We start from the raw sequence: 57671 nt of genomic DNA on the forward strand, positions 1-57671 counted from the left end.
CGGCGGTCGCTCTTGACGAGATAGGCGATCAGGATGCTGACCACGAGAGCTGCTTCCAGCCCTTCGCGCAGACCTATCAGGTAGTTGGCGAACACAGGCCACCCCGCAGGCTCGGACACATGGTGGGAAAATTAGGCGAGCCTAACCAAACCATTCAGAGGGATCCGGCGTCAATGCGGACAAAGCAAAGGTCGGGTAAGGCGGTACGGCCGGCTCGCCGGGCCTGCGCGCGCACCCGAAAACGCGCCGCGCCGGGACCCGTGCGCCCGGCTCGCGACGGTCGTTGCGAGGCCTTGGCCCCGGCGTGTGACTCAGGTCCCGGCGGTGCCGTTGGCGGCGTGTGCGGCCAGGCGCAGGAACGCGCCGGACAGGGCCGGCGCCGTGAGCGCGATCTGCCAGGGCCGGGCGCCGAACCCGCGCAGTACATCCCCGACCGCGTCCGTGGTGGGGGCCGACGGCGGCGCCCAGGCCAACCGGCGTACGTAGTCCGGCGCGAGCAGGTTCTCGGTGGGCAGCGTGTGCTCGTCCGCGATGGCCGCCACCGCGGTCTTGGCGGCGGTCAGGCGCTCCGCGGCGGCCGGGTCCTTGTCGGTCCACGCGCGGGCCGGCGGCGGGCCCTCGTGCGGCAGCGTGGACATCGGCAGCTCGACCTCGGGCAGCGCCCTGGCCTGCTCGATCGCGGCCAGCCACACCCCGGCCTGGCGTCGGCTGTCCCGGCCGGTGAAGCCGGGCAGCGCGAGCAGGGCGGCCACCGACGCGGGCCCGGCCAGCGCCGCCTCGACGATCGCGGTGTCCGGGATGACCCGCCCCGGCGAGACGTCCTTTTGGCGGGCGATGGTGTCCCGGGCCTGCCACAACGACCGCACGATGGCCAACTGCCGGCGGCGGCGCACCCGGTGCAGGCCCGACGTGCGGCGCCACGGGTCGACCCGGGGGACGGGCGGCGGCGCGGCGGCGATCGCGGCGAACTCCTGCAGCGCCCAGTCGAGCTTGCCCTGCTCGGTCAGCGTCGCCTCGAGCTCGTCGCGCAGCTCGATCAGCACCTCGACGTCCAACGCCGCGTAGCGCAGCCAGGGCTCGGGCAGCGGACGGGTGGACCAGTCCACCGCCGAGTGCCCCTTCTCCAGCGAGAAGCCCAGTACGGCCTCCACCATCGCGCCCAGGCCCACCCGGGGGAAGGCGGCCAGCCGGCCCGCCAACTCGGTGTCGAAGATGCGCCGGGGGACCATGCCGACCTCGGCCAGGCAGGGCAGGTCCTGGGAGGCGGCGTGCAGCACCCATTCGGCGTCGACGATCGCGGCGCCGAGCGCGGACAGGTCGGGGCAGGCCGCCGGGTCGACCAGGGCGCTGCCCGCGCCGGCCCGGCGCAGCTGGATCAGATACGCGCGTTGCCCGTAGCGATAGCCCGACGCCCGTTCGGCGTCGACGGCGACCGGTCCCGCTCCGGCGGCGAAGGCGGCGACGGTCTCGGCGAGCGCCTCCGGGTCCGCCACGACCGGCGGAACGCCCTCGCGAGGTGCCAGGAGCGGGACCGGCGCCGGGGGGACCGGCGCCGGAAGTTCGGATGAGGTTTCGAAGGAGGCGTCGGTCACCCCACCAAAATAACCCGCCCGCCCGGCCGACCGGGCAGGTCCCCGCCAAGGTGGGCGTGCCACGGGGGGTGTAGGGCGGGCGGAACCGCACGAAATCGCGCGCGGAACCGGAAAGCCGACTCTCGGAAAAGCCGAATCCCGGCGGGTGGGTTCACCCGCCGGGATTCGGCTGTACCTGATGATGTGTCACCTGATGAGGTGTCCTGACGCTCCGCCGGCCCTGGACCGGTCGGTGCCGACCGGGGTCAGCTGATGATGCCCGCCCGCAACGCGAGAGCCACCATGCCGGCCCGGTCGCCCGTGCCCATCTTGCGGGCGATGCGGGCGAGATGGCTTTTGACCGTCAGCGCCGACAGGCCCATCGCCTGACCGATCGCCTTGTTGGACCGGCCCTCCGCGACGAGGCGCAGGACCTCGATCTCGCGCGCCGAAAGCTCCCGGACGCCGGAGCCGGGCTCCGTCCCGCGCTGTTCCGACGGACGCATGCGGTTTGCCTGGGGCATCCCGTGGTGCATTCCGGCTTGCCGTGCGTGTCCAGGGTTCAGTCCCGCTCGCGCGCCGGTCACGACGTAGCCCCGAACACCCGCGGCAAGCGCGGAGCGAACGGCACCGATGTCGTCGGCTGCGGACAGTGCCAGGCCGTTCGGCCACCCGGACGCGCGCATCTCGGTGAGAAGCGTGAGTCCGGAGCCGTCCGGAAGGTGCACGTCGGCGACACACAGGTCGCGCGGCGTGCCGGCACGGGAGCGAGCCTCGGCGATGGTCGACGCCCCGACGACGTCGCGTACACCGAGGGCCCACAGGTGGCGGATGACGGCGTCGCGAACCCGGGGGTCCGCGACGACGACCATCGCCGTGGGCTTGGAAGGACGATAGGCAAGCAGGTTTGCAGGGTGATCGAGAAGTACCGACACCGGGCCTCCTGCGCAGTGATCGCGATTCCCGAAGAAGCGGCCCGACCAGCTACTCCTTCGGGGTGGTCACCCTGTCCTTCGGCACATATGGCGCCGGGCTTTAGAGGAAGATCCAAATCCGTTATGCGACGTTGACCCGGGTGTGTGACCGGGAGGTCTCGCGACGGTGATCCGGCGTGTCAGGAGCCGGGTCGCGAGGGCCGGCGCGGTATGGCGACCACGCCCTCCCCGGCTGACACCGGCGGCAAACCGGCGCAGGTGCAGAGCAGTTCGGTCCACGCCAGCAGATGCGGCAGCAACTCGTCGTCGGCCGGTGTCCACGACGCCCTGACCTCGATCTCGGTGCGGGCGATCTGTCCGGAGAGTCCGCCGAAGCCCTGCGAGGTGCTGCGGCTGACCGTGCCGCTGGGGGCGCGATAGGTCGCGCCGACCGCGTACAGCGACTCGGTCAGCCAGGTCCAGCCGACCTCGGGCAGCAGCGGGTCCATCGCCAGTTCGGGTTCGAGTTCGGCGCGGGTCATGGTGACCACGCGGAACGTGCCCTCCCACGCCTCGTGGCCCGCCGGGTCGTGCAGCAGCACGATCCGGCCGCCGGCGAGTTCGTCCTCGTCCTCGCCGAGCGCCACCTCGGCGGCGAACGCGGCGGAGTACGGCGCCAGGCCACGCGGCCGGGCCATCTCCTCCAGCACGATCTCCGGACGCAGGACCGCGGCCCGCCATCCGGCCAGTGCCTGCCGGAACTCCTCGGGCTCCTCGGTCTCGCCGACTCCTGCCATGCCTGGCAGCCTAGGCCGCGTCGGGGGGGTCGGGCCCGGGCGACGCGCCGGGCGGAGTGCACCGTCTGGGCCGCCCGCGTGCGTCTGGGACCATGGCGGATGTGACCGAAACGAGCCTTCCGCACGCCACCGTCCGCGACTCGGCCTTCCTGCGCGCCTGCCGGCGCGAACCCGTCCCGCACACCCCGGTGTGGTTCATGCGCCAGGCGGGCCGTTCGTTGCCCGAGTACCGCAAGCTGCGCGAGGGCATCGCGATGCTCGACTCGTGCATGCGGCCGGACCTGGTCACCGAGATCACGCTGCAGCCGGTGCGGCGGCACGGGGTGGACGCGGCGATCTTCTTCAGCGACATCGTGGTCCCGCTCAAGGCGATCGGGGTCGACCTCGACATCAAGCCCGGTGTCGGTCCGGTGGTGGCGAACCCGATCCGCTCGCGCGCCGACCTCGCGCAGTTGCGCGACCTCACGCCCGACGACGTGCCGTACATCACCGAGGCGGTCGGCCAACTCGTCGGCGAGCTGGGCGCCACGCCGCTGATCGGCTTCGCCGGTGCGCCGTTCACCCTCGCGAGTTACCTGGTCGAGGGCGGTCCGTCGAAGAACCACGAGCGCACCAAGGCGCTGATGTACGGCGACCCGCAGCTGTGGGCCGACCTGGTGGACCGGCTCGCGGAGATCACCTCGGCGTTTTTGAAGGTACAGATCGAGGCGGGCGCGTCGGCGATCCAGCTGTTCGACTCGTGGGCCGGGGCGCTGTCCGCGGCGGACTACCGGGCGTCGGTGCTGCCGGCGAGCACGAAGGTGTTGGCGTCGGTCGAGCACTACGGCGTGCCGCGGATCCACTTCGGGGTGGGCACCGGCGAGTTGCTGCGCATGTTCGGCGAGGCCGGGGCGGACGTGGTGGGCGTCGACTGGCGCATCCCGCTGGACGAGGCGGCGCGGCGGGTGGGGCCGGGGCGGGCGTTGCAGGGGAACCTGGACTCGGCGGTGGTGTTCGCGCCGTGGGAGGCGGTTCGGGCCAAGGCCGATGAGGTGCTGGCGGCGGGGCGTGGTGTGGAGGGGCACATTTTCAATTTGGGGCACGGGGTGTTGCCGAATACGGACCCCGAGGTGCTCACGCGCCTGGTGGCGCATGTGCATTCGGCCGGCGCTCGGTAGGTCGGCTTTTTGGCCTCAAGCGCCGGCCGGGCTCGCGGGGGCGTGGCTGCGTGCCTGCGCTGTGCGTGGGTTCGCGGTTTGGCCGGGTTGGGGGCCGGTGGCTTTGGCCTCAAGCGCCGGCCGGGCTGATGTGGTGGTCGGGCCGGCGTTGGGGTCTGGTCGGTTTGGGGTGGCCTCAAGCGCCGGCCGGGCTGGTTTGGTTGCGGTGGGGTGGGTGGTTTGGCTTTGAGGGCCGTTCGGGCGGGATCGGTTTGTGGTTGGGCTGGGGTTGGGGTCGGGTTGGGGTGGCCTCAAGCGCCGGCCGGGCTGATGTGGTGGTTGCGCCCGGGTTGGGGTGGGTTCTGGCGCCGGCCGGGTTGATGTGGTTGTGGTGAGGTGGGTGGTTTGGCTTTGAGGGCCGTTCGGGCGCGATTGGTTTGGGGTCGGGTTGGGGTGGCCTCAAGCGCCGGCCGGGCTGATGTGGTGGTTGCGCCCGGGTTGGGGTGGGTTCTGGCGCCGGCCGGGCTGATGTGGTTGCGGTGGGGTGGGTGGTTTGGCTTTGAGGGCCGTTCGGGGGCGATTGGTTTGTGGTTGGGCCGGGCGGGGTTGGGTGGCCTTGGGTGCCGGCCGGGCTGATGTGGTGGTTGGGCGGCGTTGGGGTTTGGTCGGGGTGAGGTGGTTTCGAATGCCGACCGGGCTGATTTTGGTGGGCTGACTTGGCCGGTCGGTCGGCTGGGTTGGGTGTCTCGGTTGTGGTGAGTTGGGGTGGGTGGGGTTGGCCCGGTCCTGCCGGGTTGGGGGGCGTCGGGTTGCGGATGGGCTTTGAGGGGGTTTGGCTTCGGGGGTTCGGTTGGGGCGGCTTTCGGGAGAGGGTGCGACGTGGGTGGTTCGGCGGTGGGCGGCGGGCGGCATGTGGTTGTTGTCGGCGGTGGGATTGCCGGGTTGACGGCTGCTTGGGTTTTGCTGCGGGACGGGGATCCCGGGCTCACCGTCACCGTGCTCGAGGGGGCTTCCCGGGTCGGGGGGAAGTTGCGTGCCGGGAGCATTGCCGGGGTCGCGGTCGACGAGGGTGCGGAGTCGATGCTGGCCCGGCGTTTCGAGGCGATCGACCTGGCTCGTGAGGTCGGGTTGGGCGACGATCTTCAGCCGCCGGCCACCGCGGGCGCGTCGTTGTGGACGCGTGGTGCGTTGCGACCGATGCCGCGCGGCCACGTGATGGGTGTGCCGGGCGACCTGGAGCCGCTGGCGGCGAGCGGAGTGTTGTCGCCCGCGGGCCTGGCCCGGATCCCGCTGGACCACGCGCTGGCGCCGCACCGCTACGAGGACGACGTCTCGGTCGGCCGCTACGTCGCCGAACGGCTCGGCCACGAGGTGGTGGACCGGCTCGTCGAGCCGCTCCTGGGCGGGGTGTACGCGGGCAACGCCTACGACATCTCGCTCGCCGCCGCCGTCCCGCAGCTGTTGCCGATCGCCCGCTCCGGCGGCTCGCTGGTGGCGGGGGTGCGCCACCTGCTCGACGGCGCCGCCGAGCGGCCCGCGGGGCCGGTGTTCATGGGGGTGCGCGGCGGTGTCGGGCGGCTGCCACTCGCGGTCGCCGGCGCCGTGGTGGCCGGTGGGCGCGGCAGCATCCGGACCCGGACCACGGTGCGCGAGTTGGAGCGCACGCCGACCGGCTGGCGGCTGATCACCGGGCCGACCAACGCCCCCGTCCCGATCGAGGCGGACGCGGTGGTGCTCGCGGTACCGGCCGCGCCCGCGGCCCGCCTCCTGCGCCCGCACTCGACGGTCGCGGCGGTCGAGCTGTCCTCGATCGAATACGCGGGCATGGCGCTGGTGACCCTCGCGTTCCGGCGCGCCGACCTGGCGTCGACGCCCGCCGGAACCGGGTTCCTGGTGCCGCCGGTGGACGGCCGGCGGATCAAGGCGAGCACGTTCGCGTCGAACAAGTGGGGCTGGCTCGCCGAATCGGATCCGGACCTGTTCGTGCTGCGCACCTCGCTCGGCCGGGCCGGCGAGGAGGCGGTGCTCCAGCGCGAGGACGCCGAACTGATCGCCGACTCGCTCGACGACCTGCGCGAGGCGGTCGGACTGACCGCCGAGCCGATCGACACCCGGGTCACCCGCTGGGGCGGCGGGCTGCCCCAGTACGCGGTCGGCCACCTCGGTCGCATCGCCTGCGTGCGCGACGCGGTCGAGCGGTTGCCGCGCCTGGCGGTGTGCGGCGCGGTGTACGAGGGCGTCGGCATCCCGGCGTGTGTGGCGAGCGCGACCAAGGCCGCGACCGAGGTGCTGGCGCAGCTCCCCAAGCCGTACGCGCGCCCCGTGCACTGAGCGCGGGGACGAGCCAGGCAGAATCGGACCATGATGCAAAGCACCGCGGAGAACAGCCCGGAACCGGTCGACGCCGCCGCAGCGGTGGTCGACGCCGCCCTCAACGCCGACGGCCCGGAGTCCGCAGGCGAACCCGCGCCGGCCCGGCGCAAGGCCCGCGACCTCAACCAGGTGATCAGGTACACGATGTGGTCGGTCTTCCGACTCCGTGAGCCGCTGCCGGGTGCGCGGACCGGGCTGGCGGGCGAGGTCGAGCAGTTGTTCGAACAGCTGCTCGACAAGGACGTCGTGGTGCGCGGCACCTATGACGTCTCCGGCCTGCGCGCCGACGCGGACCTGATGATCTGGTGGCACGCGGAGGACTCGGACGCGCTCCAGGAGGCGTACAACCGCTTCCGGCGCACCGGCCTGGGCCGGCTCCTGGAGCCGGTGTGGTCGAACATGGCGCTGCACCGTCCGGCCGAGTTCAACAAGAGCCACATCCCGGCCTTCCTGGCCGAGGAGACCCCGCGCGACTACGTCGCGGTGTACCCGTTCGTGCGCTCGTACGAGTGGTATCTGCTGGAGGACGACGAGCGCCGCCGGCTGCTCGCCGAGCACGGGCGGATGGCGCGCGGCTACCCGGACGTGCGGGCCAACACGGTGCCGTCGTTCGCGCTGGGCGACTACGAGTGGATCCTCGCCTTCGAGGCGGACGAGCTGCACCGCATCGTCGACCTGATGCGGCACCTGCGCGGCTCGGAGACGCGCCGACACGTGCGCGAGGAGGTGCCGTTCTACACCGGTCGCCGGCACCCGGTCGCCGAACTGCTCGCCGGTCTGGCCTGAGCCTTCGCCCCGGTCGGTCGGACCGCGATCGATCGCTCCGACCGACCGGGGGCGCGCCGATGGGTCGAATCTAGGTCGAACTCGAACAGGACGACCCGCTGGAGCAGGACGACCCGCTCGAACACGACGATCCACTCGAACACGACGATCCGCAGGACGATCCGCTCGAACAGGACGTCCCGCTCGAACCCGAGGAATCGCCGCCTCCTCCTTGGCCGCAGGACCAGCCGATGCCGCACGAGGTGTGGTGGCCGTGCCAGTGGTGATGGTGATGGTGGTCGTGCGCGTCGTGCCCCTGGTATCCCCGCGGGCCGAGTGGCCACGGGCCGGGGTACGGACCGGGCCCGCCGCCGTACGGCCTGCCGGTGCCCGGTGCCCGCCCGAAGGGCGGTCCCGCCGGTCGGCCGAAGGTGTGGCGGAGCCGGCGTCGGGCCGCGCGGTGGGCCAGGACGACGATCACGATCGGCAGGGCGGCGGCGAGGACCACCACCGCCCCGAGCAGCAACCAGAACATGGTGTCGACCCCCCGTGTGTGATGTGCCTACCCGTGGCCGGCCGGCGCGCGGGATGCGAATCGGGTGCGCAGCCGGGCCCAGCGGGACGGCTTTCGTTCGACGAACACCTCGGCCAGCGCCTTCGGCAGCGCGTCCCGCTCCCACAGATGGGCCGCGAAGGCGTGTACGTCGGCGCGGGTGCCTCCCTCGGCGGGCTTCGGGTGGACCAGGGCCCAGGCCATGAACTCGCCCGGCCAGCGCGGGCCCAGCGTCGTTGCCAGCTCCGGCAGCGCGCGCAGCGCCGAGTCGCGCCGTTTGGCGGCCAGCGCGCGGGCCTGTACGCGCACCCGGTCCGGGTCGAAGCCCGGCGGTGTCGGCCCGCCGGCGACCAGTGCCGCGAGCAGCGCGGTCTGCTGTGCGGCCAGCCGCTCGCGCGCGCTCACCGGCGCACCGCCGTCCGGTCCACCACGCCCCGGATCGCGGCCAATTCGGCGGCGATCTCGCCCGCCGTCGGGAAGTCGCCGTCGCGTTCGAGCAGTACGCGCGGCGGCGGGCGCAGCGCGCACAGCGTGGCCAGCACCTCCAGGATCGGCTCGGTCACCGGGTGCGCGTGGGTGTCGTGCCACAGGCCGTCGCGTTCGACGCCGCCGGCGACGTGTACGTACTCCACCGCCTCCAGCGGGAGTTCGGCCAGCGCGGCGGCCGGGTCGACGCCGTGGTTGATCCGCTGGGTGTGCAGGTTGGCCACGTCGATCAGCAGCCGCACGCCCGTGCGTTCGACCAGTTCGGTCAGGAAGCGGGCCTCGCTCATCTCGTTGTCGGGCCAGGTCAGCAGCGTCGCCGGGTTCTCCAGGGCGAGCGGGACCGGCAGCGCGTCCTGGGCGATGCGGACGTTTTCCGTGACCACGTCGAGCGCGTCCCACGTCATCGGCGTCGGCAGCAGGTGACCGGCCTCCATGCCGCCGGCCCGGACGAACGCCAGGTGTTCGCTGACCACGGGTGAGCCGAGGGCGCCCGCCACCTCGGCCAGCCGGGCCAGGCGTGCGGGGTCGGGGCGGTCTGCGCCCGCCAGGCCGAGACCGACGCCGTGCGGGATCACCTCGACGCCGCGCTCGCACAACACGCGCAACGACTCGGGCAGGTGTCCGACGCACACGTTCTCCGCGACGACCTCGACGAAGTCGACGCCGGCCAGGCGCTCGACGGTCAGATCGATCTCCGGCCGCCATCCGATTCCCACCGCTGTCCCCATACGTCCAGCATGGCGGGTCCGTCCCGGACCGAAACAGGCGGAGTTCCCTCGGTTCGCCCGCCCCGGGCGCCCCGCGTGGCAAGTGGCCCACGGCACCGACGGGTTGCGGGCCGCTCGACGGGCGCGGTCGGGTCAGTTGCCGCAGCCGTCGGCGGTGCCGCCGCAGGAGCCGGCCCGGGCGCCCTGGGGGGAGGCGCAGGAGGTGTTGCCGCACCAGACGGACTCCGGAGGGCGGTCGGCGGGGGTGGGCGCGTTGCGGCGGAAGATCTCCTTGACCACCGGGTCGGGGAAGCGATCCAGGCCCCACAGGGCGACCGCGCCCAGGTCGTCGGCGCCGAGCGCGGCCACGGCCGCCTCGTCGCGGCGCAGCCGGATCAGCCGGCGCGTGGTCGGCGCGGTGGGCACCACCCGCTCGCCGAACACGCCCAGGAGCAGCAGGCCCCCGACACACGCCTGGCTGCCGATCACCGCGAGCAGCAGGCCCACCCACGGCAGCGCGCCCGAGGTCGCGTCGTCGGCGCGGACGAAGCCCGCGACCGCGGTGGCCAGGCCCAGGGGGAGGGTGGCGAACAGCGCCCAGCGGGGCAGTCGACGCGGGCCCGCGTCCGGGCGGGCGATCAGACCGGCCGCGAACAGGTCGGCGCCGATGCCCTGGATCCGCGGCGCCGCGGCCACCCGGGTGCGCAGGTCGCGCAGCGGCAGGCCGCCGTACTCCCGATCCAGGATCCGCAGCGGCGCGTCGCCCGCCGCGTTCGCCGCCGGTGCCCGGGCCGCGATCACCTGTCCGTCGCGGTTCAGGTGCAGCGCGTCCTCGCCGAGCAGGGCCAGGATCGACACGTCGGCCGCGCGGGCCGCGCCGCCGACGACGAACGCGTATTCGACCGCGTCCAGTTCGGCCAGGCGCGCCCGGTTCGCCCGCCGGCCGCCGCGCCGGGCGGACCCGATGGCGACGCCGAGTACGAGCGCCGTCCAGACCGAGTACGCGAGGGGTGGCAGCCAGGGATTCATGGTCCCCAGACATAGCGGACGCACCCGCCGCACGCGGGCTCGATGTGAGTTTTGCCGCACCGCCCGTACCGATGTTTGAACGGGCGGCGGCGGCGCCCGGGCCGGCCGCGGGGCCGACCCGCGCCTCGGCTCAGCCCTGCGGGTCCGGCTCCAGGGTCAGCGAGATGGAGTTGATGCAGTAGCGCTGGTCGGTGGGCGTCCCGTAGCCCTCACCCTCGAACACGTGCCCCAGGTGCGAGCCGCAGGTCCCGCAGCGCACCTCGACCCGGGTCATGCCCATCGTGTCGTCCTCGATGTATTCGACCCGGTCCTCGGCCAGCGGCGCGTAGAACGACGGCCAGCCGCAGTGGCTGTCGAACTTGGTGTCGGAGCGGAACAGCTCCGCCTTGCACGCCCGACAGTGGTAGACGCCGGTCGTCTTGGTCTCGGTGTACTCGCCCGTCCACGCACGCTCGGTGCCCGCCCGACGCAGCACCCGGAACTCGTCCGGGGTCAGCTCGGCCCGCCACTGGTCGTCGGTCTTCTCGATTTCGTAGGCCATGTGCACATCCAACACGCAACGGCGCCGCGACGTTCCCCGAGGCACGGCACGGCGCCGGTGGGCGTGCGGCTCAGCGAGCGGCGGCGGTGCCGCGGGCGCGGATCGTGTCCAGGATCTCCGGGCCGAGCAGGGTCACATCGCCCGCGCCCATGGTCAGGACCAGGTCGCCGGGGCGGGCCAGCGCGGCCACCGAGCCGGCCACGTCGGACCAGCTGTGCTCGGTGCGCACCAGGCCGCCGTTGTCCAGCGCGGCGTGCGCGACGATGTTGCTGGTCACGCCGGGCTGCGGGTCCTCCCGGGCGGCGTAGATGTCCATCACCACGGCGATGTCGGCGGCGGCGAGCGCGCGGCCCATCTCCACGCCGAGCTGCTGGGTGCGGCTGAACAGGTGCGGCTGGTACACCGCGATCACCCGACCCGCGCCCACCGCGCCGCGGGCGGTGGCCAGGTCGGCGGCGATCTCGGTGGGGTGGTGCGCGTACGAGTCGACGACCCGGATGCCGCCCTCCTCGCCCTTGAGCTGGAACCGCCGGCGCACGCCCTGGTAGTTGGCCAGCCCGTCGGCCATGCGCCGCGGCTCGACGCCGAGCGCCAGGCCCACCGCGAGCGCCATCACCGCGTTGGACGCGTTGTGCCGCCCCGGCACCGCGACGGCCAGCACCAACTCGCCGCCCACGGCCTTGCCGTGCACGGTGACCCGGCTGCTCAGGCCCGACGCCTCGATCTGCGCCAGGCGCAGATCCGCGGCCTCGTGCTCGCCGACGGTGACCACGTTCAGCGTCGGCGCGGAGACCGCCAGTCGCTCGCGCAGGGCGCCGGCGCCCGCGTCGTCGGCGGAGAGCACCAGCGTGCCGCCGGGCACGATCCGGCCGGCGAAGATCTCGAACGCGTCGAGCACGTCGTCCAGCGAGCCGTAGTTGGCGTGGTGGTCCAGCTCCACGTTCAGCACCACGGCCACCTCGGGCGCGTACTTGTGGAAGCTGCGGTCGCTTTCGTCCGCCTCGGCCACGAAGATCTCGCCCAGGCCGTGGTGGGCGTTGCTGCCCGCCTCGTTGAGGTCGGCGCCGATCGCGAAGGAGGGGTCCAGGCCGAGCGAGGTCAGGCCGACCGCGAGCATGCTCGTCGTGGTGGTCTTGCCGTGCGTGCCCGCGACGGCCACCGAGCGCCGGCCGTCCATCAGCCGGGCCAGCGCGTCCGCGCGGTGCACGATCGCGATGCCCCGCTCGCGTGCGACGACCAGTTCGGGGTTGTCCTCCCGGATCGCCGAGGACACGACCACACACGTGACGTCCTCGGCGACATTCGCCCGATCGTGGCCCACGTGCACCGTGCAGCCGAGCCGGCGCAGCGCCAGCACCTGGGTGGAGTCCTTGGCGTCGCTGCCGGAGACCCTCGCGCCGCGGATCGCGAGGATCTTGGCGAGCCCCGACATGCCGGCGCCACCGATGCCGACGAAGAACGGGCTGCCGAGGTCGACGGGCTCGGCGGGGGGTGCCATGAAGCGGGCTCCTTCGAGTGGGGTGGACCCGCGTTCGGCGCGGGCTCCCCGCGATTGTGTCAGCTCATGTCGTGTGCGAAGAGCTTGAGCACCGGCACGCCCACGTTCTGTCGGGCCCGCGAGGCCCAGTCGCGGTGGAACATCTCTTCGATGAAGTGCGGGTCGGTGAGGACGATCACCTCGTCGGCGTGGTGCCGGTCGACGATCTGCTTGAGGGTGTCCAGCGGGTCCCGGCCGGGGGTGGTCTCCCCGACGGCGTCGGCGCCGCTCGCGCGCAGTGCCGCCACGCTCGCCTCCAGGGTGCGTCGGGCCGCCTCCGCGCCGTCGTCGGGGCCGGGCCGCTGCTCGATGTCCTCGGCCGCCTCGTCCAGGCGCACCAGGGCCACGTCGTCCAGCGCCTGGAGCAGCTTGCGATGGTCGGCCTTGCCGGGCAGGACCACCACGAACGACGTCTCGACGCCCTCGTGCAGGCCGGTCACGAACGCGACGTCCGCCTCGTTCAGGACCTTTTCCACGAGCAGCACGATCGTGTACACGCAACTCTCCCTTGATCCGTCGGCCGAGCCGGGTGTCTGCGCCCCGTCTGCCCGGGAGTTCACCCTCCCACTCCCCCCGATCGGCGGGCGCCGGCCGGGGTCGCCGCAACGGCTCCGACCGGGTGCCGAAGCCGCCCTACGCGCGGACGTAGCGGGAGAACAGCGCGCCGTCCTCCTCGAGGATCGAGATCGGACGCATCGCCTGTGCCTCGGGCAGCGCGGGGCCGGCCAGGAGCCGGTGGGCGGGTCCCGACGTCAGCAGCGGGCTCGTGGTCAGGCACAGCTCGTCCAGCCGGCCGCACGCGGCGATCTGCGCCAGTACGTGCGGGCCGCCCTCGGTGAGCTGCCGGGTCAGCCCGCGGGCGGCCAGCGCGTCGAGGGCCGGGCCCAGGTCGACCCGGTCGCGTCCGGCCAGGAGCACGTCGCCGTACTCGGCCGCCGCCGCCAGGCCCTTGGGCTGGGCCTCCTCGCAGGTGATCACGATGGTGGGGGTGACCGCCTCGGTGAACAGCGGCGTGGTGAAGTCGATGGCGAGGCTGCGCGAGACGATCGCGATCACCGGCGCGGGCAACTGTCCGGCGGCGGCCCGGGCGGCGGCGTAGGCGGGCCTGGGCCGCGGCGGCCGGTAGCCCTCCTGGCGTACGGTGGCGGCGCCCACCACGACCACGTCGGCCAAGCCGCGCAGCACGCCGAACACGCGCTTGTCCGCGGGCGAGGACAGTCCGGCGGACAGGCCGTCGGGGGCCTGAGCGGCGCCGTCCAGGCTCGCCACCATGTTCGCGCGCAGCCAGGTGCGGTCGGGGGGATAGGCATAGGCCTCGACCAGGTCGACGTCGGGTTCGTCGGGGGTGGAGGGCACGGGAAGGAGACGGCGCATGCGACCGAGTTTCGCACGCGTCGTAGGCTTGATGATCGTGTCCGTAGCTCCCGTGTCGTTGACCACGCGCCACCCCAGCGTCCCCGCCGACCGCCTCGTCGCCGAGATGGTCCCGCCGCCGCGGTTCGGCGACGTGCGTTTCGACACGTACATCCCCGACCCGAATCAACCCGGGCAGGCCGCGGCCGTGGTCCGGCTGGAGCGGTTCGCGGCGGAGCTGAACGGGGACGGCGCCAAGCGCCGCTGGTTCCGCCGGGAACAGGCGGCCGGGCCGAGCGGGATCTACCTCGACGGCGGCTACGGCGTCGGCAAGACCCACCTGCTGGCCTCGCTGTGGCACGCCTCGCCCGGCCCGAAGTCGTTGTGCACCTTCGTCGAGCTGACCAACCTGGTCGGCGCGCTCGGATTCCGGCGGACCGTCGAGGCGCTGTCCGGACATCGGCTGCTGTGCATCGACGAGTTCGAACTCGACGACCCGGGCGACACCGTCCTGGTGTCCACCCTCCTGGGCAAGCTCGCCGACGCCGGCGTCAAGCTCGCCGCGACCTCGAACACGCTGCCGGACAAACTCGGCGAGGGGCGGTTCGCCGCGCAGGACTTCATGCGCGAGATACAGGGGTTGTCCTCGCGTTTCGAGGCGTTGCGCATCGACGGCGAGGACTACCGGCACCGGGGCCTGCCGGCGGCGCCCGCGCCGGTGGCCGAGGACATGGTCACCGCGGCCGCCGAGACCGCGCCCGACGGCGCCGCGCTGGACGACTTCCCCGCATTGCTCGCGCACCTGGCCACGGTGCACCCCAGCCGCTACGGGGCGATGCTCGACGGGATCACCGGTGTCTTCTGGCGCGGGGTGCACCCGGTCGAGGACCAGGGCACCGCGCTGCGTCTGGTGGTGCTCGCGGACCGGATGTACGACCGCGAACTGCCCGTGGTGGCCTCGGGCGTGCCGTTCGACGAACTGTTCACCGAGGAACTGCTCGGCGGCGGCTACCGCAAGAAGTACCTGCGCGCGATCTCGCGTCTGGTCTCTATGGCTCGCGACGGCGCCGAGCGCGTCCCCGCCCCCCGCTGACCCGCCGCCGCAGGGGTGCCGCCCGTGGGCGATCGGCGGGTCGGTGCGGCATCATCGGACCCGGGTCCCGACGACGCGGAGGCAGCGGCATGGCGAAGAAGGCCGACGGCAGGAGTGCAGGCAGGGCCGACCGGGGCGCGAAGGGGTCGACGCCGGTGGGCCTGGGCGAGGCCCCGGACGCCGAGGCGGTCGTGAAGGGGGCGACGGCCACGAAGAAGGCCGCCAAGGGCGAGAAGGCCGCCAAGGGCGAGAAGGCCGCGAAGGCCGCCAAGGGCGACAAGCCCGCGAAGGGCGACAAGGCCGCCAAGCCCGCGAAGGCCGCGAAGCTCGACAAGGACAAGGCCGCCAAGCCCGACAAGGCCGCCCGAGCCGCGAAGGCGGACCGGGTCGACGAGGCGGCCAAGGCCGCCAAGAAGGCCGCGAAGAAGGCGGCCAAGGTGCTCAAGGCCGAGCGCGAGGCGCAGGCCGACCTCGCCAAGGCGGCGAAGAAGGCCGCGAAGAAGGCGGATCGTAAGGCCGCCGAGGCACTGGAGGCCGCGGCCGAGCGGGTCGCCGCAGAGGCCGCGAAGGCGGCCAAGGCACTCGCGAAGCAGACCGAGGCCGAGCGCGCGATCGCCGAGGCACCGGCCGCGGACCCGGAGCCCGCCGTCGGCCCGGCCGTGCACCTGGTCGCCGACCCGGCGGACGATCCGGACCCCGACGCCGAGTCCGATGCCGAGCCCGCCGTCGACCCGACCGCCCCGCCCGTCGTTGAGCCGGGCTTTGCCGAGCAGCGGCCCGAACCCGCCCCGCCCCGGCTCCGGGTGCTCGTCGAGGTGCCCGAGAAGTACGCGCCCCCAGCCGAAGTGCCGTCCGTACGGGCCGCGTTGCGGCTGCCGGGCGGCCCCGTGGACCTGGCCACGATCGATCCGCGCGCCACGCCGAGCTTCGCGGGCGACAAGGCCGACGCGCTCGCCGACATCGGCGCGATGGGACCCCGGCTGGCCGAACTCCAGGAGCGGCTGTACGCGCAGGCCGTGGCCGGCGGCGCGCGCCGCCGGGTGCTCCTGGTGGTCCAGGGGATGGACACCTCCGGCAAGGGCGGCACGGTCAAGCACGTGATCGGCCAGTTCAACCCGTCGGGCTGCCACATCCACGCGTTCAAGGCGCCGACCGAGGAGGAACTCGCCCACCCGTTCCTGTGGCGGGTCCGCACCCAGGTGCCCGGGCCCGGTCTGATCGGCGTGTTCGACCGCTCGCACTACGAGGACGTACTGATCGCGCGGGTGCGCAACCTGGTCCCGCGTCAGGTCTGGTCGCGCCGCTACGCCACGATCAACCGCTTCGAGCAGAGCCTGGCCAAGGACGAGGTGACCGTGATCAAGGTCTTCCTGCACATCTCGCCCGAGGAGCAGAAGGAACGCCTGCTGGCCCGGCTCGACAACCCGGACAAACACTGGAAGTTCAACCCGGCCGACATCGACGAGCGTTCCGTGTGGCCCGACTACCGGACCGCCTACGAGGCCGCGCTGGAGAAGTGCGACGGCGACGCGGCGCCCTGGTACGTGGTGCCGGCCGACCGCAAGTGGTACCGCAACTGGGCGATCAGCCGGCTGCTCCTGGAGCACCTGACCGAGTTGGACCCCCGCTACCCGGCCGGCGACTTCGACGTCGAGGCCGAGCGCGAGCGCCTGCTCGACGCCTGAGCGTCCCGACGACCATGGCCCGGTCGCGGTCGGCGAGGCGGCACCCGCTAGCGGGTGCCGATCCGGACCACCGCGACCGAGGTCGCGGGCAGCCGCAGGGTGGTGCCGACCAGGCCCCGGCGGATCTCCGCGCGGTCGTCCCAGGCCGCGACGATCTCCGCCGCGCCGGTGCCCATCGGCAGCGTCGCGGGCTGCTCGGCCAGGTTGACCGCGGTACGGAACGCGCCCCGGTGCACCATCAGCCAGCCGGCGGTCTCCTCGAAGCTGACCTGCACCCGGGTCAGGTCCGGGTCGGTCAGGTTCTCCCATTCCCGGCGCAGCGCGATCAGCCGCCGGTACCAGGCCAGCAGGGCCGCGTGCGGGGCGCGGGCGGGCTCCTTCCAGTCCAGGCACGAGTCGCGCACGGTCTGCGCCGACTGCGGGTCGGGGATCTGCGACGCGTCCCACCCGTGCGAGGCGAACTCGGCGCGGCGGCCGTTGCGTACCGCCGCGGCCAGCTCCGGGTCGGTGTGGTCGGTGAAGTATTGCCAGGGCGTGGACGCGCCCCACTCCTCGCCCATGAACAACATCGGGGTGAACGGCGCGGTGAGCACGAGCGCGGCGCCCGCCGCGAGCAGCGCCGGCGGCAGGGTCGCCGAGATCCGGTCGCCGGTGGCCCGGTTGCCGACCTGGTCGTGGGTCTGGAGGTAGCCCAGGAAACGGTATGCGGGCATCCGCGAGGTGGGCACCGGGCGGCCGTGTGTGCGCTTGCGGAACGAGGACCAGGTGCCGTCGTGCAGCCAGACCCGGGTGAGCGTCTTGGCGAGGGTGCCCATCGAGCCGAAGTCGCCGTAGTAGCCCTGGCGTTCGCCGGTGAGCAGGGCGTGCAGCGCGTGGTGGAAGTCGTCGCTCCACTGGGCCTGCACGCCCATGCCGCCGCTCTCGCGCGGGGTGACCACGCGGGGGTCGTTCAGGTCCGACTCGGCGATCAGGAACAGCGGCCGGCCGGTGGCGGCGGCGAGCTTGTCCACCGCCTCGGACAACTCCTCCAGGAACGGCACCGCGCGGTTGTCCGCGAGCGCGTGCACCGCGTCCAGGCGCAGTCCGTCCACGTGGTAGTCGCGCAGCCACATCAGCGCGCTGCCGACCAGGTAGGCGCGGACCTCGTCGGAGCCCGGGCCGTCCAGGTTCACCGCCGAGCCCCACGGGGTGCGGTAGCGGTCGGTGAAGTAGGGGCCGAAGGCGGGCAGGTGGTTCCCGGACGGGCCCAGGTGGTTGTGCACGACGTCGAGGATCACGCCCAGGCCGTGCACGTGGCAGGCGTCCACGAACCGCTTGAGGCCGTCCGGGCCGCCGTAGGGCTCGTGCACCGCCCACGGGCACACGCCGTCGTAGCCCCACCCGTGCCGGCCCGGGAACGCGGACACCGGCATCACCTCGACGTGGGTGACGCCGAGGTCGACCAGGTGGTCGAGCCGCTCGACGGCCGCGGCGAACGTGCCCTCGGTGGTGAACGTACCGATGTGCAGCTCGTAGACGACCGCGCCCGGGAGCGGCCGGCCGGTCCAGGCCCCGTCGGCCCACACGTACGCCGTGTGGTCGAGCACACGGCTCGGGCCGTCGGGGCCGCTGGGCTGCCACGGCGACCGCGGGTCGGGTAGCGGGTCGTTGCCGTCGATGGCGAACGCGTAGTCGCTGCCGTGTACCGCCGTCGGTACGTCCGCCTGCCACCACCCCGGCCGGTTCGCGTCGCGCATCGGCTTGCGTCGGCCGTCGACGACGACCTCCAGGGACGACGCTTTCGGAGCCCAGACCTCGAACCTGACCACGATGGTTGTGTCCTTCCGGGAACGGGTGCGAACGGGTGCGAACGGGTGCGAACGGCCGGGCGCCGGCCCCGGCCGGATCAGCCCCGGGTGAGCAGGGCGACGGGCAGGTCCTCCAGGATGTGCCGCAGGCGGGCCTGGCCGGTGTACGTGCCGCCGGTCAGCGCGTCGACCCAGCGGCCCTCGGGCAGCGGGAGCAGCGCGCCGCCCCAGTGGCCCTTGGCGGCGAGGCCGGCCGGCAGCCGGGTCGCCACGGTGATCGCCTCGCCGCCGCGGATGAAGGCGATGGCGTGGTCCGCCTCCTTGCCGCGGGCGCGCAGCGGCGTGTACGCGCCGGCGAACCAGTCGGGATGCGCGCGGCGCAGCCGCAGGGCGGCGGAGGTGACCTCGAGTTTGAGCGTGTCCAGCGGGCCGTGCGCGCGCCCGAAGTCGACGGGGGCCCGGTTGTCCGGGTCGACGAGGGTGTACAGCGCCAGTTCGCCGCCCTGGTACACGTCCGGTACGCCCGGCATGGTCAGCTGGACCAGCTTGGCGCCGAGCGAGACCGCGTGTGCGGCGCGGTCCACCACGGCGACGAAGTCGGCGATGTCGGCCGTGAGTTCGTCGTCGGCGAGGACGGCGCGGACGAATGACTCGCTCGCCGCCTCGTAGTCCGGGTTCGGGTCGGCCCAGGTGGTTTCCCGGGCCGCCTCGCGCATCGCCTTGCGCAGGTAGGCCACCGCCCGGTCCGGGGTGAGCGGCCAGGCGCCGACCAGGGTCTGCCACAGCAGGTAGGTGTCGTAGCGGTCCGGGCCGAAGCGGAATTCGGAACGGTGCGGTCGGGACGACTCGTTCCAGGCGTGCACCCGCTCCGCCCAGTCCTCGGGGATCTCCGCGAGCACCGACAGGCGCGCCCGGACGTCCTCGCTGCGCTTGGTGTCGTGGGTGCTCAGCGTGGTCATCGTGGTCGGGGACATGCGCCGGCAGGCGGCGTGGAACCCGGCGATGTCCAACCCGAACGTGTCGGGCGCGCCGCCGACCTCGTTCAGCGAACTCAGGGTGTACCAGCGGTAGAACGCGCGGTCCTCCACGCCCTTGGCCGCCAGCGCCGCCGCGACCTGCCCGAAGCGGGTGCCGAACTCCCCGTCGGCGAGCGCGAGTTCGGCGATCTCACGGGCCGCCTCGGAGACCTGTCCCGGGACCCCGGTGAGTGCGCGGGCCATCGCGGCGATCGAGCCGGGGCCGGCGCCGGGGTAGGGGCGGTAGGTGGGGAACGCGGTCAGCAGCGGGGGCAGCGCGCGGCCGACGTCGCCGGCGCCGGCCACCGGCTCCAGCCGGTCCAGGGTGCGGCGCAGCCGGGCGAACTCGGTGGCCAGGCCGCCGGCGAGGACCTCGGCCCTGGCTTCCTGCGCGAGGTAGTCGAAGCCTTCGCGCACCCCGGTTTGTTCGCGGTGCAGCGCGCGCAGCGGGTCGGCGCCCTCGGGGTCCAGGAAGAGGTTGTCCACCCGGCGCAGCGCGTCGTAGCCGGTGGTGCCGTCGCAGGCCCAGTCGGCGGGCAGGCTCTCCTCGTCGGAGAGGATCTTCTCCACCACGATCCACGCGTTCGGCGCGGCGGCGCGCAGCCGCTCCAGGTAGGCGCGCGGGTCGGCGAGGCCGTCGGGGTGGTCGATCCGCAGCCCGTGGATCAGGCCCTCGTTCAGCAGCCGCATCATGGTGGCGTGGGTGGCCGCGAAGACCTCGTCGTCCTCCTGGCGCAGGGCGATGAGCCCGGCGATGGTGAAGAAGCGGCGGTAGTTCAGTTCGGTGTCGGCGCGGCGCCAGTGTGCGAGTTCGTAGTGCTGGGCGGCGAGCAGCTCGTCGAGCGCGAGCTTTTCGGTGCCGGGCCGGAGCGGGAACTCGTGGTCGTGGTAGCGCAGCACGTGGCCGTCCACGATCAGCTCGTCGGCGACCTCCTCGACCGGGCCGCCGAGTACGGGCAGCAGGACGCGCCCGTCGTGCCGGGTCCAGTCGATGTCGAACCAGCGGGCGTAGGGCGAGTCGGCCCCCTCGCGCAGCGTCTCCCACAGCGGCCGGTTCAGCGACTCGGGGGCGGGCACCGCCATGTGGTTGGGCACGATGTCCACCACGATGCCGAGCTCGTGTGCGGCGGCGGCCGCCGCCAACTCGCGCAGCCCGTCCTCGCCGCCGAGGTCGGCGGACACGCGCGAGTGGTCGACCACGTCGTAGCCGTGGGTGGATCCGGGGACGGCCTGCAGGATCGGCGACAGGTGCAGGTGGCTCACCCCGAGCGAGGCGAGGTGGGGCACGGCGGCGGCGGCCTCGGCGAACCCGAAGGCGGGTTGCAGCTGGAGCCGGTAGGTGCCGGTCGGAACACGAGAAGGCGACGAGGTCATGCCGACAAGCTTCCCCGGACATCCGCGACCTACCACCCGCCGGGGTGGTGAAACCCACGCCGGCGGGTGATCGGCTCACGGTCGTTGCAGGACCACCAGCGAGCGGGGCTCGACGGTCTGGGCGGCGCCGCCCTCGATGGTCGGGCGGGACTTGGGCTCGTGTATCACCGTTTTGTCGTCGGCGGTGTCGACCACCACGGTCCAGGATCGGCCGAGGTCCGCGGGGATGGTGAACTCCTCCGCCTCGTGCGAGGCGTTGAACAGCAGCAGGAACGAGTCGTCGGTGATCTTTTGGCCGCGCGGGTCCGGTTCCGAGATGGCGTTGCCGTTGAGGAAGACGGCCACCGACTTGGCCGCGGCCGCCCACCAGTCGCCGTCCGACATCTCCTCGCCCGTGGGGGTGAACCAGGCGATGTCGGTCAGCTCGTCGTGGGTGCCCTGGACGGATCTGCCGTGGAAGAAGCGGCGGCGCCGAAAGACGGGGTGCTCGGCGCGCAGCCGGGTCATCATCCGGGTGAATTCGAGCAGGTCGGGGCCCTCGCCCTCGGGCCAGCGCACCCAGGAGAGTTCGTTGTCCTGGCAGTAGACGTTGTTGTTGCCCTGTTGGGTGCGGCCGAACTCGTCGCCGTGCGCGATCATCGGCACGCCCTGGGACAGCAGCAGCGTGGCGATGAAGTTGCGCTGTTGGCGGGCGCGCAGCGCGAGGACGTCCGGGTCGTCCGTCTCGCCCTCGACGCCGTGGTTCCAGGACCGGTTGTGGCTCTCGCCGTCGCGGTTGTCCTCGCGGTTGGCCGCGTTGTGCTTGTCGTTGTACGACACCAGGTCGTGCAGTGTGAAACCGTCGTGGCAGGTGACGAAGTTGATCGAGGCGATCGGTCGGCGGCCGTCGTCCTGGTACAGGTCGGAGGAGCCGGTCAGCCGCGAGCCGAACTCGGCGAGGGTGCGCTCCTCACCGCGCCAGAAGTCGCGTACCGTGTCGCGATACTTGCCGTTCCACTCGGTCCACAGTGGCGGGAAGTTGCCCACCTGGTAGCCGCCCTCGCCGACGTCCCACGGCTCGGCGATCAGTTTGACCTGGGAGACCACCGGGTCCTGCTGCACCAGGTCGAAGAACGAGGACAGCCGGTCCACCTCGTGGAACTGCCGGGCCAGCGTGGCGGCCAGGTCGAAGCGGAACCCGTCCACGTGCATGTCGGTGACCCAGTAGCGCAGCGAGTCCATGATCAGCTGCAACACGTGCGGGCTGCGCATCAGCAGGCTGTTGCCGGTGCCGGTGGTGTCCAGGTAGTAGCGCTTGTCGTCGGCGAGCCGGTAGTAGGACGCGTTGTCCAGGCCGCGGAAGGACAGCGTGGGGCCCAGGTGGTTGCCCTCGGCGGTGTGGTTGTAGACCACGTCGAGGATCACCTCGATGCCCGCCGCGTGCAGCGCCTTGACCATCGAGCGGAACTCCTGGACCTGCTGTCCGCGTTCGCCGGTGGAGGAGTAGGCCGCGTGCGGCGCGAAGAAGCCGATCGTGTTGTAGCCCCAGTAGTTGCGCATCCCCAGGTCGGACAACCGGTGGTCCTGGACGAACTGGTGCACCGGCATCAGCTCGATCGCGGTCACCCCAAGGCTCACCAGGTGCTCGATCACCGCCGGGTGCGCCATGCCCGCGTAGGTGCCCCGGATCTCCTCGGGCAGGCCCGGGTGGCTGCGGGTCAGCCCGCGCACGTGCGCCTCGTAGATCACCGTGTCGTGGTAGCCGGTGCGCGGCGGTCGGTCGTCGCCCCAGTCGAAGTAGGGGTTGATCACCACCGAGTTCATCGTGTGCGGCCCGGAGTCGGTGGTGCTCATCAGATCCGGGTGTTCGAACGAGTAGCCGTACATCGACTCGTGCCAGTGCACCTCGCCGCACATCGCCTTGGCGTACGGGTCGAGCAGCAGCTTGTTCGGGTTGCACCGGGCGCCCGCGGCCGGGTCGAACGGGCCCTGGACGCGGTAGCCGTAGCGCTGCCCGGGTTGGATCCCGGGCAGGTAGGCGTGCCGGACGAAGGCGTCGGCCTCGCGCAGCTCGATGCGCTCCTCGGCGCCCTCCTCGTCCAGCAGACACAACCAGACGCGTTCGGCGGCCTCCGAGAAGACCGCGAAGTTGGTGCCGGCGCCGTCGTACGTGGCGCCCAGCGGATACGAATGACCGGGCCAGACCTGCATGAGCAACCTGCTTTGTCGCGGATCGTGCTTCGGCAGCATTTCGGCAGCTTGCAGTCTCCCGTACCGGACCCGATCCGGGGGTGCAATCCACTCCGGCGTCCCCCGGTCGGGTGGATTTCATGCCTGAGGAGGGCGTCGTCCGTCCGGCCGAACCGATCGTTGCCGATCATTTTGGGTCGTAACGGTCAGATCCAGTCGAGCAGTTCGGCGGCGAGCATTTCCTGCCGGCAGGGCCAGGCGCCGCCGCACGAGCACGCCACGCCGTCGGTGCCGGGGATCGCGGTGCGCCGATGGTGCGCGAAGATCCCCGCGACCACATCGCGATACCGGGCGAAATCGTCCTCGGCGCCGTCGTATACCGCCGGGATCCTGCTGTTCGTGGCCAACATGACGACCTCCTGGGTGCCACGGTTCCTGCCGGATGAGACGGTTCGTCGATCCGTCTCGGTTGCGTCCCGGACCAGGAGGAGGGAAGACCCTCCTCCATCCGGCAATTGTTTCGCTCGGACATTGCGTTGCTCGGCAGAAGTTGCCAGAGCGTGTCGAGTCCCCCCAATCGCCTTACGCCATCCGGGTAATGCCGGTGGATTCGTCACCCGAACGGGGCACACCGACCGGCCCGCGCGGGCCCCCCGAGGCCGCCGGGTTTCGCTATACGCTCGTTCGGTTCCGGCTCGACGACGAACGGATGGGACGCGATGGCCGATCGGGAGTCCAACCCGCCACCCTCGACGACCGACGAGGATCCCGCGGCGGGGACGAGTACGACCGGTCTCGCCGGCACGATCGGATTCGGCTCGGGCGACACCTTCCCGGACCCGTACGCTCCCTACTCCGAAGGCGATCCCCCGGGGGGCACCACAGGTGTCCCGGGCACCGTCGGACTCTCCGACACCGGCTCGTTCGCCCTCGACTCCGGCGGTCTGCCCGGCCCCCGTCACGCGGCGGCCGGCACCGCCGTCCTGGACGGTTCCGGGCCGCCCGACCCGCTGCCGGGGATAGACCCCGCGACGCTCGCCTGGACCGAGGACGACTGGGCCGCCGCCCTGCTGCGCGGGCGCCGGGCAGGCCGGGCGTACGTGTACCTGAACCTGATCGAGCAGCGACTGCGCGCGGTGATCAGCGCGGTGCTCGTCCCCGTCTACGGACCCGGCGAGCACCCGCACGACGACGGCGCCTGGGTGCTCGCCGCGGCCGGCAACGCGGAGAACGAATGGGTCGAACGGGCCGAGGCGGTACGGGAGATGAGCCGCCGGCGCGGCTACATCGTGGACCCCGCCGACGACGAGCTGATCGCCTTTTTGACCCTTCCGCAACTGCGCGAGCTGATGGTGCGCAACTGGTGGTGCTTCGAACCCTTCCTGCCGGACCGGCGCAAGCTGGAACGTGCTCTGGAGGAGGTCGAGATCGGCCGGCACATCGTGGCCCGCAACCGGGTGCTCTCGCCCGACGTGCTCGCCCAGGTGGAGCGCGCGTGCCTGCGCGTGCTGGCCATGCTGGACGGTCCGCTCGCCGAACAGGGCGACCGGCGGCTGGCGCTGGACGCGGTCGAGGAGTTGTTCGCCGGACGCTACGCCGACGTGGTGGGCGTCTTCCAGGACCGCTCCGCGCTGCAGCGCCGGTTGCCCTTCGCCGACCTGGTCGACGGCGCGCGCGGGATCGACGCGATGGGCGTCTCGCTCAACCTGCTGTGCCAGAACTACTCGGGCCGCGATCTGGCCCGACTCGGCGCCGGCGGGTGCGACATGCGGCTGCTCTTCCTCAACCCGGCGGGCGACGCGATGAAGCAGCGCGAGCGCGACGAGGGCATCAAGAAGGGACTGCTGTCCCGGATGACCACACTCAACATCCTGCACATGCGCCGCGTCCGGGCGATGCTGCGCGAGCCGCGCCGGATCGAGATCCGGCTCTACGACGAGGCGCCGCGCTTCGGCGCCTACCTGGTGGACGGCGACGTGGGGCTGATCCAGCCGTATCTGCGGCACGCGCGCGGCGTCGAGTCGCCCGCGTTCGTATTGCGCGCCGACGCGGCGGGTGGCTCCGTGCGCGGGCTCTACCCGCTGTTCCAGGAGGAGTTCGAGCAGCTGTGGGCGGCGGGCAAGCGGACCTCGTGAGCGCCGGAGCGCCCGTCAGAACGCGTGCCAGCGCGCCTCGGTGTCACCGGTGCGCAGGGTGCGGACCCGGTGGTGGAACTCCTCCTCCGCCGCCGGGTTGCCCGGCACGTGCTGGGCCACCCACGCGGTGGCGGCCAACTCGCGGGTGTCGCGCAGTACCCGGTAGCCGGGCCACTCGGTCACGTCGAAGCCGTACTTGCGGGCGAACCGCCGCTCCGCGCCGTCGGGCAGGCCGTAGCGGGCGGCGGCCATCGGGGTGAGCACCAAGTCGAACTCGCGCAGGTCGTGCGCGACCGTCTCCCAGTCCAACAGCAGCGCCCGGCCGCCGTGGACGCCCACGTTGCGCAGCAGCGCGTCGCCGTGGATCAGGCCGGGCGGCAGCGCCGGGGTCAGTTCGCGGCAGGCCGCCTCCAACTCGTCGCGCCGCGCCGACAGATAGCGCCGATCGGCCAGCCCCACCGCCGCGTCGGCCGAATCCAACCAGGTCTCCACCAGCGCCAGCGGATGCCGCGCGGGCAGCGCGAACGGCGGCGCGGGCAGCGCGTGCAGTCTGCGCAACAGCCGGGCCAGGTCGCCCACGTTCGGCTCACGCTCGGCCGGCGGCAACAACTCCCAGAAGGTGACCGGGCGTCCGTCCACCAGCACCGGCCGGGCCTCGACGCCGGCCGCCGGTCGCACCGCCGGGAAGTCCTGTTCGGCCAGCCAGCACGCGACCGCGATCTCACGCCGAGCGCGCTCGGCCAGATGCGCCCCTCGGGCCACCCGCGCGACCAGGCCCGAACCGGGCAGCGCGAACACCGCGTTCTCGCCGAAGGAGAGCAACGTCGCGTCGGCGGACGGCACTCCGACCTCCGCACACGCGCGCACGAGCACCGAACGTTCGCCGGCCACCGAGTCGATCACGCCGGTGATGGTACCGGTCCGGACTCAGGCGGAGAGCCCGGATCTCGACGGCAGTGCCGCGTCGTAGCGATCGAGGACCAACCGGGCGATTTGAGGGGTGTCCGCGACCGGTTCGGTGACCAGTTCGGCACCGGACGCCAGCGCCTGTTCGACGATGCGGTCCGGCAGGATCCCGGGCGCCAGCATGCAGGACGCCACCACGATCCGCTCGGCGCCCAGGGTGCGCAACCCCTCGATCGCGGCGGCGACCGTGGAGCCCTGGTGGACGGAGGCGAACGCGGGGACCACGGCGCACCAACCGGTACGCCGCCACTCCCGCGCGACGATGGTGGTCACCGCGTTCGCCTCCGGATCGGTGGAGCCCGCGGTGGCCAGGACGACGCCGTAGCGGGCGTCTCCCGGCCGTACCCCGGCCTCGTGCATGCGCAGGTTCAAAGCGTCGAGCAATAGCGGGGACGGGGCCAGCGTGGCCGTCTGACGCACCGTCAATTCGCGGTGGCGCAGTACGTTCGGCACGTCCTGCTTGGCGTGGAACGCCGGGGTGAACAGCAGCGGCACCGCGACCGCGGTGCTCGCCCCGGCCCGGGCCAACTCGGCCAACCGCTCCGGCACGCGCGGCCCGCAGTGGTCCAGATAGCCGATCTCCACCCGCAACCCGGGCCGCAGCGCGCGCACCCGCGCGGCCAGCGCGGCCATCGCCGCGGCATGCCGGGGATCGCGGCTGCCGTGCGCGACGGCCAGGAGCGGGGGAGCGAGGTTCACGGCTATCTGCTTCCGCTCAGGCCGCGCCGGCGCAGGACCACACGTTCGATCGGGCTGAACACCAGCATGTCGATGCCGATACCCACGATCAGGATCATCACCACCGCGGTCAACATCATCGGCATGTCGCCCAGGTCTCTGCCCTGGTCCATCAACTGGCCCAGACCCACGCCCAGTTCCGGCCCGGCGGCGATCAGCTCCGCGGCCATCAGCGAGCGCCAGGAGAACGCCCAGCCCTGCTTGAGGCCGGCGATGTAGCCGGGCAGTGAGGCGGGCAGCATCACGTGCCACACGCTGTTCAGCCCGCGCGCGCCGAGCACTCGGCCCGCGCGCAGGTACAGCGGGGGGATCTGGTCGATGCCGGACACCAGACCGTTCGCGATCGAGGGCACCGCGCCGAGCAGCACCACCGCGTAGATCGCGCTGTTGTTCAGCCCGAACCAGATCACCGCCGGCGGCACCCACGCGACCGAGGGCAACGACTGGAGCCCGGACAGGATCGGCCCGATCGCCGCCCGCACCCAGCTCACCCGGGCCACGAGCAGCCCCAGTGGAGTGCCGATGGCGACCGCGATGGCAAAGCCCAGGATGCCTCGGGACAGGCTGGTCCACAGGATGTCGAAGACGGTGCCCTTGCGCCACTGCACCATGAACGCGTCCCACACCTCGCCGGGACTGGGCAGCGCGTAGCGGGGCTTGAGCTCCATCCAGTAGGCGACCTGCCAGGCCAGCAGCACCAGCAGGATCGCGACGACCGGCGGAAGCACCTTCACCAGGAGCACCCGGCCGAACGACGTGCGCTCCTTGTCGTACGTCTCCAGCGCGTCCAGACCCGCTTCGAGCCCGGCGAGGTCCTCCGCGTCGGCCTCCGTGGCGTCGGCTCTCGCCCCGGGCGCGGACTTGGTCAGATCAGGCGCGGCCATGGCGGCGGATCTCCCCTCGCAGGTGGTCGGTGATCTCGACGGACAACTCCGATACGCCGGTCGATTCGATCCGACGCGGCTGCGGGATGTCGATGGTCCATTCACGGGCGATCCGCCCCGGGCGCGAGGACATCAGCACGACGCGCTGGGCCAGTCGTACCGCCTCGCGCACGTTGTGCGTCACGAACACCACGGAGCGGCCGGTCTCCGCCCAGATCCGGGTCAGTTCGTCGTGCAGCACGTCGCGGGTGATGGCGTCCAGAGCGGCGAACGGCTCGTCCATCAGGAGCAGATCGCCGGCCTGGGCCAGGGCGCGGGCCAGCGCGACGCGCTGGCGCATACCGCCGGACAACTCGTGCACCCGCTTGTCGTACGCCTCACCGAGCCGGACCAGCCCGAGCAGCGCCTGTGCCTCGGCGCGACGCTGTTCGCGCGGCACCCCGCGCAGTTTCAGGGCCAGTTCGATGTTCTTGCCCGCGGTCAGCCAGGGGAACAGCGCGTGGTCCTGGAACATCAGCGCGGGGCGGCCGCCGGAGACCTCGATGGTGCCCGAGGTGGGCCGGTCCAGGTCGGCGATCAGGTTGAGCAGGGTGGACTTCCCGCAGCCCGACGCGCCCAGGAGGCAGACGAACTCGCCCGGGGCCACGGTCAGGTCGATGCCGTCCAGGACGGGCGCGCCGCGGCCTCGGCCGAACACCTTGGTGACCTGGTCAAGGCGGACCGCGAAGCCGGTTCCGACGGGGGTCGTGGCCTGGGGCGTGGCCTCGCTGATGGTCTGGGTCATGTCCGGATCACCTCTCTCGGTGGCGCGTCGGGCGGGAAGTGCTCACCCGGGCCGGGCGGCCCGGGGCGGAACGGGCATGGGCGCTACTTCTTCGGGCCCAGGCCCGCGTCGCTCACCGCGGGTTTGCCGGCGGCGGTGAGGACCTTGTTCAGGATGGTCAGGTCGTAGATGCCGTGGATGTCGAGCTTCTTGGTCACGCCGACCGCGACCCCGTCCTCGGAGAGCTTGACCAGCGACGCGGCGAGCGGGTCGTTGGTGATGGCGATGTTCGGCCACGCCGCGTCGAGCACGTTCTGCGCGAGCGGCTTGCCCGCGAACTCGGTGATCTTGGCGTTGACCGCGGCCTTGGCCTTGTCCTGGTTGCCGGCCGCCCAGTCGTTCGCGGCGACCTGACCCTTGATCAGGGCCTCGACGGTGTCCGGGTGCTCCTTGAGGAACTTGGTGGACACGATCAGGTCGGTGGTGACGAACTTGCCCTCCGGCCACAGCGTGCGCTCGTCCACGAGCACCTTGGCGTTGGCCTCCAGGACCAGGCGGGTGGCCCACGGCTCGGGCAGCCAGGCGCCGTCCAGGTCGCCCTTCTGGAACGCGGCGAGGGTCTGCGCGTTGTCGGTCGGGACCACGCTCACCTCGCCCTTGCCGGAGGTGTCCACGGGGAAGCCCGCCTTGCTCAGCCACGCCCGCAGGGCGACGTCCTGGGTGCCGCCGAGCTGCGGCGAGGCGATCTTCTTGCCCTTGAGGTCGGCGGGCCCGTTGATGCCCGGCTTGACCACCAGCGACGCGCCGCCGGAGGTGGCGCCCGCGACGATCCGCAAAAGTTCGCCGTTGGTGCTGGTGAACCCGGAGATCGAGGGGTTCGGGCCGATGTAGGTCGCGTCGATCGAACCGCCCTTGAGCGCCTCGATCGCGGCCGGACCGGCGTTGAACACCTGCGGCTTGATCTCGGTGGTGCCCAACTCCTTCGCGAAGAAGCCCTCGTTCAGCCCGATCAGCGGCGTGGCGTGGGTGACGTTGGCGAAGAAGCCGAGGCGGATCTGCGAGGCCGACGTGCCCGCCTTCGCGCCGCCCGCCGTCGCCGGACCCGCGCCCGCGGCCGGCGTGTTCTTCTTGTCGTCCTTCTTGTCCGAGCCGTAGCCGCACGCGGACATCGCGAGCAGCGGCAGGAGGAGGGCGGCGGCGAAGCCGGTACGGATGGATCTGCGGCGATATTGGCCGAAATGCGTCCCGAAAACGGACATGCGGGGACCTTCCCTCGGGCCCGCGCCGTCGGGCGCGGGCCGGGATGACGAATGTGATGGGCGACGGGCGAGCGTGCGGACAGGGCTGACGGAGCGTCAAAAGCGGGTCGTCAGACCCGCGTTCGGATCAGCCGTGACATCGTCCCGGCGCGGCGAACGCGGCGCCGGCCATGCCGGCGGTGAGCGTCGAGCCGTCGGCCTCGTCGATCAACAGGAAGGAACCGGTGCGGCGGCCGACGGCGTAGTCGTCGAGCGCGAGCGGCTGGGCGGTGCGCAGGACCACCCGCGCGATGTCGTTGGCGCGCAGTTCGGTCGGGTGCTGCTCGTGGCCGAGTTCGCCGTCGATCGGCGCGTCCAGGTCCAGCCGGTAGGCGATGTCCTTGACGATCGCCTTGACCGTGCGGGTGGTGTGCTTGAGCAGCACCCGATCGCCCGTGCGCAGCGGCCGGTCGGCGACGTGGCACACGGTCGCCTCCACGTCCTGGGTCGGGGTGGGCGCCTCGTCGATCGGCGCGATCAGGTCCCCGCGCGAGACGTCCACGTCGTCGGCGAGCCGCAGGGTGACCGACTCGCCCTGCCGGGCCCGCCGGACCGGGACGCCGAGCCGGTCGATGCCCGCGATCGTGGTGCGCTGCCCCGACGGCAGCACCACCACCTCGTCGTCCTCGTGGAACACGCCGGAGGCGATCTGCCCGGCGTAGCCCCGGTAGTCGCGGTACTCGTCGTCGGACTGCGGCCGCAGCACGTACTGCACGGGGAAGCGCGCGGGCTCCTGCGTCGGGTCGGTCTCGACCGGCACCGTCTCCAGGTATTCCAGCAGCGTCGGCCCGGAGAACCAGTCCATGTGCGAGCTGGGGTCCACCACGTTGTCCCCGCGCAGCGCGGACACCGGGATCGAGCGCACGTCCGGCACCCCGAGCGCCTTCGCGTACGCGGTGAACGTGTTGGCGACCTCGGCGAAGCGCTCCTCGCTGTAGTCGACCAGGTCCATCTTGTTGACCGCGAGCACCACGTGCGGCACCCGCAGCAGCGCCGCCACCGCCGCGTGCCGCCGGGTCTGCTCGACCACGCCGTTGCGCGCGTCCACCAGCACCACGGCCAGCTCCGCCGTGGAGGCGCCGGTGACCATGTTGCGCGTGTACTGCACGTGCCCCGGGGTGTCGGCGAGGATGAATCGGCGCCGGGCGGTGGCGAAGTAGCGGTAGGCGACATCGATGGTGATGCCCTGCTCGCGCTCCGCCCGCAGGCCGTCGGTGAGCAGCGCGAGGTCCGCCTCCTCCTGGCCGCGCTCGTTGCTGACCCGGGTCACCGCCTCCAGCTGGTCGCTCAGCACCGACTTCGAGTCGTGCAGCAGCCGGCCCACCAGGGTCGACTTGCCGTCGTCGACGGAGCCCGCGGTGGCCAGTCGGAGCAGGCCCACACGATCGTCGACGGCCGCGCCGGCCGTCGGGGAAATCTCGGACGTCCCACTCATGACTAGAAGTACCCCTCGCGCTTGCGGTCCTCCATCGCGGCCTCGGACATCTTGTCGTCCGCGCGCGTGGCACCTCGTTCGGTCAGCCTGCTCACCGCGATCTCGGCGATGACGTCCGCCACCGTGGCGGCGGGGGAGTCGACGGCACCGGTGCAGCTCATGTCGCCGACCGTGCGGTAGCGCACCACGCGGCGCACGACCGCCTCGTCGGCCCGGGGTCCGCCCCACTCGCCGGGGGAGAGCCACATGCCGTTGCGCTCGAAGACCTCGCGCTCGTGCGAGAAGTAGATTCGCGGCAGCGCGATCTTCTCCCGCTCGATGTACTGCCACACGTCCAGCTCGGTCCAGTTCGAGATCGGGAACACCCGCACGTGCTCGCCGACGCGGTGCCGGCCGTTGTACAGCTGCCACAACTCGGGCCGCTGGCGCCGCGGGTCCCACGCGCCGAACTCGTCGCGCAGCGAGAACACCCGCTCCTTGGCCCGGGCCTTCTCCTCGTCGCGTCGGCCGCCGCCGAACACCGCGTCGAAGCGGTTGGCCTCGATGGCCTCCAGGAGCGGCACCGTCTGCAGCGGGTTGCGGGTGCCGTCGGGGCGCTCGCGCAGCCGGCCGTTGTCGATGAACTCCTGCACGCTCGCCACGTGCAGCCGCAGGTTGTGCTCGGCGACCACGTTGTCGCGGTATTCGATGACCTCTGGGAAGTTGTGCCCGGTATCGACGTGCAGGAGCGCGAACGGCACCTGCGCCGGCCAGAAGGCCTTGCGCGCCAGGTGCAGCATGACGATCGAGTCCTTGCCGCCGGAGAACAGGATGACCGGCTTCTCGAACTCGCCCGCCACCTCGCGGAAGATGTGCACGGACTCGGCTTCCAACGCGTCCAGGTGGGTCAGGGCTCCGGGTGCGGTGCCCTTGTCGATCGTCGTGGTCACGCCAACCCCTCCTTCGTCTTCGTCGAGCACGGTGCCGTGGTGCGTATCGGGCCGGTCATGCGTGGATCCCGCACTCGGTCTTGCCCAGGCCGGCCCAGCGGCCGGCGCGGGCGTCCTCGCCGGGGGCGACCCGGCGGGTGCAGGGCGCGCAGCCGATCGAGGCGTAGCCGTCCATCAGGAGCGGGTTGGTCAGCACGCCGTGTTCGGCGATGTACGCCTCCACGTCGTCCTGGGTCCAGCGCGCGATCGGGGCGACCTTGACCTTGCGCCGACGCGCGTCCCAGGAGACGACCGGGGTGTTGGCCCGGCTCGGCGAGTCGTCCCGGCGCAGGCCCGTGGCCCACGCGCGGTAGTCGGTCAGCGCCCGCTCCAGCGGCGCCACCTTGCGCATCGCGCAACACGCGTCGGGATCACGATCGTGCAGCGCGGGGCCGTACTTCGCGTCCTGCTCGACGACGGTCAGCTCCGGGTGCACGGTGATCACGTTCACGTCGTAGACCGCGTCGACCGCGTCGCGCGTGCCGATGGTCTCGGGGAAGTGGTAGCCGGTGTCGAGGAAGACCACGTCCACCCCGGGGGCGACCTTCGAGGCCAGGTGCGCCACCACCGCGTCCTCCATCGAGGAGGTCACGCACCAGGCCGGCCCGAACCGCTCGTGCGTCCAGGCCAGGATCTCGGACGCGGTCGCGTCCTCCAGTTCGAGCGCCGCCCGGCCGGCGAGCGCTTCGAGGTCGGTGCTCTCGGTGACGGTCATCGGCCCTCCTCCTGTGCGATCGACTGGTGCGTGTGGCCGGTGAGCGGCTCGGTGCCGGGCCCGTCGGGGCCCCGCCGCCCGTCGCCATGCTTGTCGGGGCTGTGCCGTGTCGGGAAGACCAGGCCGAGGAACTTCAGCGAGAACGCCCGCCGGCAGGCCGAGCACAACCAGGTGCCGTGCCCCTCTTCGTGCGGGCGCAGGTCCTCGTCGCCGCAGAAGGGGCAGTAGAACGGCACGGCCCGCCCGCCCGGCTCGGCACCGCCGGCGGCGCTCACGACAGGTCCGTGTCGGTCGCGCGCACGGCCCACTGGGCGAAGCGCTCGCCCTCGCCGCGCTGTTCCTCGAAGCGACGCAGCACCCGCTCGATGTAGTCGGCCAGCCCGGCCGAGGTCACCTTGAGGCCGCGGATCTTGCGACCGAAGCCGGGGTCCAGGCCCAGGCCGCCGCCCAGGTGCACCTGGTAGCCCTCGACCTGCTCGCCGTTCTCGTCCAGGACCAGCTGGCCCTTGAGGCCGAAGTCGGCGACCTGGATGCGCGCGCACGCGTTCGGGCAGCCGTTGATGTTGATCGTGATCGGCTGGTCGAACTCCGGGAGCCGCTGCTCCAGTTCGTCGATCAGCGTGATCCCGCGGCCCTTGGTCTCCACGATCGCCAGCTTGCAGAACTCGATGCCGGTGCAGGCCATGGTGCCGCGCCGGAAGGGACTCGGGTCCACCCGCAGGCCCAGCGCCTCCAGGCCCTCCTTGAGCGAGGCCACCTTGTCCTCGGCGACGTCCAGGATGAGCATCTTCTGCTCGACCGTGGTGCGCACCCGGTCCGACCCGTGCCGCTCGGCGAGGTCGGCGATCTTGCCCAGCGTGGCCCCGTCCACCCGGCCCACGCGCGGGGCGAAGCCGACGTAGAAGCCGCCGCCCTTTTGCGGACGCACGCCGACGTGGTCGCGCCACACCTGCGCGGGCGCGTCCGGCGCGGGGCCGTCGATCAGCTTGCGCTCCAGGTATTCGCTCTCCAGCACCTCGCGGAAGCGCTCCGGCCCCCAGTCGGCGACCAGGAACTTCAACCGGGCACGGTTGCGCAGCCGGCGGTAGCCGTAGTCGCGGAAGATCGAGATGACCCCCTCCCAGACCTGCGGCACCTCCTCCAGCGGCACCCAGGCGCCCAGTCGGACCGCGAGCTTGGGGTTGGTGGACAGCCCTCCGCCGACCCAGACGTCGAAGCCCGGACCGAACTCGGGGTGCACGACACCCACGAAGGAGACGTCGTTGATCTCGTGCGCCACGTCGAGCAGCGGCGATCCGGAGATGGCGGTCTTGAACTTGCGCGGCAGGTTGGAGTATTCGGGCTTGCCGATGTAGAGCCGGTTGATCTCGTCGATGGCCCAGGTGCCGTCGATGATCTCTTCCTCGGCGATGCCGGCCACCGGGGAACCGAGCACCACGCGCGGGGTGTCGCCGCACGCCTCGGTCGTGGACAGGCCGACGCCCTCCAGGATCCGCCAGATCTCCGGGACGTCCTCGATCCGGATCCAGTGGAACTGCACGTTCTGCCGGTCGGTGATGTCGGCCGTGCCGCGCGCGAACCGCTCGGAGACCTCCGCGACGGCGCGCAGTTGGGCCAGGTTCAGCCGGCCGCCGTCGACCCGCACGCGCAGCATGAAGTATTCGTCGTCCAGCTCGTGCGGTTCGAGCACGCCGGTCTTGCCGCCGTCGATCCCGGGCTTGCGCTGCGTGTACAGGCCCCACCAACGCATGCGTCCGCGCAGGTCGTTGGGGTCGATCGAGGCGAAGCCCCGGTGGGCGTAGACGTTCTCGATGCGGGCTCGCACGTTGAGACCGTCGTCGTCCTTCTTGAACTGCTCGTTCCCGTTGAGCGGTTCACGATGGCCGAGGGCCCACTGACCCTCGCCACGATGGCGAGCGGTCTTGCGGGCGCGGGGACCGCTGCCGGCGGTGTCGGTAGTGGCGGCCATGGGGAGCGTCCTCCGGGCGGATCGGTGGGGGACGCACGGTGGGGCATCCGGCCGCACCCTCGCCGGACCGGCCGTGAGAGTCGTGGTGCCGGTGCGACCGCGCGCCCGGCAGGCTGATGCGGCGGGCGGGTCGTCAGACCGGCGAACAGACGGCGCTGGACATGCGTCCGAGGTCGACGTGGAGTCGACCTACGAGAGCAATACCGGCGCGAGACATGTCGCAAAGATTGACATGGAGCCAGATAGCCGTCCATCGGTGTCCGGGATGCGAACGGCCATCTCATATTTCGAACACGCTTGCCCATAATGTGGGATGAGATGATCTTTCGCGGGCGGCCGTGGCATGGATCGTCGCCGCGGTTGGTTACGGTACGGGTGGTCGGATCACGCACCCCCGGGCGGTATCACGACCCACGCACCACAGTGGACGAGGAGCTGATCGGTATGCCAGGCGAGGTTCTGGGTGTGCCTCGGCGCAGAACGCGCTCCGTTTGTGTGGTCGAGGCCGGCGCCGCGCCCGCCGCCGAGCGGCCCGAGCCGCGGCGCGAGGAGGCGGTCGAGACGCTGCGCTACGCGCTCAACGGCTTTTTGTCCGCGATCCGCGCCGACCGCGCCGGGCAGGCCGATCCGGTCGACGCCGACGCCGCCCGCTATCGCCTGCTCGCGACGCTCGCCGACGAACTCGACCTGGACAACGAGCGGCTGGGCCGGGTCCTCGGGCTGTCCCCGGCCGCGGTACGCGACCTGCTGGACGTACACGGGCGCGAGGGCCTGGTCGAGGCGGTGCGGGCCGGGCGCGGGCGGGGCGGCTCGGTGGCTCGACTCACCCCCGCCGGGCGGCGCGAGCTGTACCGGCTCGACGCGCTGTTCCGGGAGAGCTGGGAGAGCGCTTTCGCCGACCTCCCGGCCGAGGAACTGCGGACCGCGGCCAGGGTGCTCAGCCGGCTTTCCGGGGTGCTGATCCCCAGTCGCTGACCAGCGCGGACCGGTCCGCGCGGCGGTCCGGCGCCAGCCCCCGCGCCGGGGGTGGTTCACCCGGACGACTACTTGGCGAATGGCGGGCCTCGGGCCGGATACCTTAAAGGGGTGGCAGCGGACTACCAACAACGACCTCGCCTGCGAGGGGCCGGTCGCATCCGGTTGCGGAGCGCACTGTGGCGGATACTCCGCGAAACGGTGATCTCCTGCTTCAACCACCGGGTGACCGGCCTCGCCGCCGAGGCCGGGTTCTTCATGCTGCTGTCCCTGCCCCCGCTGCTGCTCGGCCTGGCCGGCACCGTCGGCTACCTGCACGGCCTGATCGGCGGCAGCACCGTCAACGACCTCAAGGCCGACATCATCAAGGCCTCCGGATCGGTGCTCTCCGACAAGAGCATCGACCAGGTGGTCGTGCCGCTGGTCAACGACGTCTTCGACTCCGGGCGCGCCGACATCGTCTCGGCCGGTTTCCTGATCGCGCTGTGGTCCGGCTCGCGCGCGCTCAACGTCTACGTCGACACCATCACGATCATGTACGGCCTGTCCGGCAAACGCGGCATCGTGCGCACCCGGTTGTTGTCCTTCACGTTGTACGTGGTCGGGCTGCTGCTCGGCATGTTCCTGATCCCGCTGCTGGTGGCCGGCCCGGAGTTGGTGGTCAAGGCGTTCCCGCACTTCGAGGGGACGGTGCACATCCTGTATTGGCCGGTCCTGGTGGTGCTCTCGGTCTGCTTCCTCACCTCGCTATACCACGTCTCGGTGCCGGTGCGGACGCCGTGGCGCGAGGACATACCCGGTGCGCTGGTCGCACTGCTGCTGTGCATCGTCGGCAGCTTCCTGCTCCGGGTATACCTGGCCACCACCATCGACGGGCCCACCGTCTACGGCTCGCTCGCGGCCCCGGTCGCGGTGATGGTGTGGATGTACTTCGCCGCCATGGCGGTATTGATCGGCGCCGCCGTCAACGCCGCGATCGACCAGGTGTGGCCGAGCCAGGAGACCGCGCAGGCCCGGGCGGAGCGGGACAAGGAGAAGGCCGCCGAGGAGATCGCCGCCGCGATGGAGCACCTGCGCTCGGGGCGGCACCGGGGCACTCCCGGCGACTGGACGCCCGCGGGCGAGCACGACGAGATGGAGGACACCGTCATCCACGGCGAACTCCCCGACCTCGGCGAGCCGCCGTCGGAGTTCCCCGAGCGCTGGGCGATCCACGCGCGCGACGCCAAGCGCGGCGACGCGGGCACGGTCAACAGCCGGGCCAACGGCGCCCGCCGGGCGGCCGAGCCGCAGAACCGCATGCCGTCCCGCCCGCCGCGCCCGCCGGGGCCGCCGCCCACCAACGGCCAGCCGCCCAGCCTGCACATGCCCGCAGGACAGGAGTTGCCGGGGCTGCCGCTGGACGACACCGCGTGGCCGCCGCGCCCGACCCGACCGGTGCTCGGCGAGCAGGAACACGCTCGACGCGAGCGCCCGTGATGACCTAGGATTTTCCAGCGGCCCGCGGGCCGTGAGAAGCGGTGCCCGGAGCGCGGCCCAGAGCCGCACGAGACAGGTGGGAGGTGGATGTCGTGACCACGACCTTGATGACGGTCGCCCGGACGGGCTGGACCTCATATCCCACCCCCATCCTCAGGATCCGCACCGCGTAGCCGCGCCACGTCGTTCGTCGTGACGGCGCGCAGGTCGGCGGATCCGCCCCTCGAAGGGCCACCGGCTTGTCTTCCCAGCAGCACACCCGTTCCACCTCTTCCTCTTCTTCCTCCATCCCGCCCTCCGACGTGCTCGCCGCCTACGGCTGGGACGCGGAGCGCGACACCGAATTCGCCCCCTACTGCGGGCACGGCCTGATCCCCGGCCGGATCGCCCGGGTGGACCGCTCGCTCTGCGAGGTGGTCACCGCCGACGGCACCGTGCGTGCCGCGCACGGCGGCGGCGACCTGCCCTGCACCGGCGACTGGGCGGTTCTGGAAACTCCCGACGACGGTCGTGAGCCGTTCGTCGCGGCGCTGTTGACCCGACGTACGTCCCTGGTGCGCTCGCAGGCGTCCGGGCGCTCCGCGGGTCAGGTCCTCGCGGTCAACGTCGACCTGATCGGCGCCGTCGTCCCGCTGGACACGCCCCCCGACCTCGGTCGGTTGGAGCGGTTGCTCACCCTCGCGTGGGAGAGCGGCGCCCGACCGCTGGTCATCCTCACCAAGGCCGACCTCGCGGCCGACGCCGACGATCTGCGCGCCGACGTCGAGGCGGTCGCGATGGGCGTCGACGTGGTCGTCGCCAGCGCCGTCACCGGCGAGGGCCTGGACGTCCTGGACGCCTACACCGCCGGGCAGACGGTCGCCCTGATCGGCACCTCCGGCGCGGGCAAGTCCACCCTCACCAACGCGCTCGCGGGCACCGAGGTGACCGCGGTCCAGGCGGTGCGCGGCGACGGCAAGGGCCGACACACCACCACCTGGCGCGAGTTGGTGCCGCTGCCCAACGGCGGCGTGCTCGTGGACACCCCCGGAATGCGCGGGGTGGGCATGTACGACGTCGGCGAGGGACTGGATCGCACCTTCTCCGACATCGACGCGCTGGTGGCCGACTGCCGCTTCACCGACTGCACGCACGACAGCGAACCGGGCTGTGCGGTGCTCGCCGCGATCGAGGCGGGCGAACTCCCGCAGCGCCGCCTGGACAGCTACCGCAAGCTGCTCCGGGAGGCTCGCTGGATGGCCTCGCGCGAGGACCACCGCATCCGGGCCGAACGCGCCCGGGAGTGGAAGCTGATCCACAAGGAGATGCGCCGCTCGCCGTCGCCGAAGAAGTGACCCCGGGTCGGGGCGGGCGCGGGCCCGCCCCGACCACCGGTCAGCGCGGTCGCCGAGCCGGCCGTGCGGGCGGTACCGGGTCGAAGCCGCCGTTGCCGGGCCGGCAGCGCAGCAGTCGGCGGGCGGTCAGGTACGTGCCGCGGAGCGCGCCGTGGCGGTGCAGCGCCCGTTTGCCGTAGGTCGAACACGTGGGCGTGAAGGTACAACACGGCGCGGTCTTCGGGCTGATCTCGGTGCGGTAGCGGTCGACGGCGGCACCGAGGCGGCGGGCGGGCGAGCCGGTGCGCGGGCGGAGCAGGCTCGTGAGCGTGATCCACATCAGGCGGAGCGAGAGCAGGTTGAGCAGGCAGGGGTCGCAGCCGCCGCAGCCGTCGCCCCCGCCTCCTCCTCCGCGACCGCCGCCGCCCCCGCCGCCGCCGCCTCCGCCGCCGAAGCAGCCGCCGTTGCCGTCGCGGCTGTCGCGACCGCGGTCGCCGCCGCCTCGACCGAAGCAGCCGCCGCCCCCGCCGCCACCCCCGCCGGAACCGGCTCCGCCGTCACCTCCACCGCCGCCCCCGGGCAGGTCGCCCAGGCTCTCGCCGGCGCCCTCCGCGAGGTCTTCGCGCCGTTCGCGCCGGCGGCGGTCCTCCTCTTCCTGTTCGAGTCGGCGACGGCGCTCCTCGGGCGTCTCGTCGTTCGGCCCCGTCGCCCCCGCGAAGAGGGGATGCGGTTCGGGCGGCGGCTCGGTCATGGTGGTGCTCTCCCGTGTTCCGGATCTATGTTCGGGGCAATCTATCGAGGCCCGTCCGACACCGCTCGGGTCTCCCGAACAGCCCAGGAGGCACCCGCATGGCCAAGGCACCCGCGTTCGACCCGGCCGACCCGCTCGGCATCGACGACCTGCTCGATGCCGAGGACCGGGCGATCCGGGACACCGTGCGGCGGTTCTGCGCCGACCACGTCACGCCCTACGTGGCGGACTGGTTCGAGCGCGGCGAACTGCCGTCGGTGCGCGAACTGGCGCGCGGCCTCGGCGGGATCGGGGTGCTCGGGATGACCCTGGACGGCTACGGGTGCGCCGGGACCAGCGCGGTGCAGTACGGCCTGGCCTGTCTGGAACTGGAGGCGTGCGACTCGGGGCTGCGTTCGCTGGTGTCGGTGCAGGGGTCGCTGGCGATGTACGCGATCCACCGCTTCGGGAGCGAGGAGCACCGGCAGACCTGGCTGCCCCGGATGGCGGCCGGCGAGGCGCTCGGCTGCTTCGGCCTGACCGAGCCCGACCACGGCTCGGACCCGGCGTCGATGCGTACCCACGCCAAGCGCGACGGTGACGACTGGGTGCTCAACGGGCGCAAGATGTGGATCACCAACGGTTCGGTGGCCGAGGTCGCGGTGATCTGGGCGCGCACCGAGGAGGGTGTGCGCGGCTTCGTGGTGCCCACCGACACCCCCGGGTTCGCGGCCGTCGACATCCGGCACAAGATGTCCCTGCGGGCCTCGATCACCAGCGAGTTGACGCTGGACGACGTGCGGTTGCCGGCCGACGCGGTGTTGCCCGACGTGGTGGGCCTGCGCGGTCCGCTGAGCTGCCTCGGCGAGGCCCGCTACGGCATCGTGTGGGGATCGGTCGGCGCGGCGCGCTCCTGCTTCGAGTCGGCGCTGGACTACGCCCGCACCCGGGAGCAGTTCGGCCGGCCGATCGGCGCGTTCCAGTTGACCCAGGCCAAGTTGGCCGACATGGCGGTGGAGATCGGCAAGGCGCAGTTGCTCGCGCTGCACCTGGGGCGGCGCAAGGACGCGGGCGGGGTGCGGCCCGAGCAGATCAGTTTCGGCAAGCTCAACAACGTCCGCGAGGCGATCGCGATCGCACGCAGCGCGCGCACCATCCTGGGCGCGAACGGCATCTCACTGGAGTATCCGGTGATCCGGCACATGAACAACCTGGAATCGGTGTTGACCTACGAGGGCACCTCCGAGATGCACACGCTGGTGATCGGCAAGGCGCTGACCGGCCTGGACGCCTTCCACTGAGCCGTCGCGCCGGCGGATCTAGGCGTGGGCGTCCGTGTCCAGGGTGACCCGGATGCTCTTGCCGGCACCGCAGGGCACCACGTCGATCCGGCCGCCGAGTTCGGCCACCATCAGTTTCACGATCATCAGACCGCGCCCATCCTCGGACTCCGGCCCCGTCTCCAGGAGCGCGTGCGGGCGGAAGGGGTGCCCGTCGGCCACTTCGAGGCGGATCTCGGCGCCGCCGTGGGCCGCGGTGATCCGGATCCGGTCGGTGTGGATCGCCGCGTGGCGCACCGCGTTGGACGTCAGTTCGGTGGCGATCAGGAGCAGGGTGTCGGTCAGCTCCTCGGCGACCCCCCAGCCGTGTAACAGGTCGCGCAGGCGGTGCCGGACCTCCGGTACGCCCGCGACGGCGGGTGCGATGGTCCAGCGCACGAACACCGGCCCGGGCGGGTGCTCGGGATCGGGCCGGCAGTGGTGGTTCGTCGAGGTGCGCCGCTCGTGCCGAGCGCGGGCACGGGCCCGCCCGACGGCGGTCACGGATGACTCCACGAGAGGTACGCGACGGGGGGGAGCGTGGGTCGCGCTGGGTGTGGCGCACGTGCGGGGGAGGGCATCCCGGAGTCCTTCGCTTCGTTCGCTGCGGTACGCGGCACTGGCCGGCGTTCGAAGTCTGCGATGGCGAATCGTGCTCATGCGCCGGTTTTCCGGGTGTGATCCGTAATGCTTCGGTAAGCGACGCTTCATCTCGACTTTGGGTCCGCTTCGGAGCCTGTTCGGACCCGGGATCAGTCTCCGGTCGAGCGGCGCAGTCGTTTGATCTCACTGCGATGGTGCTTGTTGCGCAGCCGGCGCTCGCGCATGCCGCGCGTGGGTTTGGTCGGTCGCCGGGGCGGCGGGGGTGGTGCCGTGGCCTCGACCAGGATGTCGGCCAGGCGCCGGGCGGCGGTTTGTCGGTTCATCAGTTGTGAGCGCTGCTCGGACGAGGCCACGGTGAGCACGCCCTCGACCAGCCGCCCCTCCAGGCGGCGCAGCGCGCGCTGCTTGAGCACGTCGGGCAGCGCGGTGGTGGCGCCCAGGTCGAAGGACACCTCGGCGCGGCTGTCCGTGGTGTTCACCGACTGTCCGCCGGGGCCGGAGGAACGGGAGAACCGCCACGACAGCTCGGCGGCGGGTATCGGCACGCCGCGAATGTCGAGATCTGTCGTCATACGCACATGATCTCGCGTGCACCGGGCCGGGGTCGACCGGGTTTTCCGGGGTTTTCCAGGGGGTCGCCGGATGCTTTCCCGGCGTGGGACGGCGAGGATCGTGGGATGAGTGCCGACATGAACGCGGAACAGACGCAGGCATACGGTTCCTGGCCCTCGCCGATCACGGCCGAGCGGTTGGTGGAGGGGGCGGCGAGTCCCGGGGAGATCCGGGCCGACGGGGAAGAGGTGTGGTGGGCCGAGGCGCGGCCGACGGAGGGCGGGCGCGTGCAATTGGTGCGCCTGCGTCCGGGCGGGGCGCCGGAGGACGTGCTGCCGGAGGGTTTCTCGGCGCGCACCCGGGTGCACGAGTACGGTGGCGCGGCCTGGACGGTGCGGGCCGGCGTGCTGGTCTTCGCGAACTGGACCGACCAGCGGTTGTACCGGCTGGGGCCCGGCGACGACGCGCCGGTGGCGATCACCGCCGAGCCGCGGGAGCCGGCGGGGCTGCGCTACGCGGACTTCACCGTCGTGCCCGCGGGGCGGTGGGGGGCGGGGGAGTGGTTGGTCGCGGTGCGCGAGAGCCACGAGCCGGCCGCGGTCGAGGCGCACGGCGAGGCGGTCAACGAGATCGTGGCCCTGCCGCTGGACGGTACGCAGTCGGAGCGCGTCCTGGTCACCGGGCCGGACTTCGTCTCCTCGCCGCGACCGGCCGCCGACGGCTCGGCGCTGGCCTGGACCCAGTGGTCGCACCCGGACATGCCGTGGGACGCGGCGGAGTTGATGGTCGCCGCGATCGAGGCGGGACCGCGCACGACCGGCGCGCAGGCGGTCGCGGGTGGTGGACGCGAGTCGGTGGTGCAGCCCGAGTGGGGTCCCGACGGGGCGTTGTGGTTCGCCTCGGACCGCACCGGGTGGTGGAACCTGTACCGGGTCGGCGCGGGTGGTCAGGTGGAGGCGGTGGCGCCGGTCGAGGCCGAGATCGGCGGCCCGCAGTGGGTGTTCGGCGAGCGGTTCTACACCTTCCTCGACGACGGCCGGATCGCCTGCACGGTCAACGCGGGCGGTTTCGTGCACCTGGGCGTGCTCGATCCGACCCGTCCGGAGGAGGCGCCGACGCGGGTGGAGACCGGGCTGACCTGGTTGTCCGACCTGGCCGCGGTGTCCGGAGGGGTGCTGGTGATCGGGGGCGGTCCCGACGACGAGGACGCGCCGCGTCGGGTCCGGCTCGCGCCCACCGGGGGCACCGCGCTCCAGATCGAACGGTTGCGTCCGGCCCGGGACTTCGGCTTCGACGCCCGGTGGTTCAGCCCGCCGCGGCCGATCGAGTTCGACTCGCCGGCCGGGCGCACCACGCACGCGCTGTTGTACCTGCCGAAGAACCCGAACGCGCAGGCGCCCGCCGGCACGCTGCCGCCGCTGATCGTCTCCATCCACGGCGGCCCGACCGCGCAGGCGCCGGCGGTGCTCAACCTACGGATCCAGTACTGGACCAGCCGCGGGTTCGCGGTGGCCGACGTGAACTACGGCGGCAGCACGGGATACGGCCGGGAGTACCGCAACCTGCTGTACGACTCGTGGGGCATCGTCGACGTGGAGGACTGCACGGCGGTGGCCCGACACCTGGCCGACACGGGTGTCGTGGACGGCACGAAGCTGGCCATCCGGGGCGGTTCGGCGGGCGGGTACACCACGCTGGCCGCGCTGGTGGGCAACGACGTCTTCACCGCCGGCGCCAGCCACTTCGGCGTCGCCGACATCGCGGCGCTGGCCCGGCACACGCACAAGTTCGAGTCGCGCTACCTGGACCGCCTGGTCGGCCCGTATCCGGAGGCGGAGGCGGTGTATCGGGACCGTTCGCCGATCAACCACACCGATCGCCTGTCCAGCCCGCTGGCGGTCTTCCAGGGTCTGGAGGACGAGGTGGTGCCGCCGGCGCAGGCCGAGATGATCGTGGCGGCTCTGAAGGAGAAGAAACTCCCCTACGTCTACCTGGCGTTCGAGGGCGAACAACACGGTTTCCGGCGGGCGGAGAACATCATCCGCGCGCTGGAGGCCGAACTCTGGTTCTACGGACGCGTCTTCGACTTCGACCCGGCCGACCCGATCGAGGCGCCGCCGGGCGGCGGGTTCTGATCTCCACGCCGAAGGGCCCCGCCGGACCGCGTGGTGCGGTTCGGCGGGGCCGCCTGTGGGGGTTCGACGACTACCAGGTGCCCGGCGCTGTCTGCCAGGCGGGGAACGCTCCGTCGAAGCCGCCGTCGGGGCGGGCCTTGAAGACGAATGCGGTGGTGGCGCCGTTGCCGTAGTTGTACATGATCGAGATGTCGGCGCGGCCGTCCTTGTCGTGGTCGCCCGAGACGGGTTGGCCGGCGTAGCCGCTCGCCCACCAGTTCTCGGGGGTGTCCCAGGATTTCACGTCGTTGTCGAATCCGCCGCTGCCGTCGGTCTTGGCGGCGAAGGTGAACAGGGCCGCGCGGTCGTTGTCGTAGCGGTACATGGCGGCGACGTCGGCTTTGCCGTCGCCGTTGTAGTCGCCGGCGGTGAGTTTGACCCGGGTCCAGTCCCAGTTGTACGGCGTCGCGCGCCAGGACTGGAGGGGTGCGGTGAATACGCCGGTGGGGTCGGTGAGCAGGGTGTGGAGGGTCACGCTGGCGTCGGACCAGCCGTACATGGCGGCGATGTCGGCGCGTCCGTCGCCGTTGAAGTCGCCGGTGACGTACTTGGCGGAGTTCGCGTCCCAGGTGTTGGGCGCGGCGCGCCAGCCGGTCAGCGGGTCGTTGAAGGTGCCGTCGGGTTTGGCGATCCAGGTGTAGGTGCCGATGGAGTTGCCGCCCTGGTCGTAGATCATGGCGGTGTCGGCGCGTCCGTCGCCGTTGAAGTCGCCGGAGAGGAAACGGGCTTTGTTCGCGGTCCAGTTGCCGGCGGCCACGTAGGCGCTGCCCAGGCCCTCGGTGAAGGTGCCGTCCGCTTTGCCGAGGAAGGTGAACAGGCGGTTGCTGCCGTCGGGGTAGCCGTAGAGGGCGGCGACGTCGGTCTTGCCGTCCCCGTTGAAGTCGCCGGTGGTCCACTTGGAGTGTTGGTAGCTGAACCAGCCGTGGTGCGCCGTCCACGCGTTGCGAGGCGGTTCGTATCCGCCGGTCGGTCGGGCGAGCAGGGTGTACAGCGCGGTGGTCTCCTCGCCGTGGTCGTAGACGGTGAGCATGTCGGCGCGCCCGTCCCCGTTGAAGTCGCCGGACAGGTCGGTGCGCAGGTGAGCGGTGCGGTCGTCGGGACGGTGTTCCGCGGTGAGGCCGGTGACCGCGTTGAAGCGCACGTAGCCGCCCTGGAAGCTCTCCCTGATGTCGCCGTTGGCGACGGTGAACTCGTCGGACGTGGGGTAGCCGAGCCAACCCTGTTCCCAGCTCAGCTGCGCCCAGCGGGTCCGGATCCAGCCCTTGACGGACCAGGCTTCGTTGGTGGTCCCGTTCCAGTAGATGGATGCCGAGTCGGCGGCGTCGGAGAGTTTGCGGAAGTGGTTGTAGCGGCCGGTGTTGCCGGGTACGTCGCTTTCGTCGGTGGTGGGGAAGCCGAGTGCGGCGGGGCCGCCGAGCGCGAGGTACTTGGTGTAGATGTTGCCGTGGATGGACCAGGTGCCGTACTCGGGTGTCCAGTAGATGGCGCCGTAGCCGCCGGCGCCCTGGAAGGTGTTGAACCATGCCTCGCCGATGCCGACGAGGGTGTCGTCGGCGGTGGGGTAGCCGAGGATGCTCGTCTCCCAGCCGAGTTCCGCCCACTTGAGGCGGATGCCGCCGCCGATCAGGGTGGCGCCGGTGGTGGGGTGCCAGTAGATCGACCAGTCCAGGCGGTTCGGCGTCTTGAAGTGCGCGTAGCGGCCGACCTGGTCCGGGGCGATGCCCATGTCGATGGCGGGATAGCCGTTGGCCACGCCGCCGGCCGCGCGGAACTTGGCCAGGACCGGGCCGCACAACTCGTGCCGCCCGGTCGCCGCCGACTCGAACGACTCGCACTCGCTCCACGGCGTGCTGCCGAGGGCCAGTTGCCGCGCCGGGCCGAAGGCGGAGCCGTTGGACGGCGCCTGGCCGGGGAATTCGACGATTTTGCCTTCGCCGTCGCGTGACCACAGGTCGGCGAAGCCGTCCTTCTCCAGGTCGCCGTCGCTGGTCAGGTGCGGGTAGGCGGCCCCGGTGAAGCCGGTGCCGATGGCGCCGGCGCGCACGGCCGGGTCGCCGTAGACGGTGAGATCGAGTGCGGTGGGGTTGCCGTCGCCGTCCGGCCCCGGGGCGGGCTTGGCGCGGCTGGTGTACTGGTGGATCCTGCCCGAGGCGGTGTCCCGGGACCAGATCTCCGGCAGCTTGTCGCCGTTGAGGTCGCCCGGGGACATCAGGGTCATGTTCTGCCAGTCGGCGTTGCCCAGGGCGATGGCGTCGCCGCGTGTGTCGATGAAGCCGGTCGGACTGCCCAGATAGAGCCAGAGCGCGGAGCCGGTCTTGACGAGCAGATCCGGGTAGTCGGCCTCGTCGATGACGCCGTTGCCGTCGTCGTCGTTGACGCTGCCGATCGAGACGATCTGGTCGGCGTCGGCCCAGTGGTCGTTGGTCTCGCGGTCGCGTACCCGCAGCTCCCGGCGCTGGCTGTCGGCACTCTCCAGGGAGCCGTCGCCGCGTCCCGGGTAGACGTAGAGGCGGTTGCGCAGGCCGTCCGGCGCCGGGCGCAGGGCGACCAGGTCCTCGTAGTAGTCCGCGGTCCAGGTGCCCCGGTGGGTGAGCGAGCGCACGTCGGCGAAGGAGCCGGCCACCTGCAGGGTCGCGCCGAAGGTGCCGTTGCCCTGGCCGGGTCGGGTGAGCAGTTTGCCCGAGCCCGGGTCGATGTTCATCAGGTCGGTGTGGCCGTCGCCGTTGAGGTCGCCCGGGTTGTCCCGGTTCGGGGAACGCTTCGCGTAGTAGAGGTAGTTGCGCACGTCGGAGCGGTTTCCGGCGGCGTCCAGGCTGCGTACGTAGAGGTAGTTCGAGCCGGCGACGGTGGGGGTGAAGGAGATGGTCGCCGGGCCGCCGACGCTCGTCGCGGGGACCTCCCGGACCTTGGGATCGCTCTCGGTCCACCACTGGTACCGGGTGACGTCGGCGACGCCGTTGGCGGTGAAGGTGAAGTCACCGGGGGTGCGGACCTGGGCGGCCTGGTCGGGATTGCCCGCGGGGAACTGCGGCGAGGAGACGCCGGGAAGTTCGGCGGGGCGGCTGCCGTCGACGGTGAACAGGCACTGGCCGGCCCATGGGCTGAACACGCGGCCGTCGAAGATGCGCACGTCCCAGCGGTAGGTGCCGTCGAGCGCGCTCGCCGGGATCTCGGCCCGGGCCACCGTGCCGCGCGAGATGTCGCGGTAGATCCTGGTGGGACCGTCGGTCGAACCCTCCTTCCAGTAGTGGAATTCGGCGGTGAGGTTGTTGTCCTCGGCGTCGTCGGCGCGCGCGAAGAGCACGACCTGGTCGGTCCGGCCGATGACGCCCCCGGTGCACGGCGTCGAGGGGTCGGTGGCGCGGTTGGCCGGCGTTTGCGGCGGAGTGTTGTACTCGGTGCTGATCCGGACCGAGTCGGGCTTGAACTTGCGCCAGGACACGTCGATCGTGTCGTTGCGGCTCTTCAGGCCGAGTGTCCAGTTGCCCCAGTGGCTGCGGGCGGCCTGGTCGACCGCCGAGGTCACGTTGACCTCGACGGTGTCGTTGGCGCCCGGGCAGTTCCGGCCGCCGTAGGACTCGTCGATGCTGCCGACCATGCGGTCCCAGCTCGGCTGGTTGTTCCAGGTGGTCGCCTTGGAGATGCTTGCGGTGTCCCAGACCTCGAGTTCACCGGACCGGCAGTTCCAGGCACCGGCGTAGGGCTGCTGGAGGCGCAACACGGAGTTGATGATCTGCTTGTCCCACAGCTCCGTCATGCCGACCTGGAAGAACGTTTTGGCGCAGACGACCGCGCCGCCCCTGTCGGCGTCCTTGGCGCAGCCGACCCGGCCGACCTTCTCCGGCATGGTGCCGCCGTTCCAGTAACTGGTGCCGGCGGAACCGGCGATGGCGTTGTGCTTGTAGGCCAGTGCCCAGGCGAACTTCCAGTCGTCGCGCCAGACCGGGTCGACGACGACCGGGAACTTGGTGTCGGGCGCGGTCAACAGGGTCTGGTCGGTGCTCAGTTCGAGGGTCTGACCGGTGAGCTTGACGCCGAGGTCGGCGTGCTTGGCGCCGGGGTCGTAGCCGTCCGTGGGGTCGGCGGGCGCCGTCGTCGTGGTGCCCTCCGCGGTGAGTGCGCGTGCCGCCGGATCCTGGCCGGCCGTCGCGTTTCGGCCGGCCTCCCACATCTGCGGCTTGGGCGCGGTGAACACCGCTTGGCCGGTCGGGTCGAGGGCGCGCAGCTCGCCGCTGTCGTCCCTGGTGATGTCGAGCCCGGTGGTCTTCAGGCCGAACTTCAGCGTGGCCAGGGCCGGATTCCGGCCGGCCTCGGGGGACTTGATGATGACGTAATGGGCGAAGTCGTCGACGTTGGCGACGACTTTGAGATCCACGCCGGGCAGGACCTCGGGGTAGGTCGCGGAGTCGCCCTCGACGATCGGCTTCGGGAGCGCGCCGGGCCAGGTGAGGGCGATTCTGCGGTCGTTCTTGGCGAGTTCGGCCATGGGGCCGTCGCCGCCGGCGGAGAACGACATCCCGATCCTCGCCGCCCTGGGCGCGAGCCGGCCGTCCTTGCGAGCCGCGAGGGTGTCGTCGGCCCGGACGAGGGTGCCGTCGCGCCAGACCCGGACGGGGCTCAACGCGCGCTCCGAGGTGAACGTGCCCGAGGGGTTGGCCCAGACCTCGTCCGTCTCGGTGCGCAGGGACACCACCTCGACGCGGCGGCCGGTCTTCCTGGCTTCGGCGGCTGCCGTGGCCTGGTCGTCGGCCTGCTCGGCCGGGGCCGATTTCGCGCCGGCGGGAGTTTCTTTGTCGACCCTTGTGGTCGGCGTGGTGGATGCGGCGCCGGCCGGCATGGCGGTGATCAAACCGGCGGACAATGCCGCCGTAATCACCCAGATCGCTGCCCTTTTCGGGCGAAAATACGGTGTGGACGGGGGTTTTATCAAGGGTTTCACGGCGCTTCCGGGGGAGAGAAGGAATGGGCGCTTCGAGAACGGCGCCGAAGGAGCGGATGCGGCGCCGCCATGGCTCGAAAACGACTGGTCGGTCCGGTGCAAAGCACCGCACATGGCGTGAGTTTTAGCAGGTCACAGACGTGCTTGGCGAGCATCGCGCCTTGCGGACATTACTACCAAGTAGTTGGTATACGGTTTATAAATCCTGATTCCCGATCTATGGAAGTTTGCTTTTGAATGCCGGGTCGCCGTCGAAGAATAAAAATCGATAAAGTCGCCGGAACGGTTCTGCGACTGCTAGCTTCACCGCCATCATTGGGTGGCGTGGATCTTGGGGGCCCCACGTCCGAATTCCTTGGGTGGGGTTGTGCGCAGACGCAGAGCCCGTGCGATGAGCACGGTGATCAAACGCCCGTGGCGATGGCCGGCACCGCTGATCGCGGCGGTGTTGGTCGGGTCGAGCCTGACCGTGATGCCGGCCGCCGCGGAGCCGGCCGCGAAGCCTTCGTTGCCGGAACTGCAGCAGCTGACCCGGGTGCCGGGTGAGCGGGCGTCGACGAAGCGAAACGATCCGCCACCGGCGGAGTCGCAGCTGAAGACCTGGCGGGGCGCGCCCGGCGTGGCCTGGCCCGCACCCGGTTCGGCCGAGGTGGAAGTCCCGCGTGCACAGGGGTTGTCGACCGCCAGGTCGGCCGGCGCCCCTGCCGGTGAGCCGGCGGGCTCGCTGCCGGTCCGGGTGAGTTCGCCGATGGTGCCCGGGGCGGCGAACCGTTCGGCGCGGACGGCCGTGGACGCCCCGTCGGTCAAGGTCAAGGTCGACCTGCTCGACCGGGCGACCGCGACGAAGGCCGGCGTGGGCAACGGGCTGGTGCTCGGCGTCAAGCGCACCGACGGTGGCGCCGAGGCGGCCCCGGTGTCCGTCGAACTCGACTACAGCGCGTTCAAGAACGCGTACGGCGGCGGCTGGGGTTCCCGGTTGCAGTTCGTCACGATGCCCGAATGTGCGGTGACCACACCGCAGTTGCCCGCCTGCCAGACCCGCACCCCGGTCGAGATGCGCAACGACTCGGGCACGGGGAAGCTGACCGCGACCGTGCAGCCCGCGGCCGCCGGCGTGGCGGGTCTCCAGGCCCGGACGGCCGGCGCGCCGGCGCAGGGCATGCTGCTCGCGGCCACCCCCTCGGCGAGTGGGCCGAACGGGACCTACAAGGCGACGTCGCTGAGCGCGTCCGGGTCGTGGCAGGCCGGTGGCGCCGCGGGTGACTTCTCGTGGTCGTACCCGCTGGAACTGCCCGGCTCGCTCGGCGGCCCCGCCCCCTCGCTCGCGCTCGGCTACTCCTCGGCGAGCATCGACGGCCGCACCTCGGCCTCGTTGCAGCAGAGTTCGTGGGTCGGCGACGGCTGGGACCTCGGCTCGAACTTCATCGAGCGCACCTGGGTTCCGTGCAGCCAGGACAAGAAGGACGGGTCCGGCTTCAACAACCCCAAGGACGACACCGGCGACCTGTGCCACGGCGCGCCGATGATGACGATGTCGCTCAACGGCGGATCGACGCCGCTGGTGCAGGACGACGTCACCAAGGTGTGGCGCCCGGCCAAGGACGACGGTTCGCGGATCGAGCTGATCACCGGCGCCCAGGACCTCAACGGCGACAAGGAGGGCGTGCACTGGCGGGTGACCAACCCGCAGGGTGTGCAGTTCTGGTTCGGCCTGAACAAGGTCCCCGGATGGCAGCCGGGCAAGCCCGTCACCAACTCGGCGTGGCTGGTCCCGATCTACAACAACCAGCCCGGAGAGCCCTGCTACCAGCCGGACTTCGCCGATTCGGCCTGTGACCGGGCCTGGCGCTGGAACCTCGACTACGTCGTGGACCCGCGCGGCAATGCCATGACGTATTGGTACAACAAGGAGGTCAACCACTACGGCGCGAACTTCAAGTTCGCCGGTGGTTCGACCAACCGGGCCTACGACCGCGGTGGTTGGCTCGACCACGTCTCGTACGGTCTGCGCGGCGACAACCTCTTCACCAACGCCCCCGCACAGGTCGACTTCACGGTGGCCGAGCGCTGCCTGACCTCGCCGACGTTCGACTGCGCCGAGGACAAGCTGAAGCCCGAGGTCGACTGGAACATCGCCAAGATGTGGCCGGACACCCCGGGTGACCAGCTGTGCGCGGCGAACGAGGAGTGCAAGGCGCGGTTCACCCCGACGTTCTTCACCCGCAAGCGGTTGACCGAGATCAACACCAAGGTCTGGACGGGCGCCGCCTACCAGCCGGTCGACACCTGGGCGCTGACCCAGGACTTCCCGATGACGGGCGACGGGACCGACTATCCGCTGTGGCTCGCGTCGATCCAGCGCACCGGGAAGAACGGCACGCCGATCACGCTGCCGCCGGTCACCTTCCGCGGCAGGCAACTGCCCAACCGGGTGGACAAGGACGGCGACGCGCTGCCGCCGTATCTTCGCTACCGGATCGAGAACATCGACACCGAGACCGGCTCGATCGTCTCGGTGAAGTTCAAGGACACCGAGTGCTCGGCGGTCGACCCGGTCAAGCTGCCGACGGCGGCGGAGTCGAACGCGCTGCGGTGCTATCCGGTGATCCAGGAGATCCCGGACCCGACCGACCCGGACCGCAAGCGCAAGCTCTACGTCACGGACTACTTCCACAAGCACGTGGTGGAGCGGGTCCAGGAGCAGGACGCGATCGCCGGTACGCCGACCCGGGTCACCTCGTACGACTACCTCGGCGCGCCGGCGTGGGCGTACGACGAGGAGAACGAGCTCACCGAACCGAAGACGCGTACGTGGTCGCAGTGGCGCGGCTACGAGCGGGTGCGCACGCTGATCGGGCAGGCCCCGGACCGGCGTACGCAGACCGAGACGTTGTTCTTCCGCGGTCTGGACGGCGATCGGGCGTCACCGACGTCGGATGCCCGGCGGAGCGTGAAGGTCAAGGACTCCGAGAACGGCGAGATCGCCGACCACAAGCTGTACGCGGGCCAGACGCGCGAGGTGTTGGTCTACGACGGCGAAGGCGGCCCGCTCCAGGCGGCCACCACGTACACGCCGTGGTTGTCGGGTCCGACCGCGACGCGCGTGCGGACGAACGAGACGCCGCCGTTGCAGGCGTATGTACAGCAGACGACGAAGACCGCTTCGCGGGTGCTGCTGACGGACGGGCGGGGCTGGCGCCGTACGGCGACGGAAAGCACGTTCAACGCGCGGGGCTTCATCGAGACGACGTCGTCGCTGGGTGATATCGCGGATGCGAACGACGACTCGTGCACGCGGTACTGGTACGCGCCGGACGAGACCAAGTGGATGATCGACCGCCAGTCGCGGATCGAGTCGGTCGCCAAGGCGTGTGACGCGCAGAACGTACAGCGGCCCGAGGATGTCACCTCCGACGCGAAGATGTTCTACGACGGGGTCGGCAATCTGGAGCGCACGGAGTCCCTTTCGGACTACGTGGGCGGTCAGCCGGTGTATGTGCCGGACGGCACGGCCACGTTCGACGCGTACGGTCGGCCGAAGTCGGTCACCGATGTGTTGGGCGCGGTCAACTCGACCGAATACTTCCCGGCCGCCGGACAGATCCCGACCAAGACCACGATCACGAACCCGCTCGGCCACCGGCAGTCGGTCGAGACCGACCCGGGACGCGGCGCGACGCTGGCCCAGGAGGACGCCAACAAGCGGCGCAGCGTGATGCGGTACGACGCGCTGGGTCGGCTCGTCAAGGCGTGGTCGCCGGACCGGAACCCCGATCAGAAGTCGGCGGACGCCGAGTTCTCGTACACGGTGCGTCGTGACGGGCCGGTCGTCATCACCAACAAGAACCTGTTGGACGACGGCAGTTACCGCACCAGCTACGACATCTACGACGGCAGCCTGCGCATCCGGCAGACCCAGATGGAGGCGCTGGGCGGCGGTCGTATGGTGACCGACACCTTCTACAACAGCCTGGGGCAGATCTGGAAGTCGAACGGCGGCTACTACGCGGAGGGCGCGCCCGAGGGGGCGATGTTCGCGCCGTTGGACACCAAGGTCCCGGCGTCGACGTTGACCGAGTACAACTCGACGGGTCAGCCGACGGTCCAGATCTCGCGCAAGTTCGGGGTCGAGACCTCGCGCACGACGACCACCTACGGCGGCGACTTCGTCACGGTGGATCCGCCGACGGGTGAGACGCCGACGAAGGCGATCCTGGACGCGGTCGGTCGCAAGACGGAGTTGCAGTTCTTCAAGGGCACGGAGCCGACGGGCGCCCACGACACCACGCGCTACGGGTACAACCGGCGCGGCCAACTGTCGTCGGTGGTGGACGAGGCCGGCAACACGTGGGGCTTCGAGTACGACCTGCGGGGTCGTCAGGTCAAGGTGACGGACCCGGACAAGGGCACGTCGACGATGACCTACGGCGCGGGTGACCGACTGGCGACGACGACGGACGCGCGTGGGAAGACGGTCGCGCCGGAGTACGACGTGCTCGGCCGGGTCAAGGCCACGCACGAGGGTTCGATCACCGGTCCCAAGCTGACCGAGTCGGTGTTCGACACGCTGCCGAACGCGCTGGGGCTGCCGGTTTCGTCGACGCGGTTCGTGAACGGCAACGCGTACAAGCAGGAGATCACGGGCTACGACACGGAGTACCGCCCGAAGGGTACGAAGATCACCATCCCGCCCTCCGAGGGCAAGTTGGCGAAGACGTACACCTTCTCCAGCACCTACTCCGAGACCAACGGTCTGCCCGAGACCAGCACGTTCCCGGCGGTGGCGGGTCTGCCGATCGAGGACATCACGATGTCCTACAACCGGTACGAGCTGCCCACCGTGATGGGCGTCAACGGGGACACGTTCGTCGACCGGGTGGACTATTCGCCGCTGGGCGACGTGCTGCGCACGCACGCCGGTCCCGCGCCCAAGCAGGTGTGGTCGACGTACGAGTACGACGAGCAGACGCGGCGGCCGACGCGCACGGTGAACGACCGGGAGACCTCGCCGTCGCGGATCAACGACGCGCGGACCGAGTACGACACGGTCGGCAACATCACCAAGATCACCGACGCGTTCGGGTCGAACCCGACGCCGTCGACGACCGACACCCAGTGCTTCGTGTACGACTACATGCGCCGGATGACGGACGCGTGGTCGGCCACGGACGACTGCGCCACGAAGCCGGGCCAGGTCGGCCCGAACGGCGGCCGGCCGAACGTGGGCGGCCCCGACGCGTACTGGTCGTCCTACAGCTTCGACGCCGCGGGCAACCGCAAGACGGAAACGAAGCACGACCCGGCGGGCGCGGCGGGCCAGGACGTCAACCGGACCTACACGTACGGCACTCCGGGCACGGCGGGCGCGAACTACCTGAAGAAGGTCGACACCACGGGCCCGGGCGGAAGCCGGACCGAGTCGTATACCTACGACGCGGCGGGCAACACCGCGACGCGGACCATCCAGGGTGATACGCAGAATCTGGAATGGGACGTCGAGGGGCATGTCTCGAAGGTGACCGAGGGCGCCAAGGTCACGTCGTTCCTGTACGACGCGGGCGGCGAACGGCTGATCAAGCGTGACCCGTCGGGCACCACGTTGTACCTCCCGGGAACCGAGGTCCAACTCGACCCGGCGGGCAACATCGTCAAGGGCACGCGCTACTACGCGCACCCGGCCGGGCCGACGCTGGTCAAGACGGTCGAGAACGGTCAGACCAAACGTTCGTACCTGATGGCGGACCAGAACGGCACCGCGAACACGGCGGTGGACGCGGACACCCAGGAGGTGACGCGTCGAAAGTTCACCCCATTCGGTGATGTTCGCGGGGTCAAGCCGTCGATCTGGCCCGGTAACCAGGGTTTCGTAGGCGGGACGAACGACGAGTCCACGGGGCTCGTCCATCTCGGCGCGCGTGAATACGACCCGGCGGTGGGCCGGTTCCTGTCCGTCGACCCGGTGGTCGACTACAGCGAACCGAAGCAGATGAACGCGTACGTGTACGCGGCCAACTCCCCGGTGACGTTCAGCGACCCGTCGGGTCTGGCGATCAGCATGCCGGTGATGCCGATCAAGGACTTCTCGGACGCCGAGTTGGCCTGGGCGCACTGGGCCAAGGGCCGCAGCCTGATCGACGTCGCGATGGAAGCCGCGATGTCGGCCCTCAAGGACGCGTCCGGCTACAACGACATCCGCGACTGCGTCAGCGGCGACGGTTGGGCCTGCGCGGGCATCGCCGCGGACGCGGCCTTCTCCCTCTTCGGCGGCGGAGGCGCGGCCAAGCGAATAGCCAAGGGCCTCAAGCGCGCCTACGACGCGATGAAGAAGTGGGCCGGCGTCGTGCAACGCGCCCTCGACATCATCGCGAGAGCCGAGCGCTACCAGCAGGCCATGGCCAAGTACGCCGAGGACCTGGCGGCATGGCAACGAGAACAGGAAGCAGCGGCAGCGGCAGCCCGAAAACTCGAGGAGGAGGCCGCCGCAGCGAAGAAGGCCCAGGAGGAAGCCGCAGCGGCGGCAGCCAAGAAGGCCGACGAAGCTGCCGCATCGGCTGCCAAGCAGGGCAAGGAATCCACAACGCAGGCCAAGAAGGCCGACGGCGATGGCAAGAGCTCAAAATCGACCGAAAGCAAGAAGGCGGAAAGACCAGCCAAAAAGAAGGAGGAATCACCGCAGGACAACTGCTCACGGAACGGTGGCGGCAACAGTTTCGTCCCCGGAACGCCGATTCTGATGGGCGATGGTTCCGCGAAGCCGATCGAAGATGTGCTGATCGGAGACGAAGTTCTGGCCACGGATTCCTCGACCGGGGAACAGAAACCGGAACCGGTTGTCGCGCTGATCGACGGTGTGGGAGCAAAGGACCTCGTCCGCCTGACGGTCGAGGACGGCGAACGAGGCGCCGAAATCATAACCGCCACGGCTGGGCACCCGTTCTGGGTTCCTGAGCTGGGCAAGTGGGTCAAGGCGGCGGACCTCGAAGTCGGACAACGACTTCGAACCTCGAGCGGAACATGGATTCCGATATCTGCGGTCGAGAAGTGGTCCGCGTACCAGCGTGTCCACAACCTCACGGTTGCCGATCTGCACACGTATCATCCGCTCGCGGGGCAGACCCCTCTGCTTGCCCATAACTGCGGTGGACTCTCCAGTACTTGGCAGCCGGAGAGGAACGCCACTTCGATCGATCGGCAGAGTCCGGGGCACGGATTCAGCGGCGTCTTCGACACCAGTACCGGCCGATTCGAGGCGCGACTCAGCGATGGTGCGCCGGGCGCGATCCTTCCTCGGCGTGGGGGGCACGCCATCCTCAACACGCGATTCTTCGACGATTCGAGAACGACCGTCGGATTTACCGCTATCGTCCAGGAAGGTGGATCCCTGGCAGTTACCTGGCTCTCGCGCGGGGTTACCGGAAGAAACTTTCCGGGTTCGGGTGGGATGGCCAGCACCAGCCAAAGGCAGGCGATCCTCGCAGCATTGAGATCGGCGACTGGACGGACGGTTACCGGATGATTCCACGCGTGGTCATAGGCGGTCTGGCAGTGCCCGTGGATATCGTGCGGGCCATGCTGAGCGGTAGGTGGGTCCTGCCCTCGGCGGGAGTTTCAGTGAATATCGGGAACGGTTCCGGTTCGGTTCGTGTCAAGGCACTCTATTCCCTTGATTCCATGCTCATCGAGAACGCGCCTTGGTGGGGCTCCGGGAATGAGGAGCGGAGTCTGTATGGGGCCCACGGGTCCGATGCGGCCGGAGGGATTCGCATCCGACCCGAACTCTCACTGCTGATCGGAGATGCCGGTTACGACGAACCTCTCGCCTTGGATTACTCAGGCGATTCGGAAGACCCCAGGGTCCTGTATCTACCTCCGGGTCTCGACGAATGGGTGTGCGTCGCACCAGGTGTTCCCGACCTGTTGAGAATGCTCGGCGTCCGTTGAGCCGATACCGGTTCTTGGTGACGCCGACGTTGCTCGACGCGGAAATCTCTGGCCTTCGATGAAATAACAGGATTTCCGCAGCAAGATCTCCGCATGCCGGAGCCCCCTGACTGAAGGGGGCTCCGGCATGACGGTTTGTGCCGCGTCGGACGAATGGGGGCGGCAAGGACTCGGTGGCAGCGATCGACGACGCCGGTGCTTACCGGAGTGTCAGACGTGTGAGCACTTGGCTACGCCTCGTTAACATGGGCTGTTTCGTGGAGTAACACGTACCGGCGATTCTTCGAAGGCAACGAGTCGGTACGGCCCTGGAGGAGGTTGCCGCGTGTTGTTGACGCCGCATGAGCAGGAGCGGTTGATGGTGTCCTATGCCGCTGAGCTGGCGGGGCGGCGGCGGGCTCGGGGGCTGCGGCTGAATCATCCCGAGGCTACTGCTGTGTTGGCTTCGTTTTTGCTTGAGGGGGCTCGGGATGGGCGGTCTGTGGCGGACCTTCAGGAGGCTGGGCGGCATGTGTTGGGGCGGGACGATGTGATGGACGGGGTGCCGGAGTTGGTGGCCGAGGTGCAGGTGGAGGCTACCTTTCCGGATGGGACGAAACTGGTTACCGTGCATCGGCCGATTCCGTGAGCGGGGGTCGGGCTCGGCGGTCGTTGGCGGCTGTGGTGCCCGGTGAGGTTTTGTTGGGCTCGGGCGAGATTGTGCTCAATCCCGGGCGGGCCGTGGTGACGTTGATGGTGCTGAACGTCGGGGATCGGCCCGTGCAGGTGGGGTCGCATCTGCATTTTCCGGCGGCCAACGATGCGTTGGAGTTCGATCGGGACGCGGCCTGGGGGCATCGGCTGCATGTGCCGGCCGGGACAGCGGTGCGGTTCGAGCCGGGTGTCGGGC

General features: G+C 71.1%; 43 protein-coding genes and 2 pseudogenes (1 of these 45 running past the window's edge). 16 read left to right on the forward strand and 29 right to left on the reverse strand.

Annotated features, from left to right (window positions below; all coding sequences use genetic code 11):
• The 4 genes from ACFRCG_RS27765 to ACFRCG_RS27780 all read right to left on the reverse strand — a co-directional run.
• Positions 1 to 95: FTR1 family protein (locus ACFRCG_RS27765; RefSeq protein WP_380036493.1), on the reverse strand; the 95-nt coding region annotated here is incomplete at its 3' end.
• Positions 96 to 311: 216 nt separating this feature from the next.
• The gene (locus ACFRCG_RS27770) at positions 312 to 1592 is read right to left on the reverse strand and encodes an HRDC domain-containing protein (protein ID WP_380036340.1); all 1281 of its coding nucleotides are present in this window, start codon (positions 1590 to 1592) and stop codon (positions 312 to 314) included.
• A gap of 245 nt (positions 1593 to 1837) precedes the next feature.
• Positions 1838 to 2506, reverse strand: coding sequence for a response regulator transcription factor (locus ACFRCG_RS27775; RefSeq protein WP_078974877.1), 669 nt, complete (start codon positions 2504 to 2506; stop codon positions 1838 to 1840).
• A gap of 179 nt (positions 2507 to 2685) precedes the next feature.
• Positions 2686 to 3282: a DUF3000 domain-containing protein gene (locus tag ACFRCG_RS27780; protein ID WP_380036342.1), complete on the reverse strand. Its 597-nt coding sequence runs from the start codon at positions 3280 to 3282 to the stop codon at positions 2686 to 2688.
• 92 nt (positions 3283 to 3374) lie between these two features.
• Between ACFRCG_RS27780 and hemE the strand changes: the two genes are divergently transcribed.
• The 3 genes from hemE to hemQ all read left to right on the forward strand — a co-directional run bounded on the left by hemE (position 3375) and on the right by hemQ (position 7577).
• Positions 3375 to 4439: a uroporphyrinogen decarboxylase gene (gene hemE, locus ACFRCG_RS27785; protein ID WP_380036344.1), complete on the forward strand. Its 1065-nt coding sequence runs from the start codon at positions 3375 to 3377 to the stop codon at positions 4437 to 4439.
• Positions 4440 to 5297: 858 nt separating this feature from the next.
• Entirely contained in the window at positions 5298 to 6749 is a 1452-nt protein-coding gene (gene hemG, locus ACFRCG_RS27790; RefSeq protein WP_380036346.1) for a protoporphyrinogen oxidase, read from the forward strand.
• 30 nt (positions 6750 to 6779) lie between these two features.
• On the forward strand, positions 6780 to 7577 hold the full coding sequence (gene hemQ, locus ACFRCG_RS27795) for a hydrogen peroxide-dependent heme synthase (RefSeq protein ID WP_380036348.1): 798 nt from the start codon (positions 6780 to 6782) through the stop codon (positions 7575 to 7577).
• A gap of 541 nt (positions 7578 to 8118) precedes the next feature.
• On the opposite strand, the pseudogene ACFRCG_RS27800 reads toward hemQ, so the two are convergent.
• The 6 genes and pseudogenes from ACFRCG_RS27800 to ACFRCG_RS27825 form a co-directional block, all read right to left on the reverse strand.
• Positions 8119 to 9323: pseudogene (locus tag ACFRCG_RS27800) on the reverse strand (DUF692 domain-containing protein).
• A gap of 132 nt (positions 9324 to 9455) precedes the next feature.
• Positions 9456 to 10331, reverse strand: coding sequence for a TIGR04222 domain-containing membrane protein (locus tag ACFRCG_RS27805; protein ID WP_380036350.1), 876 nt, complete (start codon positions 10329 to 10331; stop codon positions 9456 to 9458).
• 130 nt (positions 10332 to 10461) lie between these two features.
• On the reverse strand, positions 10462 to 10872 hold the full coding sequence (gene msrB, locus ACFRCG_RS27810) for a peptide-methionine (R)-S-oxide reductase MsrB (RefSeq protein ID WP_380036352.1): 411 nt from the start codon (positions 10870 to 10872) through the stop codon (positions 10462 to 10464).
• Between the two features lie 70 nt (positions 10873 to 10942).
• On the reverse strand, positions 10943 to 12370 hold the full coding sequence (murC, locus tag ACFRCG_RS27815; RefSeq protein ID WP_380036354.1) for a UDP-N-acetylmuramate--L-alanine ligase: 1428 nt from the start codon (positions 12368 to 12370) through the stop codon (positions 10943 to 10945).
• A gap of 59 nt (positions 12371 to 12429) precedes the next feature.
• Positions 12430 to 12906: an indole-3-glycerol phosphate synthase gene (locus tag ACFRCG_RS27820; protein ID WP_380036356.1), complete on the reverse strand. Its 477-nt coding sequence runs from the start codon at positions 12904 to 12906 to the stop codon at positions 12430 to 12432.
• 136 nt (positions 12907 to 13042) lie between these two features.
• A complete protein-coding gene (locus ACFRCG_RS27825) occupies positions 13043 to 13783 on the reverse strand; it encodes a pyrimidine reductase family protein (protein ID WP_380036358.1) in 741 nt (246 codons plus the stop codon).
• Positions 13784 to 13814: 31 nt separating this feature from the next.
• Between ACFRCG_RS27825 and zapE the strand changes: the two genes are divergently transcribed.
• Positions 13815 to 14855 carry a cell division protein ZapE gene (gene zapE, locus ACFRCG_RS27830; RefSeq protein WP_380036495.1) on the forward strand — a complete coding sequence of 347 codons (1041 nt, stop codon included), beginning with the start codon at positions 13815 to 13817 and terminating at the stop codon, positions 14853 to 14855.
• An 845-nt stretch (positions 14856 to 15700) separates the two neighbouring features.
• A complete protein-coding gene (locus tag ACFRCG_RS27835; protein ID WP_380036497.1) occupies positions 15701 to 16540 on the forward strand; it encodes a PPK2 family polyphosphate kinase in 840 nt (279 codons plus the stop codon).
• Positions 16541 to 16587: 47 nt separating this feature from the next.
• On the opposite strand, the gene treZ is transcribed toward ACFRCG_RS27835, so the two are convergent.
• From treZ to ACFRCG_RS27855, 4 genes are all read right to left on the reverse strand, one after another.
• Positions 16588 to 18348: a malto-oligosyltrehalose trehalohydrolase gene (gene treZ / locus ACFRCG_RS27840; RefSeq protein WP_380036360.1), complete on the reverse strand. Its 1761-nt coding sequence runs from the start codon at positions 18346 to 18348 to the stop codon at positions 16588 to 16590.
• A 77-nt stretch (positions 18349 to 18425) separates the two neighbouring features.
• Positions 18426 to 20717: a malto-oligosyltrehalose synthase gene (gene treY / locus ACFRCG_RS27845; RefSeq protein ID WP_380036362.1), complete on the reverse strand. Its 2292-nt coding sequence runs from the start codon at positions 20715 to 20717 to the stop codon at positions 18426 to 18428.
• Positions 20718 to 20792: 75 nt separating this feature from the next.
• Positions 20793 to 22907 carry a glycogen debranching protein GlgX gene (gene glgX, locus ACFRCG_RS27850; RefSeq protein ID WP_380036499.1) on the reverse strand — a complete coding sequence of 705 codons (2115 nt, stop codon included), beginning with the start codon at positions 22905 to 22907 and terminating at the stop codon, positions 20793 to 20795.
• A gap of 185 nt (positions 22908 to 23092) precedes the next feature.
• Entirely contained in the window at positions 23093 to 23296 is a 204-nt protein-coding gene (locus ACFRCG_RS27855) for a hypothetical protein (RefSeq protein ID WP_380036364.1), read from the reverse strand.
• 309 nt (positions 23297 to 23605) lie between these two features.
• Here ACFRCG_RS27855 and ACFRCG_RS27860 point away from each other — a divergent pair, with 309 nt between their 5' ends.
• Complete coding sequence (locus ACFRCG_RS27860; RefSeq protein ID WP_380036366.1) at positions 23606 to 25021, forward strand: SAV2148 family HEPN domain-containing protein; 1416 nt, start codon at positions 23606 to 23608, stop codon at positions 25019 to 25021.
• A 15-nt stretch (positions 25022 to 25036) separates the two neighbouring features.
• On the opposite strand, the gene ACFRCG_RS27865 is transcribed toward ACFRCG_RS27860, so the two are convergent.
• From ACFRCG_RS27865 to ACFRCG_RS27915, 11 genes and pseudogenes are all read right to left on the reverse strand, one after another.
• Positions 25037 to 25924 carry a phosphotransferase enzyme family protein gene (locus ACFRCG_RS27865; RefSeq protein WP_380036368.1) on the reverse strand — a complete coding sequence of 296 codons (888 nt, stop codon included), beginning with the start codon at positions 25922 to 25924 and terminating at the stop codon, positions 25037 to 25039.
• 24 nt (positions 25925 to 25948) lie between these two features.
• Positions 25949 to 26686: a sirohydrochlorin chelatase gene (locus tag ACFRCG_RS27870; RefSeq protein WP_380036370.1), complete on the reverse strand. Its 738-nt coding sequence runs from the start codon at positions 26684 to 26686 to the stop codon at positions 25949 to 25951.
• 2 nt (positions 26687 to 26688) lie between these two features.
• The gene (locus tag ACFRCG_RS27875) at positions 26689 to 27609 is read right to left on the reverse strand and encodes an ABC transporter permease (protein WP_380036372.1); all 921 of its coding nucleotides are present in this window, start codon (positions 27607 to 27609) and stop codon (positions 26689 to 26691) included.
• Positions 27596 to 28393, reverse strand: a complete 798-nt coding sequence (locus ACFRCG_RS27880) for an ABC transporter ATP-binding protein (protein WP_380036374.1) — start codon at positions 28391 to 28393, stop codon at positions 27596 to 27598. Before ACFRCG_RS27880 ends, ACFRCG_RS27875 begins: the two co-directional genes overlap by 14 nt.
• Positions 28394 to 28476: 83 nt before the next feature.
• Positions 28477 to 29541: an ABC transporter substrate-binding protein gene (locus ACFRCG_RS27885; protein WP_380036501.1), complete on the reverse strand. Its 1065-nt coding sequence runs from the start codon at positions 29539 to 29541 to the stop codon at positions 28477 to 28479.
• 217 nt (positions 29542 to 29758) lie between these two features.
• On the reverse strand, positions 29759 to 31105 hold the full coding sequence (locus tag ACFRCG_RS27890) for a sulfate adenylyltransferase subunit 1 (RefSeq protein ID WP_380036376.1): 1347 nt from the start codon (positions 31103 to 31105) through the stop codon (positions 29759 to 29761).
• A 2-nt stretch (positions 31106 to 31107) separates the two neighbouring features.
• Positions 31108 to 32034, reverse strand: a complete 927-nt coding sequence (gene cysD, locus ACFRCG_RS27895) for a sulfate adenylyltransferase subunit CysD (protein WP_380036378.1) — start codon at positions 32032 to 32034, stop codon at positions 31108 to 31110.
• A gap of 55 nt (positions 32035 to 32089) precedes the next feature.
• Positions 32090 to 32788 (reverse strand): phosphoadenylyl-sulfate reductase, encoded by a 699-nt coding sequence (locus tag ACFRCG_RS27900; RefSeq protein WP_126639411.1) that lies wholly within the window; start codon positions 32786 to 32788, stop codon positions 32090 to 32092.
• A 77-nt stretch (positions 32789 to 32865) separates the two neighbouring features.
• Positions 32866 to 33063 (reverse strand): annotated as a pseudogene (locus ACFRCG_RS27905) (hypothetical protein); the annotation flags it as partial.
• Complete coding sequence (locus ACFRCG_RS27910) at positions 33060 to 34757, reverse strand: nitrite/sulfite reductase (protein ID WP_380036380.1); 1698 nt, start codon at positions 34755 to 34757, stop codon at positions 33060 to 33062. The gene ACFRCG_RS27910 and the pseudogene ACFRCG_RS27905, both read right to left, overlap by 4 nt.
• A gap of 133 nt (positions 34758 to 34890) precedes the next feature.
• Positions 34891 to 34974: a putative leader peptide gene (locus ACFRCG_RS27915; protein ID WP_355541009.1), complete on the reverse strand. Its 84-nt coding sequence runs from the start codon at positions 34972 to 34974 to the stop codon at positions 34891 to 34893.
• 227 nt (positions 34975 to 35201) lie between these two features.
• On the opposite strand from ACFRCG_RS27915, the gene ACFRCG_RS27920 reads away from it, so the two are divergent.
• From ACFRCG_RS27920 to rsgA, 3 genes are all read left to right on the forward strand, one after another.
• Complete coding sequence (locus ACFRCG_RS27920) at positions 35202 to 35732, forward strand: MarR family winged helix-turn-helix transcriptional regulator (RefSeq protein WP_380036382.1); 531 nt, start codon at positions 35202 to 35204, stop codon at positions 35730 to 35732.
• A gap of 111 nt (positions 35733 to 35843) precedes the next feature.
• Positions 35844 to 37211, forward strand: coding sequence for a YihY/virulence factor BrkB family protein (locus ACFRCG_RS27925; protein ID WP_380036384.1), 1368 nt, complete (start codon positions 35844 to 35846; stop codon positions 37209 to 37211).
• 239 nt (positions 37212 to 37450) lie between these two features.
• The gene (rsgA, locus tag ACFRCG_RS27930; RefSeq protein WP_380036386.1) at positions 37451 to 38545 is read left to right on the forward strand and encodes a ribosome small subunit-dependent GTPase A; all 1095 of its coding nucleotides are present in this window, start codon (positions 37451 to 37453) and stop codon (positions 38543 to 38545) included.
• Between the two features lie 40 nt (positions 38546 to 38585).
• On the opposite strand, the gene yidD is transcribed toward rsgA, so the two are convergent.
• A complete protein-coding gene (gene yidD, locus ACFRCG_RS27935) occupies positions 38586 to 39275 on the reverse strand; it encodes a membrane protein insertion efficiency factor YidD (RefSeq protein WP_380036388.1) in 690 nt (229 codons plus the stop codon).
• Positions 39276 to 39373: 98 nt separating this feature from the next.
• On the opposite strand from yidD, the gene ACFRCG_RS27940 reads away from it, so the two are divergent.
• The gene (locus ACFRCG_RS27940) at positions 39374 to 40555 is read left to right on the forward strand and encodes an acyl-CoA dehydrogenase family protein (RefSeq protein ID WP_380036390.1); all 1182 of its coding nucleotides are present in this window, start codon (positions 39374 to 39376) and stop codon (positions 40553 to 40555) included.
• 18 nt (positions 40556 to 40573) lie between these two features.
• On the opposite strand, the gene ACFRCG_RS27945 is transcribed toward ACFRCG_RS27940, so the two are convergent.
• Positions 40574 to 41077: an ATP-binding protein gene (locus ACFRCG_RS27945; RefSeq protein ID WP_380036392.1), complete on the reverse strand. Its 504-nt coding sequence runs from the start codon at positions 41075 to 41077 to the stop codon at positions 40574 to 40576.
• A gap of 248 nt (positions 41078 to 41325) precedes the next feature.
• The gene (gene arfB / locus ACFRCG_RS27950) at positions 41326 to 41748 is read right to left on the reverse strand and encodes an alternative ribosome rescue aminoacyl-tRNA hydrolase ArfB (protein WP_380036394.1); all 423 of its coding nucleotides are present in this window, start codon (positions 41746 to 41748) and stop codon (positions 41326 to 41328) included.
• Positions 41749 to 41853: 105 nt separating this feature from the next.
• On the opposite strand from arfB, the gene ACFRCG_RS27955 reads away from it, so the two are divergent.
• Positions 41854 to 43863 carry a S9 family peptidase gene (locus tag ACFRCG_RS27955; RefSeq protein WP_380036396.1) on the forward strand — a complete coding sequence of 670 codons (2010 nt, stop codon included), beginning with the start codon at positions 41854 to 41856 and terminating at the stop codon, positions 43861 to 43863.
• Between the two features lie 70 nt (positions 43864 to 43933).
• Here the strand turns inward: ACFRCG_RS27955 and ACFRCG_RS27960 are convergent, their stop codons facing one another.
• The gene (locus ACFRCG_RS27960; RefSeq protein WP_380036398.1) at positions 43934 to 48592 is read right to left on the reverse strand and encodes an FG-GAP-like repeat-containing protein; all 4659 of its coding nucleotides are present in this window, start codon (positions 48590 to 48592) and stop codon (positions 43934 to 43936) included.
• Between ACFRCG_RS27960 and ACFRCG_RS27965 the strand changes: the two genes are divergently transcribed.
• From ACFRCG_RS27965 to ACFRCG_RS27985, 5 genes are all read left to right on the forward strand, one after another.
• Positions 48579 to 48962 (forward strand): hypothetical protein, encoded by a 384-nt coding sequence (locus tag ACFRCG_RS27965; RefSeq protein WP_380036400.1) that lies wholly within the window; start codon positions 48579 to 48581, stop codon positions 48960 to 48962. The two genes, ACFRCG_RS27960 and ACFRCG_RS27965, sit on opposite strands and share 14 nt — an antisense overlap.
• 270 nt (positions 48963 to 49232) lie before the next feature.
• Positions 49233 to 56357, forward strand: coding sequence for an RHS repeat-associated core domain-containing protein (locus tag ACFRCG_RS27970; RefSeq protein ID WP_380036402.1), 7125 nt, complete (start codon positions 49233 to 49235; stop codon positions 56355 to 56357).
• Positions 56354 to 56782 carry a hypothetical protein gene (locus tag ACFRCG_RS27975; protein WP_380036404.1) on the forward strand — a complete coding sequence of 143 codons (429 nt, stop codon included), beginning with the start codon at positions 56354 to 56356 and terminating at the stop codon, positions 56780 to 56782. The genes ACFRCG_RS27970 and ACFRCG_RS27975 overlap by 4 nt, the downstream gene beginning before the upstream one ends.
• A gap of 325 nt (positions 56783 to 57107) precedes the next feature.
• Positions 57108 to 57410, forward strand: a complete 303-nt coding sequence (locus ACFRCG_RS27980) for an urease subunit gamma (RefSeq protein WP_380036406.1) — start codon at positions 57108 to 57110, stop codon at positions 57408 to 57410.
• A gap of 32 nt (positions 57411 to 57442) precedes the next feature.
• On the forward strand, positions 57443 to 57671 hold the 5' portion of the coding sequence (locus ACFRCG_RS27985) for an urease subunit beta (protein ID WP_380036408.1). It continues 95 nt past the right edge of the window; the window shows 229 of its 324 coding nt (coding positions 1–229); its start codon is at positions 57443 to 57445; the stop codon falls past the right edge of the window.

Source organism: Embleya sp. NPDC056575, assembly GCF_042793325.1.
GTDB lineage: Bacteria > Actinomycetota > Actinomycetes > Streptomycetales > Streptomycetaceae > Embleya.

What these genes read in the sequence shown, in the direction of transcription:
- ACFRCG_RS27780 (WP_380036342.1), bottom strand. Translation starts at nt 3,282, where the DNA reads ATGGCAGGAGTCGGCGAGACCGAGGAGCCCGAGGAGTTCCGGCAGGCA.
- hemE (WP_380036344.1), top strand. Translation starts at nt 3,375, where the DNA reads ATGGCGGATGTGACCGAAACGAGCCTTCCGCACGCCACCGTCCGCGAC.
- hemQ (WP_380036348.1), top strand. Translation starts at nt 6,780, where the DNA reads ATGATGCAAAGCACCGCGGAGAACAGCCCGGAACCGGTCGACGCCGCC.
- ACFRCG_RS27805 (WP_380036350.1), bottom strand. Translation starts at nt 10,331, where the DNA reads ATGAATCCCTGGCTGCCACCCCTCGCGTACTCGGTCTGGACGGCGCTC.
- msrB (WP_380036352.1), bottom strand. Translation starts at nt 10,872, where the DNA reads ATGGCCTACGAAATCGAGAAGACCGACGACCAGTGGCGGGCCGAGCTG.
- murC (WP_380036354.1), bottom strand. Translation starts at nt 12,370, where the DNA reads ATGGCACCCCCCGCCGAGCCCGTCGACCTCGGCAGCCCGTTCTTCGTC.
- ACFRCG_RS27825 (WP_380036358.1), bottom strand. Translation starts at nt 13,783, where the DNA reads ATGCGCCGTCTCCTTCCCGTGCCCTCCACCCCCGACGAACCCGACGTC.
- zapE (WP_380036495.1), top strand. Translation starts at nt 13,815, where the DNA reads ATGATCGTGTCCGTAGCTCCCGTGTCGTTGACCACGCGCCACCCCAGC.
- treY (WP_380036362.1), bottom strand. Translation starts at nt 20,717, where the DNA reads ATGACCTCGTCGCCTTCTCGTGTTCCGACCGGCACCTACCGGCTCCAG.
- glgX (WP_380036499.1), bottom strand. Translation starts at nt 22,907, where the DNA reads ATGCAGGTCTGGCCCGGTCATTCGTATCCGCTGGGCGCCACGTACGAC.
- ACFRCG_RS27855 (WP_380036364.1), bottom strand. Translation starts at nt 23,296, where the DNA reads ATGTTGGCCACGAACAGCAGGATCCCGGCGGTATACGACGGCGCCGAG.
- ACFRCG_RS27860 (WP_380036366.1), top strand. Translation starts at nt 23,606, where the DNA reads ATGGCCGATCGGGAGTCCAACCCGCCACCCTCGACGACCGACGAGGAT.
- ACFRCG_RS27875 (WP_380036372.1), bottom strand. Translation starts at nt 27,609, where the DNA reads ATGGCCGCGCCTGATCTGACCAAGTCCGCGCCCGGGGCGAGAGCCGAC.
- ACFRCG_RS27880 (WP_380036374.1), bottom strand. Translation starts at nt 28,393, where the DNA reads ATGACCCAGACCATCAGCGAGGCCACGCCCCAGGCCACGACCCCCGTC.
- ACFRCG_RS27885 (WP_380036501.1), bottom strand. Translation starts at nt 29,541, where the DNA reads ATGTCCGCGTGCGGCTACGGCTCGGACAAGAAGGACGACAAGAAGAAC.
- ACFRCG_RS27890 (WP_380036376.1), bottom strand. Translation starts at nt 31,105, where the DNA reads ATGAGTGGGACGTCCGAGATTTCCCCGACGGCCGGCGCGGCCGTCGAC.
- ACFRCG_RS27900 (WP_126639411.1), bottom strand. Translation starts at nt 32,788, where the DNA reads ATGACCGTCACCGAGAGCACCGACCTCGAAGCGCTCGCCGGCCGGGCG.
- ACFRCG_RS27910 (WP_380036380.1), bottom strand. Translation starts at nt 34,757, where the DNA reads ATGGCCGCCACTACCGACACCGCCGGCAGCGGTCCCCGCGCCCGCAAG.
- ACFRCG_RS27915 (WP_355541009.1), bottom strand. Translation starts at nt 34,974, where the DNA reads ATGTCTCGCGCCGGTATTGCTCTCGTAGGTCGACTCCACGTCGACCTC.
- ACFRCG_RS27920 (WP_380036382.1), top strand. Translation starts at nt 35,202, where the DNA reads ATGCCAGGCGAGGTTCTGGGTGTGCCTCGGCGCAGAACGCGCTCCGTT.
- yidD (WP_380036388.1), bottom strand. Translation starts at nt 39,275, where the DNA reads ATGACCGAGCCGCCGCCCGAACCGCATCCCCTCTTCGCGGGGGCGACG.
- ACFRCG_RS27940 (WP_380036390.1), top strand. Translation starts at nt 39,374, where the DNA reads ATGGCCAAGGCACCCGCGTTCGACCCGGCCGACCCGCTCGGCATCGAC.
- arfB (WP_380036394.1), bottom strand. Translation starts at nt 41,748, where the DNA reads ATGACGACAGATCTCGACATTCGCGGCGTGCCGATACCCGCCGCCGAG.
- ACFRCG_RS27955 (WP_380036396.1), top strand. Translation starts at nt 41,854, where the DNA reads ATGAGTGCCGACATGAACGCGGAACAGACGCAGGCATACGGTTCCTGG.
- ACFRCG_RS27970 (WP_380036402.1), top strand. Translation starts at nt 49,233, where the DNA reads ATGAGCACGGTGATCAAACGCCCGTGGCGATGGCCGGCACCGCTGATC.
- ACFRCG_RS27975 (WP_380036404.1), top strand. Translation starts at nt 56,354, where the DNA reads ATGATTCCACGCGTGGTCATAGGCGGTCTGGCAGTGCCCGTGGATATC.